Origin of the sequence: Vibrio sp. 10N.222.55.B11, from assembly GCF_041473705.1 — a bacterium.
Lineage (GTDB): Bacteria > Pseudomonadota > Gammaproteobacteria > Enterobacterales > Vibrionaceae > Vibrio > Vibrio crassostreae_C.
The window spans coordinates 1-56,564 of the sequence record NZ_JBFRST010000095.1 but is presented as its reverse complement, the minus strand read 5'-3'; the positions used below and the strand labels follow the sequence as shown (position 1 = coordinate 56,564).

Sequence of the window (56,564 nt, the reverse complement as noted above, 5' to 3'; positions counted from 1 at the left end):
GTTCAGTGTACGAAGCGCCTCAGAACCCTGAGATTGATCTACCTGCAGGTGAGAAGACACTCGATGAATTGGTCGAACTGTGTATTGATGCGTTGGAGAAGCGAAATATCTTAGCCAACTGAGATCGTTGGTATGACTAAGGCTACTCAGCTGTTTATCTGTTTATTCACGACCGATAAATAGTGCAGCCTTAGTTTACCGAGACAAGAAACCTATCCTCTAGATTCTCTTTATTCCTCTCTATACTTCACTTTTTACACCGTCTATTTTAGCTCCGTCGAGTGTCTAGACGGTGTAATTTACGCTGCTTTTCACTTCTGTCTGTACTGTGAATTTCTGGCTCAATAGTGCAATCAGTTGATCGTAATACTGCGTGTTTGGCTTGTTACCGAGCAAGGTACAAAGCTCATTGCCTGTAGGGCTGAATCGGTAGTAAACCAGCTTCACGCCTTTTGATAATGGTGCCAGTGACATGCTCTTACCTTGATAGGTTAGGTGCAGGGCTGGATCGAAATCAATCTCTCCGGATTCTAATTCTGTGCCCAGAATAATCCCGAGCTCTATCAAGTGGAGCAAGCTGGAGTAGGGCAGGTTGTGCCCACCAAGGTTGATGGTGTTGGTGGTGTCCCTTTTGCCAAAGTTGAATAGCCCAGCATGAGATTTAAAGCCGAGTAAGAGCTTTCTGCTGTTATCGCTACCAAAGCTACAACCCAGTGATGCTGCCCTTTGTAGGGTTAACGCTTCTTTTGGTGTCATGTCTTTTAAGATTTGCAGTGCCTTCATCGACGTCGAGCCTGGGTTGGTGACTTCTCGTTTCAGTACTTGAGCCCATAGCCTCTGCATCGATGTATTGTGGATCTCTTGTGCCATGTCGAAGAAACGGTATAACCAGTCCTGATCCGGGTCTCCAGCCGCTTCATCCTTACATGAAGAGTGCGCCAACTTTAGAATCTGTTCTAGGTTCTTTTGGCGAAGCTCTCTACGTTTTTTCTCTCGCAATAGTGCCCGTTCGATAAGCGTACTCTCAGCTTTATCCTTTGGCTTGGCACTATGACTAATTAAGGAATCGAGGCCGAAGCTTTGTGCGATGTGCAGCATTCTGCTGGCACTGTCGGCAATATGAGGCTTTTTCTCATGCTTATGCTGTGTGTCGCTAGCATGCTCAATGATCACTGGCTGTTTGGTTTTTGACATAAGAGTACCGTTAGGAGACGACTCAAAACCAATCGTAGTAAATAATTGCTCAGCCTAGCTTGTTAAAACGCTTGATAACTGCGTTAGAACTTTTGATTGTAGAATAACCACTTATCAAAAAGCTCCGCCTTGTTCTCAAGGCTTTTTCCTACGCTATTTCTGAACACTTACTTATTGTGATTGGTATAACTGTCTAAAATGTAACTCTTTATCTTATTGGTGGCTAGATTTTGCGTGCAGAGTTGAAGGTTTCAACAAAATTTTACTTTTGTTAATGATAATAAAATGTTAAATTTGTTGTAATTCTCAAGGAGGAGTTATGAATCAAGTCAATGATAACAAGCTGAAGAAACAGCTTAGTATAGGGTTATTACTCGCGATTTATGTCGCTGTTCTAGCTTACTTATCTAATTACATCGCGTAATTCAGAAGAAAATTATCGTTATTAAACTGTTATTGAATGATCACACTCGTTCAGTGACGGCAGCTCATCCTTGAGCCACCCTTCTAATGACTACATGTCGTCATACTCTTCAATCGCAGTACCTTCAATAAGATAACCGGTTTGCGCTAAGTCATGGCTGATTGACTCAGTTTTCAGCGTTCCGACCAAATAGATCACATCCCATAACTGCTGTATTGGTGCACCTTTCGGGAACTTCACGTAGATGATTTGGTTCGGTGGCGGCGGTGGCACGTGGATACATGCGCCAAAGTACGGTACCAGCAGAAACTCAGTGATCATATTCTCATCACCTTCCAATGGAATCACAAAGCCAGGAATCTTCACTGTGCTGCCATTCAGCTCTGGGCGAACAGCACCAAGTGTCGATTGTTGAGGTTTGTCCATACTATTGTGGTCAACCATCGGCATACCAAATGAATCTAGCTGAGCACGTTCTGATTCTGGAATCAAATCAATCCATTCAAGTGTTAATACCGATTCGTCATTCTGAGTGGTTTCAGCGTGAGCTGTACTGATAAATGGGAACAGAAGTAGCCCAAGTATCAGTAGGAATTTGCGTTGCATCGTAGGTTCCTATTTTAGATTCGAATCGTCATGCCATCAGACAATGACTGGCGGTAAGCCCTGAAAGCGGGAATAAAGCCGATAATGATTCCAGCAACTTGTACCAGCATAAGCAGTTTCCACTCATGCGGTGTGATTGCGGATATCGATATGTTGATACCATAACTTTGTTGCACAATAGGAGCAACCACTGCGATCAGCGCAAACAATACTGCAACACCTAATGTAATGCCAAGGAAGGTTAGCGCACTGGCTTCACTGATCAGTAAACCAAACACATGACGAGGTCTTGCGCCCATCGCACGTAGGATAGCCATCTCTCGACGCCTTTCTTGCAAGCTAGTGAGTAGGCTACTGAGCATACCCAATAATCCGGCGACAACAACAAACCCTGAAACAATCAGTAATGCTTGTTCTGCTACAGCCATCATTCCCCACAATTCGTGAAGCGCAATGCCCGGCATAATGGCGCTTAAAGGTTCTTGGCGGTAGTTATTGATTTCTCGTTGCAGTGCGAAGGTTTGGATCTTCGATTTAAGGCCAACCATCATCGCGGTAATCTGCTTCGGTTGGAAGTCACGTTGCTTTAGCGCTTCAGCATTCGGTGTGTGCCCGAGGTTGGCACCTGATTCCCAGCCAACATGAATTGCTTCGATTGCCTCTAGCGATACGTGTACGGTTTTGTCTACTGGTGTTCCTGTTGGCGCGAGTATTCCCACAATCTTGAAGGGCAGATTATCGTGACGGCTAAACGCAACATCACTGATACCGTGCGCAAGAATGATTTGATCACCTATTTTGTAATCTAGCTTCTTCGCGACGTCGGCACCAATCACTACGTCAAATAGCTGATTAAACTCTTTACCTTGTTGGAAAGTAAGTAATTGCTTACTTCCATAGCGATAGTTTTCAAAGTAACTATGATTTGTACCCATCACACGGAAGCCTTTGTGTGAATCGCCCAATGATATTGGTATCGCCCACTTTACAGCGTTGTGCTGGCTAAATTCTTCATAGCTTTTCCAGTCGATGTTGTTGGTCGCATTACCGATTCTAAATACGGAATAAAGCAGCAGGTTTACCTGACCAGAGCGGCCACCGACGATAAGGTCAGTACCTGAAATCGTATTGGCGAAGCTGCTCTTAGCTTCGGTTCTTACACGTTCCACACCGAGTAATAGAATGACGGATACAGCCACAGTGAGAATAGTTAGAATGGCTGTGGCTTTACGGTTGAGTACGCTTTTTAAGGCTAAGTGAGTAATTACTTTCATACGACAACCTTAGCTTGGTTAACGGTTTTTAAATCTATGGTTCGAGTGAACAACTTTTCTAGTGTTGGATCATGGCTAACAAAGATAAGAGTAGAACCTGCCTGGTTGGCTTGTTCTAACAACAGTTCGATAAAAGCTTCTCGGTTGTCATGATCCAAAGCCGAGGTTGGCTCGTCGGCAATAATGATTTTGGGTTGGCCGATCAAAGCACGAGCGGCAGCAACACGTTGTTGTTGACCGATGCTTAACTCGGTAACGGGCTTGTCCATTAAAGCTTGAGGTAGTTTTAATCTGAGTAACAACTCTCGAGCCGTCTCTTGTAAGCTTTTCTGGCTTTCAGCGACTTGCTGTTTACGTATCTGTGAAAACTGGCAAGGAAGCGTCACGTTATCGATAACTGATAGATAAGGAAGCAGGTTAAATTGTTGGAAAATATAACCAATATGATCGGCTCTGAATTTATCTCTTTGACGAGGTGTAAGCTGAGTGAGGTCTTGATCAAGGATAGAGACTTCTCCTTGCTCAGCTTGGTTGATTCCGGTCAGTAGCCCTAACAAAGTTGATTTTCCACAACCACTTGGCCCTTTAATAAAAAGGTGCTCTTGGGCTTGGATGTGAAGAGAGGGGATCTCTAACGTTGGTGGTAATTCAGGCTTCCAACGAAAGCTGATATTTTCGAGTTTGACCACAAGTGATGAACTGTCAGAAGACATGCTAGCTCCAATAATTAAAGCGGTGTATCTACTGGACAGTAATTTGAAACATAAATTCCCAGAACACACCGATTTGAACAGCCAAGTAAGCGATGACTTACCTGGCTGTTTATTTTACGTTTAATCCGATCTAGGAGTGATTAGAATCGGAAACTAATACGCTCTGCGTTAAGCACTTCTTGTACTTGAGCTGTGTCTGTTAGTAGGTTCACCGTCATTTTTTCAGTGTTGCTGAACTTAGAGAACCACTGAGTGCTAACTGTGTCTAGCTTAGCAACATCTGAACATTCATAGTGGTACTCAACAGTGAACTCACCGTGGCCACCTTCTGAGTGATCGTGGCCTTCATGATCGTGGTGGTCGTGACCTTCGTGGTCATCATGATCGTGCTCAGCGTGGTCATGGTCTTTGTGGTCATCATGATCGTGTTCAGCGTGGTCATGGTCTTTGTGGTCGTCATGATCGTGTTCAGCGTGATCATGGTCTTTGTGGTCGCCATGACCGTGTTCCGCATGGTCATGGCCTTCATGGTCGTCATGACCGCCTTCTAAGGTGTTTGCTACTGACTTGAACTTCAGAGTACAACTCGCATTGTTAAAACTAAACAGCTCTTCTGGCTTGTTTAATTGTGCGATAGCCTGTTCAAACACTTTCTTCTGTTCTGCAGTTTTTGGAGCATGTTCAAACCCAACCACATCTGCGCCTGGAGCTGTTACTTCAACAAGCAATTCTTGCCCATCTTGCGCGATGTTTACTTCAACTTGGCCATGTACGTGTGCATCATGAGAGCGGAATTCTTCGTTAGCTAGAGCATTTGTAGAGACAGTCATGCCGATAACAACGGCTAAAAAAGTAGGTTTCATGTTTTTTCCTGAATAAAGGTTAATTAAAAAGTAGTGGTAATTAAGCGATATTTACAGGAGGTGAGCGTGCCAAATAAGCGAAATATAGCTGCTGTAGTGAAGTTACTGACTCTGTAATAGCGACAGTAAATTCCGAATGGAACTCTGGAATCTGTGGTAGTGAGTGCGCTGTGATGAACTGATTAAGCGAAAACAGCTCACAATGGTGTGAAGTGTGGTGCTCTGGTGCGATATCCACAATGTGTGTTGCGGCTAACACGCTTAACATGAGCATAAGCCCAAGCAAGAAGCCTGTTTTGCGTTTCACATTGTTGGGTGTGTTTTGCCACATCAGGATGATTAACCACAGAATTAAAAAAAGGATACTGTTATAATATAACAATATCCTTTGGTTAGGTCTCGAAAAAGACGCGAATATCTTATTAAAGGCTCGCTTTAATCAACTCAATGACTTGAGTGACTTCTGATTCGTTTAATGCACCTTCTTTTACAAACAAGATTTTACCTTGCTTGTCTTGAACGATAATCGCTGAGCTTTCTTCTTTTAGAGCCCATGTTGACGCAACGGCGCCGTCTTCATCTAGGACCATAGAAGACCATGGAAATTCTTCTTTGCTGCTTTCGGCAGAGGACTTAACAAAAGACCCAGTACCCCAAATCGCATCATCTTGGTTGATGATAGTGGTGGTTTGGTAGCTGTCTTCTGAGAATTTCGATGCGGTAATGGCTGCCATCAGTGGTGCGTTGAGCTCTTTAGAGCTGCTGCGGCCAGCGATAGCTTGAACGACGCGAACTTTACCTAGAAGATCATTGGTTGCCCAAGCTTGATATCCAGTATTTCCGTCGTTTAGAACAATCTCACCATAGTTACTCACATCGACGGCAGGCAGGGTAGCGCCTACTGATAGGTTGTGAGCATTGGCGAAGAGTGGAGAGGCTGCGGCTAGAAAAGCCAGTAGAGTTTTGTTTTTCATTATATTTTTGTTCCGCTTATTGGTTTGCACAGGAAGTATAATATGAAATTTGAAAAATGCCTCTTTAACTTTTTTATCGTACGACGTAGAAAGAAGTTGCAGGCTTGTTACCAAAAGGTATAATGCATCAATATCAAGATGAACAATAGATTATCTTGCTGTTTGCTAAAGGAATTAGCGATTAAATGTGCTTTGAACAGCGACGCTGTTCAGGTATGTGACTGTAGTACTCAAATGGAATTGAGGTTGTATTATGTTAAGAAAATTTTCTACTTACCGTCCACGTCAGGTGGCGCGTTTCGTTAAAGTCCTGTTCAAAGGCCAATTTGCTATTGAAGGTGTTGGAGAGTTTCGCTTCGACCAAGGCAAGGTGCTACTTCCTGAAGTTTCAGACAAACAAAAGCTCACTATTTTTAAAGAAGTTAACGGCACCATTGCAGCGTTGCCGGTGTAACTGAGCTTTATCGATTTGTCTTGCACCGAATAGATTAACAATGAAAAGGGCTTCCTGATGGAAGCCCTTTTTTAATGCGTGTCGTTCACGATGGTATGTCGAACGGCACTTTATTGTGTAGGGAAGCACACACCTGTTCCACCCAACCCGCAATACCCATTCGGATTTTTAGCTAGGTATTGCTGGTGGTAGGTTTCTGCGAAAAAATATTTTCCAGCAGGCAGAACTTCCGTCGTGATCTCGTTGCCTAAAGATTCAGTCATTGCTCGTTGATATTCACGTTTAGAGTGCTCAGCGATAGATTGTTGTTCTTCACTGAAGGTGTAAATCGCAGAACGGTACTGAGTCCCTAAATCGTTGCCTTGGCGCATCCCTTGAGTTGGGTCATGACGCTCCCAAAAGGTTTCAAGTATTCGAGCTAGAGAGGTTTGTTCACTATCAAATATGACACGAACGACCTCGGTATGGCCGGTTTGCCCAGTACATACTTGTTCATAAGTGGGATTAACTGTGTATCCGCCAGCGTAACCAACGGATGTTGAAATAACGCCATCCAATTGCCAAAACAAACGCTCAGCTCCCCAGAAGCACCCCATACCAAACAGGACTTCTTGTTGAGAGCCCGTGGGTGCATCGAGCAGGTCGGTTTGATTGACGAAATGGCGCTCAGTGATTCGAATTGGGTCAGCATTTCCCGGTAGTGCGGTTGCTGCAGAAACCAGTTGTTGTTTGTTTAGCATGTTATATTCCTTTTCGCATACGTTTACCGCGCTGGCTTTTATTTAACGTGGGTTCATATTAACTGTTGGTCAATATTGAATAAGTCTTTAAATTAGACCGTGTTATTCCAGGATTTATTACAGACTCAATGCCTATTTAGCGGTATTATTTCTTTTCACTTATTAACGTATTGATAACTTCTTCACCAATTAAACATGATAAGAAAAACTTTACCAGTTCTGATTGGCACTCTATTGTCATCGACGCTCGCTTTCGCTGACGTTTCCCTTGAAATCAAAGGGCTAGATGGAGCGCTTGAGGATAATGTTGATGCTTATCTGAGTGCGATCCCTGAAGAAGAGTATTCGGTTTCACTAAGATTCCAATCCCGCTTGGAATCTATGATTAAAGAAGCCCTGAATGCGTTAGGCTACTACCACCCTAAAATCACATTTACTCACTCCGAAGATGATACCGAAATGACCGTTACGGTTGAGCCGGGAGAGCCTGTTGTTATTTATACTTCAGATATCGTTCTAACTGGTGAAGCCAAGGATGACCCAGACTTTTTAGCCTTGATAGCGAAGAGTAGCTTGTCTAAAGGTTCGACTCTGAATCATGGTAATTATGACTCTTTGAAATCGTCGATCCGCAACCTTGGCTTAGCGAAAGGCTACTTCGATGGTGCTTATGATCTTAGTAAGCTAGAAGTCGCTCCTGAATTGAACCGCGCTTATGTTCGTCTTCATTATAACAGTGGTATCCGCTATCACTTTGGTACTACTCAGGTTACTGGTAGCCAGATAGAAGAAGATAAGGTGCAGTCACTTAAACCATTTGAGGATGGCGAACCTTACTCAATCACCAAAGTCGGTGAGTACAACCAAAACCTGTCCAATACGGATTGGTTCTCCTCGGTATTTGTTGAACCAGATTTAAGCCAGTTAGGCGAAGGCCGAGAGATCCCGATGAAGGTTAGCCTTGCTCCGCAAGCTCGTAACCAAATCGAAACGGGTATCGGTGTCTCAACCGACCTTGGCGTAAAAGGCACTCTGAAGTGGAAAAAACCTTGGGTTAATGAACAAGGCCATAGCTTCAATAGCAGCCTGTCGATTTCTAAACCTGAACAGACGATTACCGCTACCTATAAAATCCCTCTGGATGACGTGCTGAACGACTACTATCAAGTTAAGTACGGTATGAAAAACTTGGATAATCGTGATACCAAGAGTTTGGAGTCAAACTTAGCGCTAGAAAGATATTGGCGACTGGATAACGGTTGGCAACGCACGGTCTTCATTCGATACTTGGTCGAAAACTATGAGCAAGGTTTGCAGGATGATTTAGCGCAATTTGTGCTGCCGGGTATCTCTTTCTCACGCACTCGAACGCGAGGCGGTTCGATGCCGATGTGGGGCGATAAACAAACCATTATGGTTGAAGCGGGTGATGATACCTTGTTATCTGAAACTAAGGTTGTTCGTTTTCAAGGTCAAACCGCTTGGATTCGAAGCATTGGCGACAATCACCGAGGCTTAACTCGACTTCAATTTGGCGGCAACTTTGCCGACGAGTTTGATAAGCTATCTCCCTCCCTAAGATTCTTTGCTGGTGGTGACAATAGCATTCGTGGTTATGGTTATGAGTCGATCTCTCCTCGAGATGAAAGTGGCGCACTAACGGGTGCCAAATTCATTGCAACCAGCTCGTTTGAATACCAATACCGCTTGGTTGGAAACTGGTGGGGCGCAGCATTCTACGACATTGGTGATGCCTTCAATGATAAACCTGAATGGAAACATGGTACCGGCGTCGGGGTTCGTTGGGCGTCGCCCGTCGGCCCTGTGAGCTTAGATTTTGCTTGGGGTCTAGATGCAGCAAAAGGTGATGAGTTCCAGTTACACTTTAGTTTAGGGCCAGAATTATGATCAAAGTGATGGGCAAGTGCATCAAGTGGACGTCGATCTCATTGACGTCTATTTTGCTGTTGTTGATAGCCTTGCTAGGTTTTGTTTTGTTCACCAATCCAGGGTTGAACACTGTGTTGTGGGGCGCTGAAAAAGCGTTGCCACAGCTTAAAGTGGAAAGCACTAAAGGGGCTCTGTTCCCGAGCTTTACGCTTAATAATGTTCAGTTTAAAGATGACAGCCTGCATATAGACACCAAAGTTCAAAAGCTGAACTTGGCGATTAATCCTCGCTGTCTGCTCGACCCTAAGTTGTGTGTCGATCGTTTAGCGATTCAAGGATTGGACTTCGCATTTACTGAACTGCCTCCGGCCTCTACAGAAGAAACAGAACCTACTCCGCCCGTAACATCGGTAAAAACACCGTTGCCAATCGTAATCAACCGTATCGCTTTGTCTGATATCAAGTTGAATATCTTAGGGCATGAAATTGAATGGAGCTTGTTCTCTACGGCTTTGAGTATGCAGGGCGAAAAGCTAACTGTATCGCCAACCTTATTCAATGATCTTAAGGTTAAACTCGCTGAGTCGACAGAAGAACCGCAAGCAGAAAAGGTTGAGCCAAAAGCTGCCGTTAAAACGGCTATCGAATTGCCGGAAGTCTGGATTCCTCTGCAGGTTGTGTTGGAGCGTTTTGACCTCAACCGTTTCACCTTAGAGCAAGAAACACCAATCGTTGTTAACCACCTTGGGCTAGAAGCTCGCGCGGGTAAACACACGGTTGATGTTTCAACTCTCGAACTCGATATGCCACAAGCAAGCGCAAATCTAACGACTAAGGTTGAGCTCAAGGGTGGTTATCCGCTAGAGCTTTCTTTGGATGCGTTAGTGAAAGAAACCGACCTTGCTGGTCAGAAGTTGTCTCTGAAAGCACAAGGCAGCGTGGCTAAGCTAAACCTAGATTCCCAATTTTCTGAGCTGATTGAGGCAAAGTTGTCTGGGGATATTCAACCCTTAGAACCGACTCTGCCATTTGACCTTCTTTTAGAGGGCGGACAAGCACAGTGGCCCCTTACCGGAAAAAGCGATTACCAAGCGACAATTGAGCAATTCAAAGCTGATGGCTCACTAGATGGTTTCAATGTTCTTCTTAAAGGTGAAGCCGATGGTAAGGAAATCCCTGAATTAGCCATTGATCTACAGGGTAAAGGCACGACGGAACAAATTGAGCTCGAGCGTCTAAAGCTCAACACGCTAGGCGGTGAGCTTAACGGTGTCGTTAAAGCGAACTGGAAGAGTCTCGTTAACTGGCAAGCTGACGTGACACTCAAAGATATTCAGCCGGGTCTGCAGTGGCCTGAAGCCGAGGGCAACATTAGCGGAAGCATCGTCACCTCGGGTGAGTTGACGGAAGCGGGCGGCTGGGCGATTGAACTGCCTAAATTGGATATTGAAGGGATCTTGCGAGAATACCCTCTGGATATCGAAGGTCAGTTGTCAGCGTCGGATCGCAGCGCGAGCGGTGAACCAAAACTGAAAACCAGTGGTTTGAGTTTGGCTCACGGTGTTAACTCGATTAAGGCTCAGGGTGAGCTTGATAAGAAATGGGACATGGGTGTTGATATTTACTTCCCTGAGCTTGTAAAAAGCGTCCCTGACTTGAAAGGTAAAGTGATTGGTAACATCCAGCTAAGCGGTCCAACGAAAGAGCCTGAAGTCGATCTCGCTCTAAATGTGGATAAGGTAGATTGGAATAGCGAAGCAACACTAGAATCCTTGTCGCTTAATGGCTCTGTGATTCCTCTGCCATTGCCTGAAGCTCAAGCTGATCTTGAATTAAAAGCTAAGAACTTAACCTATCAAGATCAAAGCGTAGAAAGCATTGCTCTCACGGTGAGTGGTGGTGAGAAGAAACACACAATGACACTTGATGTGATATCCGACATCGTGTCTACAAGCTTAGCTATTTCCGGAGAGTTGATTCAAAAGCCTTCTCTTATTTGGGATGGATCGTTAGACAGAGTCAAAATCACTACTCAGCAAGGTCCTTGGGTATTAGACCAACCTGTCGCGATAAAGGCGGATGTCGATAAGCAGTTTGCTGATGTTCAAGCGCATTGTTGGAACCAATCGGGTTCGAGTGTGTGTTTGGATGAAGACGTTCGTGTCGGAAAATCGGGTGAGGCCAAAGTGGCCATCAATCAATTCGATTTCGAGCAGATTAAAGCCTTTGTGCCTAAAGAGACGCAATTACAGGGCTTAGTCAATGCAACCGCTCATGCTAAGTGGTCTGAACAAGGTGAGCCTGAGGTCACGGTAAGCGTTGATATGCCGAAAGGTCAGGTTGTTCAACAAGTGGGTGAGCCAATCACACTGGGTTGGGAAAGCGTTGCATTGAATGCCCAACTGAAAGACAACAAACTGGATGCCGACTTTAAGTTGGATGTTTCCGATAATGGTGACCTGTCTGGCACGGTGTCGTTACCGGATATTCTTGCCGAAGACAAAATGGTCGATGCGGCAATTAAGTTGACCACGTTCCATCTTGATTTCTTACAACCAATACTAGGTGAATACAGCCTATTGAAAGCCGACCTAGAGAGTGATCTTCAAGTTAAAGGCTCACTGATGCACCCTCAAGTCTTTGGTCAATTCTCTGTTGATGGTATTCAAGTGAAAGGCGATGTTACGCCCGTTGATGTGAAAGATGGTCGCATCGACCTCGAGTTTGATGGTTATAGTGCAAAATTGGATGCGAATGTCGAAACACCTGATGGTCACCTTGATATTGAGGGAACCGGAGATTGGCAAGATCTTAAAGCATGGCACTCTAACGTTAGAGTTTTCGCTGATGAGTTGATGGTTGATATCCCACCTATGGTTAAGGTGAAGGTCGTGCCTGATATGACCATTGATGTCACACCAGAACTGGCGAAAATTACCGGTGATATTGCATTACCATGGGGACGCATTGTTGTTGAAGACTTACCACCGTCAGCGGTTGGCGTCTCTTCTGATCAAGTTATTTTGAATAAAGATCTAGAGCCAGAAAACGAAGATACGATCCCATTCAATGTGATGACGAATATTAATATCTCCATTGGTGATGACTTTAAACTGTCTGCCTTCGGTCTTGAAGGTGATTTGGTCGGTAAGCTCAACGTGGCTCAAAAAGACCAAGGTCCATTTATTACAGGTGAAGTGAACATCGTCGATGGTACTTATCAATCATTCGGGCAAGACCTCTTGATCGAAGAGGGTAAGATCCTAATGAATGGACCACCGGATCAGCCATACGTAGCCATCAACGCGATTCGTAATCCTGATAATACTCAGGATGACGTGACCGCTGGTATTCGAGTGACTGGCCCTGCGACAGAGCCTACCATCGAGATTTATTCTGACCCAGCGATGCCACAAGCGAACGCACTGTCTTATATTTTGCGTGGCCAAGATATCGACGGTGAGTCGAGCGGTTCGATGACAACGACTTTAATCGGTTTGAGTTTAGCGAAGAGTGGTAAGGTTGTTGGTGAAATCGGTGAAGCCTTTGGTGTACAGGACTTGCAACTGGATACTGCAGGCTCTGGCGATGACTCTCAAGTGACGGTAAGTGGTTACATCCTGCCTGGCTTACAGGTGAAGTATGGTGTGGGTATCTTTAACTCGTTAGGTGAGTTTACCGTTCGTTATAGATTGATGCAGGATCTCTATGTTGAAGCTGTTTCTGGCCTAGACAGTGCTGTGGATCTTCTCTATCAATTTGAGTTCGAGTAGAGCCGTATGGGAGGGCATATGCAGCATCTTGTTTTTGTCTATGGAACCTTGAGGCAAGGTCAGTCCAATCACCATTATTTGCAGGGCTGCGATTTATTAGGGCAGTTTGATACACCTAAGGAATACGCACTTTTTGATTTAGGTGCCTATCCGGCGATGATTTTGGGAAAGAAAAGTGTCGCTGGTGAGGTCTATATCATTAACGACGAAATTTTAGAGTCGCTCGATCGGCTAGAAGATGTTCCTGTTGAGTATCGTCGCGAGCAAATAGAGACTATATTTGGATTAGCATGGGTATATTTGTATCAGCTTGATCTAACAGCTAATAAAGAAATACTTTCGGGTAACTGGTGTCAGCGGAACAATGATTCCTAACTAGTTAATCACCTTACGAGACAACAAAAAGCCAGCACTGAGGTGCTGGCTTTTTAATAGCGTTAGTTTGAGAATGAAATGAGAGGGTTACTCAGGGTTCAGCTCAAGAAACTCTTCTACTTTACGTACCATTTTTGTTGAACCAACGAAGAAAGGCACACGTTGGTGTAGCTCAGTTGGTTTGATATCCATGATACGCTGTGCACCGTCTGATGCAATACCGCCAGCTTGCTCCATAAGGAAAGCAATAGGGTTGCATTCATAAAGCAAACGCAATTTACCTTGAGGGTGGCTCTCTGTACTTGGGTATAAGTAGATGCCGCCTTTTAGCAAGTTACGGTGGAAATCAGACACAAGAGAACCAATGTAACGTGACGTGTAAGGGCGGTTATCGCTTGGCTCGCTTTCCTGACAGTATTTGATGTACTTCTTAACACCGGTTGGGAAGCGGATGTAGTTACCTTCGTTGATCGAGTAGATCTTACCTTCATCTGGAATCATCATGTTTTCATGAGATAGGCAGAAGGTACCCAGTGATGGGTCGTAGGTGAAGCCATTTACGCCAGCACCTGTTGTGTAAACAAGCATGGTTGAAGAACCGTAAATCACGTAACCCGCGGCTACTTGCTTGTGTCCTGGCTGTAGGAAATCTTCTTGTGTTGGTGGAGTACCGATCGGTGATACTCGACGGTAGATAGAGAAAATTGTACCAACCGATACATTCACATCGATGTTTGAAGAGCCATCAAGTGGATCCATCAGTACAACGTATTTTGCGTTTTTGTTGAGCTCTTTATTGAAGGCGACAGCTTCGTCTTCTTCTTCACTTGCAACACCACAAACTTGGTCACGAGCTTCTAGAGCCGCTTTAAATTTGTCGTTCGCGTAAAGGTCTAGCTTTTGTTGCTCTTCACCTTGCACGTTGTCTGTACCAACAGCGCCAGTGATGTCGACTAGGCCAGCCTTGTTGATCTCACGGTTAACAATTTTTGCAGCAAGTCGAATAGACGACAAAAGGGATGATAGATCACCGCTTGCATGGGGGAAGTCACTCTGTTTCTCAACAATGAACTCACCAAGGGTGCGCATCTCAGACATGTTATTTCCTTAAACTTCTCTCAATATTAGGGGGGATTTGAGCACTGTAGATTCGGCCTCTTGAGTGGGCTTTATTCATCTAGACGCTTACCTAAATTCTAAAGGTTAGATCTTTTTAATGGTAATGAACTAAGCGACACAGATCTCACTTACTATGTCGACTCAATTTGTTTTGCATTGCCGCTCGCTTTTAATCGCCATTTAATGATAATGAGTGCAAGCCGTTTTAATTAGGCACTGTTTATTTAGCCAAGCGTTTGGAAGCAATTTATGCATATTCATATCTTAGGAATTTGTGGCACCTTCATGGGTGGTGCTGCGGTATTGGCTCGTCAATTAGGTCACAAGGTTACGGGTAGTGACGCGAATGTTTACCCACCAATGAGCACCTTGTTGGAATCACAAGGGATTGAAATTATTGAAGGGTTCGACCCTAGCCAATTAGAACCAAGGCCAGATCTCGTGGTTATCGGTAACGCAATGAGCCGCGGTAATCCGTGTGTTGAGTATGTGTTGGATAACAACCTTAGATACACCTCTGGTCCTCAGTGGTTGCAAGAGTTCTTACTGCATGACCGTTGGGTGTTAGCGGTATCGGGAACGCACGGTAAGACCACGACATCAAGCATGTTGGCTTGGATCTTGGAAGACTGTGGCTATGCACCGGGCTTCTTAGTTGGCGGAGTGTTGGGTAACTTTGGTATCTCTGCTCGCCTTGGTGAAAGCATGTTCTTCGTGGTAGAAGCCGACGAATACGACAGTGCTTTTTTCGATAAACGATCTAAGTTCGTTCATTACCACCCAAGAACCTTAGTGATGAATAACCTAGAGTTTGATCATGCGGACATCTTTGACGATCTTGAAGCGATTAAGCGACAATTTCATCATTTGGTGCGTACTGTGCCAAGCAATGGTCGCATTTTCTCACCTAAGCAAGACAGCGCTATTGAAGATGTTCTAGCTCGCGGTTGCTGGAGTGAAACTGAATCGAGTGGCGAGCAAGGCGACTGGGATGCCAAGAAACTGGTCAAAGATGGCTCTCAATTTGAGGTTTACTTCCAAAATGAATGTGTTGGAACCGTAAATTGGGATTTAGTGGGCGACCACAACGTAAATAATGCTTTGATGGCGATTGCAGCTGCACGTCATGTGGGCGTGACACCTGACCTTGCTTGTGAATCACTAGCTACCTTTATTAATACTAAGCGCCGTTTGGAGTTTAAAGGCGAGGTGGCAGGTGTGTCTGTTTATGACGATTTTGCTCATCATCCAACGGCGATTGAACTTACGCTCGGGGGATTACGTAATAAGGTCGACACTAAGAAAATCATTGCCGTTTTAGAGCCTCGTTCTGCCACCATGAAACGTGGTGTGCACAAAGAAATACTGGCTGATTCGTTGAAGCAGGCGGATTCTACCTACTTATTCCAACCGGATAACATTGATTGGTCAGTTCAAGATGTTGCAGACGCTTGTCACCAACCGGCACACGTGAGTGATGACATGGATGCATTCGTTGCTAAAATTGTCTCAGAGGCACAAGCTGGCGACCAAATTTTGGTAATGAGTAATGGTGGCTTTGGTGGCATTCATCAAAAACTGTTGGATGGATTGGCACTCAAAGGCTAACGGCATCCACGACCTTATAATTTGAAGTAATTGAGAACATGACAAAACACGATAAAGCGATAACCCTTGCTTTCACTGGCGCATCTGGTGCGCCTTATGGCCTGCGTTTACTTGAATGCCTTTTGGCAGCCGACTATCAGGTCTACTTGCTGATTTCATCGGCAGCGCGAGTGGTATTGGCGACCGAGCATGAACTTAAGTTACCTGCTGGGCCAGATGCGGCGAAACAAGCTTTGGTTAAACATCTTGGCTGCGACCCTGAAAAGCTGGTGGTGTGTGGCAAAGATGATTGGTTCTCGCCGGTTGCCTCTGGTTCAGCTGCACCGAAGCAGATGGTCGTTTGTCCATGTTCCGCGGGAAGCTTGGCTTCGATTGCACATGGATTGTCTGATAACCTGATTGAGCGAGCAGCAGACGTAGTCATGAAAGAGCGAGGACAGCTGTTGTTGGTGGTTCGTGAGACGCCATTTTCGACGCTTCATCTAGAGAACATGCATAAGCTTTCGACCATGGGCGTGACGATCATGCCTGCAGCCCCGGGTTTTTATCATCAACCTAAGTCAATTGAAGAACTGGTCGACTTTATGGTGGCGCGTATTCTAGATCACCTTGGTATCGAACAAGGTTTAGTGCCACGTTGGGGTTACGATCAACGTAATTGATCCAAACTTGATAGCTTATTGTTAAAAATCAAATTACAATTCTGAGCACTCATCGGGGAGCGAACCATTCAAATAATGAATGCGAGCTGAGATCAAGCAGGTGCTTGGGACCCGTAAACCTGAACCAGATAATGCTGGCGTAGGAATTGAGTTAGGAACAACCTCTACCGTTCTCCTCCCTCAAACCTGTGCCGCTCAGACCATGGAGAGCGTCCAGTGAAATTCACATTAACTACCCTTGCTGTTACTACAGCTATTTCTTTTTCTGCCTTTGCTGCAGACAACACTTTGACTGTATACACCTATGACTCTTTTGCTGCGGATTGGGGCCCTCGTCCTGCCGTTGAAAAAGCATTCGAAGAGAAGTGTGGTTGTGATGTGAACTTTGTCGCGCTTGAAGATGGCGTGTCTATTCTTAACCGCTTGCGTCTCGAAGGCGGCAACAGCAAAGCTGACATCGTATTAGGCCTAGACAACAACCTAATGGCTGAAGCGAAAGCGACGGGCTTATTGGCTGAGCATAATGTTGATACGTCATCGGTAACGCTTCCTAATGGTTGGAACGACAGCACTTTTGTACCCTATGACTTTGGCTACTTTGCTTTTGTTTACAATAAAGAGAAACTGGAAAACCCGCCGAAGAGCTTGAAAGAACTGGTTGAGCAGCGTGATGATCTTAAGGTCATCTACCAAGATCCACGTACATCAACACCAGGCCAAGGCATGATGCTTTGGATGAAATCAGTATACGGTGATGAAGCGACAGCAGCATGGAAGAAGCTTGCTCAGAAAACAGTGACTGTAACCAAAGGCTGGTCTGAAGCTTACTCAATGTTCCTAGAAGGCGAGTCGGATTTAGTCTTGTCTTACACAACGTCTCCTGCTTACCACATTATTGCTGAGAGCGATTCTAAGTACGCAGCGGCAAGCTTTGAAGAAGGGCATTACACTCAAGTGGAAGTGGCTGCCAAGGTTAAAGGCAGTAAGAACGAGAAACTTGCTGATGAGTTTATGGCGTTTATCCTAAGTGATGAATTCCAAACGGCGATGCCAACAGGTAACTGGATGTACCCAGTGACGGATGTTGAGTTACCAAAAGGGTTTGAGCAACTTACGGTTCCTCAGAAAGCGCTGAGCTTTAGCTCAGAAGAGATCGCCGAGAAGCGTAAGCCATGGATTCGTGAATGGCAGAGTGCACTTACTTTTTAATTTGCTTTTAAAAAATTAGCTTTCTAACTTTCTGTATTTAAAGGTTTGTTCGATGTTAACTGAGCGAACCATTTACGGTAAAAAACAATCTATGATAAAGAAAACACCTAAGGTTGGGATTTGGGTAGCGATACTCATTACTGCCTTCGTGGTTTCAGCAGTTGGGGCATTGCTTAGCAATGCCCCTTCTCTTGATATCAGCCAAGTATGGTCCGATCCTTACTATTGGCATGTAACGAAATTCAGCTTTTATCAAGCGACACTCTCAACAGTGCTGAGTGTTGGCTTTGCTATACCTATTGCTCATGCGCTGTGTCGTAGGCAATTTTTTGGACGCGCTTTGTTGTTAAGGCTGTTCGCGTCGACCTTAGTCCTGCCTGTGTTAGTGGGCGTATTTGGCTTACTTGCGATCTATGGCAATAGTGGTTGGTTAGCTAAGTTTTTGGCGAGCTTCGATATTGAATTGCCATTTTCCATATACGGATTGAATGGTATTTTGCTGGCGCACGTTTTCTTTAACTTGCCTTATGCCAGTCGCTTACTTTTACAAGCGTTAGATACCGTGCCTGCCGAGCAACACAAGCTTTGTGCTCATTTGGGTATGAGTCATTGGAACAAATTCAGATGGGTTGAATGGCCACGTTTAAGACAGCAATTGCCTCATGTGTGTGGCTTAGTCTTCATGCTGTGTTTTACCAGCTTTGCTACCGTGATGGCACTAGGCGGTGGACCTAAATCAACCACTATCGAACTCGCTATTTATCAGGCGATTAAATTCGACTTTGACCTTCAAGCTGGTGCCTTGCTCGCGATATGGCAAATGCTGCTGTGTGGTGTGCTAGCAGTGAGCATTCAACGGCTATCGAAACCTATTTCAGTGACGGCCAGTCAGTTGTCTGAAGAGAAATATTTGGTTAAGGACAGCTGGTGGTCAAAAGCTTGGGATAGCTTTTGGATCATAATAGTCTCAATGCTGGTATTGCCGCCATTAGCTATGGTTATCGTCAGTGGAATTAACTCGCAGGCATTAACCGTACTCAGCAGCGAGCCGTTTTGGGCGGCGTTAATTACCTCGGTTAAAGTCGCGTCATTAGCAAGTGTTATCGCAGTTGGTATTGGTATCGCCATACTGCTGACTAGCCGAGCATGGCGTTTACAGAACAAGAATTTTCGAGCCGATAAAATCGAGCTGATTGGCACTATTATCTTAGTGACTCCGGGGCTGGTGATCAGTACGGGGATCTTCTTATTACTGCGTTCATTCACCGATGTCTTTAGTTTAGCTTTCTTTATCGTGATTGCCGTCAACAGCTTAATGGCGCTGCCTTACGTAATTAAAACCCTAGCTCAACCTATGCTGCATTTGTCTCAGCAGTATCAGTATGTGTGTGCAAGCTTGGGAATGACAGGTTTCACGCGTTTTAGGTTAGTGGAGTGGCGAGCACTGCGTAAGCCGATGGCGCAAGCCTTCTCGATTAGCTTTATGTTGGCGATGGGTGACTTAAGCGCGATTGCTTTGTTTGGTAGCCAAGATTTTAGAACTCTGCCTTTGTACCTATTCCAATTGTTAGGCAGTTATCAAATGGAAGCTGCGGCGGTAGTTTCTGTGAGCTTACTGTTACTGAGTGTCGGCAGTTTTAGCTTAATAGAATTCTTATTTACTCGAAGATCTAAGCTCGATGCTAAAGAATTAAGGAACCGATGATGTTAGTGATGAAAGATGTGGATTACCATTATCACAGAGAGTTGTTTAGCTTTGATTTTCAAGCTGAGCAGGGCGATATTGTTGCGCTTATGGGGCCGAGTGGTGCGGGTAAGTCTACACTGTTGGCGCTAGTTGCTGGTTTCATCGAGCCTACATCGGGTGAGATATCAGTGGCTGGGCAGTCGCTTATTGGTAAAGAAGCACATCAGCGTCCGTTGGCGATGTTGTTTCAAGAGCACAACCTGTTTGCCCATCTCACGGTACGTGAAAATATTGGTTTAGGTCTGCACCCGGGATTAAAGCTTACGGCAACCCAAAAGCTCAAAGTTGAGCAAGCAGCCGCACAAGTAGGTGTTGCAGAGTATTTGGATAGATTGCCTGAGCACTTATCCGGTGGTCAACGCCAGCGTGTCGCGTTAGCGCGTTGTTTTGTCCAACCTCATGATATTTGGCTGCTTGATGAACCTTTCTCTGCGCTTGACCCTTTGCTGCGTGAAGAGATGCTTAGCTTAGTGAAGCGATTAGCGGCAGAGCGAAATATTACGGTCTTGATGGTGACTCACCATTTAGGTGACGCACGCAGTATCGCGAATAAGTTTGTGTTTGTGGCGCTAGGTAAGGTGTTGGTTGAAGACTCGATAGAGGCACTGACGGCGGATCATCCGCAGACAGAATTAAGCTCATTTGTTAAAGCGGGTGAGTGACGACTCATCACTCCTGTGAGTATTTATTGATATTGAGTGCTTCTTGATATCGAGTGCGTCAAAAACAAAAAGACCTAGCATGCGCTAGGTCTTTTATTGTCTTACAGAATAAAGCGACAAAGATTAGTCTTCTAGCTTTAGCTCTTTTAAGATTTGGAAGATTTCACGAGAAGCCTTTGCTGGCTTGTTCGCTGATTTCTCTTTGTTAGCTTGGCGAGCTAGCTGACGAAGACGCTGACGGTCTGCTTCAGGGTACATGTCCATGACTTCTGAAATGGCAGCATCGCCTTCAGCAACAACGCGATCACGCAGTTGCTCAAGCTTGTGCAGTTCAGCGGTTGCTTGCGAGTGCTTGTTACGTACTTTATCCAAAGCCGCTTGAATTGGCTCAGGATCAACATTGCGCATTACTTTACCAATGTATTGAAGTTGACGGCGCTTCGCTTCATTTTTAAAGCGTTGTGCATCTTTAATCGCTTGTGCCAAATCTTCAGACAGAGGAAACTTGTCTAATACAGAAGGCTTCAGGGAAACAAGTTCTTCCCCCAGTTTTTGTAGCGCTTCCATGTCGGTTTTCATTTCTGTCTTACTTACCCAGATGATTTCTTCTTCTGGTTCCCATGGGGCTTTTTGGTTTTTGCGAGCCATCTTTTCTGCCTATGTCACTATCTCAAACGAATATATTGCCTATTTTAGCAAGAATCTTGGGGAGAAAGCGAAATTCTTGTTATCCTACGTAATATTGACCTACAAAATTAGAATAGATATGGATGTAAAACAGCAAGTCGCCCAGCAAAGAGTTGAGCTAGAAGCCGCAGTAGCAAAAGCGTTGGACATGGCCTCTGTGAGTGCCGACGCCGCTGAAGTTGCTATTACTAAGTCAACGGGTTTAAGTGTTTCAACACGTATGTGTGAAGTGGAAAACGTTGAATTTAATAGTGATGGTGCACTTGGTATTACTGTTTATCGCGGCCAGAAAAAAGGCAGCGCATCTACATCTGACCTGAGTGAGAAGGCGATTGCTCAAACGGTAGCAGCCGCGCTTGATATCGCTCAGTACACATCTGAAGACCCGTTTTCAGGTCCTGCAGCAAAAGAATACATGGTAAAAGAAATTCCAGACTTGGATCTTTTCCACCCTGACGAGCCTAACCCTGACTATGCCGCTGAGATTGCGATTGCAGCTGAGAAGCAAGCGCTCGCTTATAGCGATAAGATCAAACAGAGTGATGGCGCGAGCTACGACAGTCACTACGGTGTTAAGGTTTACGGTAACAGTCATGGCTTACTAGCCAGCTACGCTTCAAGCCGTCATAGCACGAGCTGCTGCGTGATTGGACAAGGCGCTAATGGTGAAATGGAACGTGACTACAGCTACACCGTTGCACGTCACCGTGACGAACTGTGGACGCCTGAGCGTGTAGGTCAGGAAGCTGCAGAAAAGACGATTAGCCGCTTGGATGCGAAAAAGCTACCAACAGGCCAATACCCAATTATGTTCGCTAACGATGTTGCGACAGGTCTTATCGGTCACCTTGTGATGGCGATCAGTGGCGGCAACCTTTACCGTAAGTCATCTTTCTTATTGGATCATTTAGGTCAGAAAATCCTACCTGATTGGTTCAATATCTCTGAGCGTCCTCACATCCTACGTGGTTTGGCTTCAAGCCCATTTGATAGCGAAGGTGTGTTCACTCAAGATCGTGAAATCATCACTGACGGTGTGCTAGCAACTTACCTACTAACGAGCTATGCCGCACGTAAGATGGATATGACGCCAACCGGTCATGCTGGTGGTATTCATAACTGGTTCGTTAAATCGACCGGTCAAAACTTTGAGCAGATGCTAAAAGAGTTGGGTACTGGCTTCCTAGTCACTGAAGTGATGGGCCAAGGCGTAAACACCGTAACGGGTGATTATTCACGTGGCGCTGCAGGTTTCTGGGTTGAAAACGGAGAGATCCAATACCCAGTATCAGAAGTAACAATCGCAGGTAACCTAAAAGACATGTTTACTCAGATTGTTGCTGTGGGTAACGACGTAGAAACACGTTCGCAAATTCAAACGGGTTCTATCCTGCTTGAGTCGATGAAAGTCGCGGGTGAGTAATTCAATTAAAGCGAATCTGATGAATTAAAAAAGGGAGCCGTGGCTCCCTTTTTGTTTTCTGTATTTCGCCAAAAATTGGCTAACTGCTTATGCTAACTAGATCAGTATGGTCGCTAAGCCTAGGAACACCGATAGGCCAATAACATCGGTTACTGTGGTCAGTGCCATACCGCCAGCAAGGGCTGGATCGATATTCATCTTCTTCAACATCACTGGGATAGTTACACCAGCAATACCTGCGACAATCAAGTTGGTCATCATCGCCGCTGAGATGATGCCTCCCAGTATCCAGTTACCTTTCCAAGCCACCACGATACCACCAATGATAACGGCCCATAGAACGCCGTTTAGGAAGCCGATGGCTGCCTCTTTGAGTAGCAGTTCGCGTTTGTTACTGTCACCGATATGACCGAGTGCCAAACCACGAATCACCAGAGCAACGGTTTGGTTACCCGCAACCCCCCCCATCGAAGGCACGATAGTCATCAGAACCGCAATCGCTGCCATTTGATCGAGCGTTGCTTCAAACATGTTTGATACAGATGCTGCCGCCAGTGCTGCGAGTACGTTAGCACCAAGCCACACACTACGACGACGAGCAGATTTTACGACCGGTGCGAAGGTATCTTCGTCATCGTCCATACCCGCCATACTCATCATTGAGTGTTCGGCATCTTCACGGATAACATCAACCACGTCATCGATGGTGATACGACCAACAAGGTGCTGGTTACTATCGATGACAGGCGCAGAAACCCAGTTACGACGTTCAAACAGGCTCGCGATATCTGACGCACTGGTTTCTACCGCGATCGCTTCGTCGGCATCATCCATCACTTCTGAAACAGGGACATCAGGTTGAGTCGTTACTAGCGTGGTAAGTGATAGGTTACCGATAAGACGTTCTTCTTCATCAATAACATACAGAGCATCAGTTGCATCCGGCAGTTCGCCACGCATACGCATGTAGCGCAATACAACGTCAACATCGACATCACCACGAATCGTGATTACGTCGGTGTTCATGATCGCACCCGCTGAATCTTCAGGGTACGACAGGGCAGTTTCAACTAATGCACGATCGACGGAGTCCATTTGAGAAAGGACTTCGCGAGAAACATCGTCGGGTAGGCTTCGAAGTACGTACGCGACGTCATCGGTTTCCATACCTTCGGTTGCTTCTGCCAAGGTCTCAGGTGCCATTTTCGACACAAGAGCATCTTTGACGTCTTCGTTTAGTTCATCAAGAATTTCACCGTAGTCTTCAGGATCGGTGAGTTGCCAGAGTACGTCACGACTTTTGCGAGGGGAGGCTTCTAAAAGGTGTGCAATATCTTCAGGCTCCATGTCCTGAAGTTGTCGGCGTACGTGAACAAATCGGCCGTTTTCTAGGGCTTCGCTGACTTCTTGGAGGGTTTGGTGAGCTTGGTCGAATTCTAATTGCTCTGCCATATTTTCCTCCTATCTCATTATTCTAACAATGGTTGGAATAGTAACTTAATTCTGGGGCTTATTTAAATCATAAACTTAGATAGAACTAAGATTTAATATTGGTTGGTTCGTTGTTTGAGTCTTAGGCGTTGTGAGTGAAGCGTTTTCGCTACTCACCCTCATCAAACTTGTCTTCAATGAGATGACAGACGGCATCCAGTGCTTGCTGTGAATCGGTACCTGCAGCTTGAATCGTAATATGTTGCCCTTGCGCTGATTCCAGCATAAGTAACCCCATTACGCTGTCTGCTGTTGCTGTTTTATCTTCTTCGCTATGGATAGTGATGGTTGCATCAAAGCTTTGTGCAAGCTCAACCAACTTTACGGCTGCTCTAGCGTGAAGACCCAAGCGATTTTGGATCAGTACAGTTCGAGTTAATTCCATGGTTAGCCCTGTTGGTGCTTCTCTAGGGAGGCGTGTCTGATTTGAACTTGATGGCCAAGTTGCTCAAAGTACTCACCAATTTTCTGGGTTAGATAAACCGAGCGGTGTTTGCCGCCAGTACAGCCAATCGCGACCGTTAGGTAACTGCGATTGTTCTTCTCTAACATTGGTAACCACTGTTCAACAAAGCCTTGGATCTGTTGCTTGAGTTCCAGAACTTCTGAGTGTTCTTCTAGAAAGGAGTGAATTGGTGCATCTAGCCCGGTTAGTGGTCGTAGTGCAGGTTCCCAGTGAGGGTTCGGCAAAAAGCGAACATCAAACACGTAGTCGGCATCACTTGGCAAGCCATACTTAAAACCGAAAGATTGAAAGACGATGATCAGCTCTTGCTTCTCTTTGCCTTCGACTTTAAAGCGCACTTTTTCACTCAACTCGTAGAGGTTGCAGTCACTGCTATCAATCACAATGCTGGCTTGCTCTGCTAGAGGTGTCAGAAGTGTCTTCTCTAAATCAATCGCTTGCTCAAGAGAGAGCTTTTCTTGGCCAATTGATAAAGGGTGGATTCTGCGGGTTTCGCTGTAGCGCTTAAGGAGTGTCTGCTTGCTGGCATCGAGGAACAATACATCAACATCGATGTTTGTAGCTGACTCGAGTTGCTCGAGCGTGTCGGTGACTAACTGAGGCTCTTTCGGTAGGTTACGTATATCAATACTTACCGCAACGTTTTGGTTGCTTTCGCGTACCGATTCGACAAAGTTGTTGAGCAGGTTTACTGGTAGATTATCGACACAGTAATACCCCAAGTCTTCTAGGACTCGTAACGCAACACTTTTACCGGCCCCTGATTGGCCACTAACCACGATTAATCGCATGTTATTGCTCGCAAGTTGGCACTTGAATCATGATGTCGTAAAGCTCTTGATCGCTCTGAGCATTACGCAGCTGTTTAAGAGTCTGCTTGTCGTTTAGTCGTTCTGCCATACAAGAAAGGGTTTTTAGATGCTCTTTGCATTGTTCGCTAGGAACAAGCAGGGCAAATAGTAGGTCGACAGGACGATTATCAATCGCATCAAATTCGATAGGATCTTGGCATTGCAGTAATACAGCTATCGCTTTATCACTGACATTCATACGAGCATGGGGAATCGCGATACCATTACCAATACCGGTACTGCCCATCTTCTCACGGCTCAACATACACTCAAATAGCTCTGTTGAATCTTGACCGCAGCTCTCAGCTGCTATCTGGCTGATGAGCTCAAGGGCTCTTTTTTTGCTTGTGCATTGGACTGCACTTTTGGTGCAGTCCAATGAAAGTACTTCGCTTAATTGCATGTTAGTGACTACTTAGCTTTTCTTTGTGCTTGTTGAGTTGGCGGACGAGTTTATCAACCAATGAATCAATCGCGGCATACATGCTTTCATCTGTTGCTGTCGCATGGATTTCCCCCTGATTTATATGCAGGGTAGCTTCTGCGATTTGATTGATTTTCTCAACTTTTAAAACAACCTGAACGCTATTGATATGATCAAAGAAGCGCTCAAGTTTGTCGAATTTGGTGTGAACATAGTCTTGCATTGAATCGGTAAGATCAACGTGATGGCCTTGAATATTGATTTGCATAGACTTTCCTTTTCAGTTGGTTGCCTGATCATAGTTGCTAAGTAACTAGCGACTAAATGAGCTTATAGCAGGCGTTTACGCTGACTCGATGGGGCAATGCCCAGAGACTCACGGTATTTCGCTATGGTACGTCTAGCTACCTGAATTCCTTGGTCAGCCAGTAAAGCAGCAATCTTACTATCACTTAGAGGCTTCGCGGTATTTTCCGCTGCGACAAGCTTCTTGATGAGTGCGCGAATTGCTGTAGATGAACATTCACCGCCATTGTCAGTGCTGACATGGCTTGAGAAAAAGTATTTGAGCTCGAAGATGCCACGTGGCGTATGCATGAATTTTTGAGTCGTCACACGAGAGATCGTGGATTCGTGCATATCAACAGCTAACGCAACATCATTAAGAACCATTGGCTTCATCGCTTCTTCGCCATGTTCGAAGAAATCACGCTGATGTTCAACAATGCATCGCGCAACTTTGAGTAGCGTCTCATTTCGGCTCTCTAGGCTTTTAATTAACCACTTTGCTTCTTGCAAATTTGAGCGGATGTATTGATTGTCGGCGCTGTTGCCTTTACTGCCCAGATCAGCGTACTGCTGATTCACTTTCAACTTAGGCACGCTATCAGGGTTAATGGTCACTAACCATTTGCCAAGGTCTTTGAAGACAGATACATCTGGAACCACATACTCAGTTTCATCCGGAGTAATCTTACTGCCAGGACGAGGGTCCAGCTGTTGAATCAGTTGCAAAACTTCACGTAGTTCTGCTTCTTTCAACTTGGTCTCTTTGATAACCAGTTTGTAATCGCGATTGCCGAGTTGGTCGATATGGCTAGTAAGTACTAACTTAGCTTCGTTAAGCCAAGGCGTATCTTGGGGAAAGGTTGCCAGTTGCAGTAACAAGCAATCTTGCAGGTTGACTGAACCGACACCTAGCGGATCAAACTGCTGAATTCGTTTACGTACCGCTTCAATTTCATCAAGCTCGATCTCTTCATTGTCGAAGTTTTCAAGGATGTCTTCACAAGTTACAGTGAGGTAGCCGTAGTCGTCGATGGCATCGATTAATGCAAAAGCGATGCTTCGGTCGGTGTCAGTGAATGGCGTTAAGTCGAGTTGCCAAAGTAGGTAATCGTGCAGGCTTTGAGTGGTTTCGCCTTGATAAACCGGCATGTCGTCATCAATCGCAATACCCGTGTTACCGGTGTTCGCGCTGTAGACGTCTTCCCAAGTTGTGTCGATTTCTAGTTCGTTGCCAATCTCTGATTTTTCGATTAAGTCTGAGCTATCAGGTAAGTCTTGCTCTGTGGCTTCAACAGTTTCTTTTTCGTCACTGCTAGGTTTTTCTTCCGATGTTGGCGTATCTTCATTGCCTTCTTCGACATCGAGTAGTGGGTTAGATTCAAGTGCTTCTTGAATCTCTTGCTGCAAATCTAAAGTAGACAATTGCAACAAACGAATCGCTTGCTGCAATTGAGGAGTCATTGCTAACTGTTGGCCTAGCTTAAGTTGTAATGAGGGTTTCATTCAGTGTGACTTACCTAGTTATTATTCTTAGAACTCTCGATACTCTCTATATAATCATAGACGGAATTGTTCGCCTAGATAAACTTGTTTAACTTGTTCGTTATTGAGAACATCTTCAGGAGTACCCTCAGCGATCAGGTGTCCTTGGCTTACGATGTAAGCTTTTTCACACACGTCTAATGTTTCACGAACGTTGTGGTCGGTAATCAAAACGCCCAAGCCGCGATCACGCAGGTGAACAATGATTTTTTTGATATCGATTACTGAGATCGGGTCAACACCGGCGAATGGTTCATCCAATAGAATGAACTGCGGGTTTGCTGCTAGTGCACGAGCAATCTCTACACGACGACGCTCACCACCCGACAGAGCCATACCATTGCTGGTGCGGATATGTTGGATGTGGAACTCTTCTAGCAGGTCTTCCAGCTTATCTTGGCGTTGTTCGTTGGTCATTTCATCACGGGTTTGTAAAACCGCCATGATGTTGTTCTCTACGGACAACTTACGGAAAATCGATGCTTCTTGAGGCAGGTAACCGATACCAAGACGAGAGCGGCTGTGCATTGGTAAGATACTGATGTCTCGGTCATCAATGCTGATGGTACCTTCATCACGCGCCACCAAACCAACAATCATATAGAAAGATGTGGTTTTACCTGCACCGTTAGGCCCAAGCAGACCGACGATCTGGCCTGACTCTACCTGTAAGCTTACATCGGTAACAACCTTACGTTTACTGTAGGTTTTCGCTAGGTTTTTTGCTTTAAGAACAGCCATCGTTACTTATTCACTTCCGTTGGTTGTAAAACCGTTGACACTCGTTTGTTTTCACCACTGTCAGCGACTAATTTCTGAGAACCGATCTGGTAAGTGATCTTAGAACCGCGAATGATGCTGCCATCTTGAGATAACATCGCATTCTTAGTCATGATCAGTCGGTCGGCAACAAGCTGGTAGTGCAGGTCGTCAGCTTCACCGTAGAGTGTCTTACCGTCGTCAGTAAGCTGAGAGAAGGTTGCTGGCTTACCGAAGCCTTGAATTTCTTCAATCTCACCGTTTACGGCGTTACGAGTAACAATAACCTTATCGGCATTGATATTGATGCTGCCTTGTTTAAGGTTCACATCACCAAGGAAAGTCACTTGGTTACTTTTCATATCCAATTGCTGGCTGTCTGAGTCAATGTAGACAGGTTGCTCACTATCCGAAGACAGAGCATAGACATTAGGTGCCGCAAGGGTCAAAGCGAATAAACTAAGGTGTAAGAGTTTCATATCTACCTTGAACAGAATTAAAGAGGATTGCATTGTTGGTACCGAAGTTACCTTTCATTGCTTGTCCCTCAGTTTCAAAAAATGTACCGATCATATGGACCGGAGTCTCTGAATAAAAATCTCGGCTAGGCAGCTCAACAACCATTTTATCTGTGGTCATTGTATCGAAGCTGGCTTCTGGCAACAGGTTCTTTGCCACGACGTTGTCATAAAACGTGACAACTTGATTCTCATCCATAATCGCGCGATCAGCGGTGACTTGCCATTCAATCGTGTGCCCTTCACGGAATACCGAAAGAACTGGGTTTTGAAAGTGCGTATCGCCAACTACTGAGTAGTGTTCTAAATACGTCGATTCAACCTGATAGCTGCGAATACCGCTTTCGTCGTAGCTAATGTTGTTCAGGCTTTTGCCACTAAACGCGGGCAGCTCCAAATTTGGAGCCACTTGTATCGTTGATGTTTGCTCTTTGTCGTACAAGTAATAGGTCGACCAAGAGGCAATAAATATGAGTATTAAATAGATAATACGAGTAAAACTCATATGCTTAAACCTTTATGCACGTCGAGTTCATTTCTTGCTTGTAAAATAAGGTCACAGACTTCACGTACCGCGCCATGACCACCGTTAATGGTTGTCACGTAGTTTGCACGCTTTGCAAGTAGCGGGTGCCCATCTGCCACACAGACCTTCAAGCCAACTTTTTCCATTACAGGCCAGTCAATCAGATCGTCTCCGATGTAACCTGTATTTTCAGGGTTTACAGAAAGCTTATCGCAAATATCTTGGTATGCCTTAACTTTATCGTCTTGACCTTGATAAATCAGCTTAATGCCTAGAGCGGTCATACGATTCTCAACAATTTGAGATTTGCGACCCGTGATGATCGCGATTTCAATGCCTGCGTTCATCAGTGATTTGATACCGTAACCGTCACGAGTGTGGAAGGTTTTCAGCTCTTCACCGTTGTTGCCCATGTAGATGCGACCATCAGAGAAGACACCATCGACATCGCAAATCAGCAGTTTGATCTCTTTTGCAATTGCAAATACATCTGAATTAACAGTGCCGTATAGAGTTTCGACTGTCTGTGTCATTACATTACTCCTGCTTTCAGTAAGTCATGCATGTTTAACGCTCCGACTAATTTACCTTCTTGGCATAACATCAGGCCATTGATGCTCTTCGCTTGCATCAAGTTTAAGCCCTCAACCGCGAGCATGTTTGGCTCGGCTACCGTCGGGTTTAGCGTCATCACATCACCGATCTGCGTGTTATGGATATCAACGCGTTTGTCTAAGATACGGCGTAAATCACCATCGGTAAAAATACCGGCCATTTGGCCATCTTCACCAACGATTGCTGTCATGCCTAAGCCTTTCTGAGATATCTCTAGTAGAGCGTCTCTTACTAGTGCGTCGGGTGCTACAACAGGAAGTGAATCGCCTGTGTGCATGATGTCGTCGAGCTTCAACAGCAGCTGACGACCTAAAGCGCCACCAGGATGAGAAAGGGCAAAGTCTTGAGCGGTGAAGCCTCGAGCCTGCAAAAGTGCAACGGCTAATGCATCACCCATGACCAAAGTCGCCGTGGTGCTTGTTGTTGGTGCTAAGCCCAGCGGACAAGCTTCTTCCGGTACTGAAATTTGTAAATGGATATCAGACAGGGTTGCCATGTTTGATGCTGGCTTGCCTGTCATGCTGATGATCTTGATGCTCAGACGCTTTAACACAGGAAATAGGCTGAGGATTTCTCCCGATTCGCCGGAGTTGGATATTGCAATCACAATATCACCAGGTTCGATCATGCCTAAGTCGCCATGCGCCGCTTCGCCTGGGTGAACAAAGAAAGCCGATGTCCCGGTACTTGCCAATGTTGCTGCGATTTTGTTGCCAATGTGGCCTGATTTACCCATGCCCATCACAACGACTTTGCCTTTGTTGTTCAGGATAAGGTCGCAAGCTTTACAAAAATCATCATTAAAATATTGGTCTAATTGAGTGAGACCTGCAACTTCGGTTTCCAAAACTTGTTTTGCAACGCTGCGGTAATCAAATGGCTGAGACATCAAATACTCCAAGTACGGGAAGTTAAATCAACAATTAAGCCGACATGTTCATTAATAGGTAACTTTGGTAGGCCACGAACGTCACAATTAACACGCCGCCTTCAATACGATTCACACTACGAGATTTTCCTAGTGCCATCACAACAAGTAGTAGCGATACGCCTAGCATTACCCAGAAGTCACGACCCATAGCGAACTCGCTCAAGATCGAAGGGTTTAGGATGCCCGGGATACCCATAACAGCAAGGATGTTGAATACGTTTGAACCAATGATATTACCTACAGCCATATCATCTTCACCCTTCATAACGCCGGCTAGTGATGCTGCAAGTTCAGGAAGGCTAGTACCAACAGCAATGATGGTTAAACCAATGACAAGGTCGCTCATGCCGAAGAACTTCGCGATGATCACAGCGTTATCTACCAGCATATCAGCAGCTAAAGGTAGGACGATTAGACCAATCACGACCCACATTGCAGCCTTAGGGTTACTTACGCCTTCAGGGATCTCTGATTCTTGCTCATCAAGGAAAGCATCGCCGTTCTTTTTCTCGCTGCGGCTGATTTGCAACATAGCAAACAAAAACGCGGCAAAAAGAACAAACAACAACACGCCTTCATAGAAGCCTAAATGGTTATCCCACAATAGGGCGCCCGCTAGCAGAGTGACACCGATCATTAATGGTAGTTCACGACGAATCACGCCTGAGCTAATCGATAACGGCTTGATAAGGGCTGTAATACCTAAAATCAGCGCGATGTTGGCGATGTTAGAGCCCAGTACGTTGCCTACAGCTGTATCTGTTTTGCCATCAAGGGCTGCTGTCGCAGAAACCATCATTTCAGGAGCCGAAGACCCCATTGCTAAGATCGTCATACCGATAACTAGTGGTGAAATACCGAAGTTGCGAGCAAGAGCAGCGGCACCGTAAACCAGCTTATCTGCACTCCACACCAAAAAACCTAGACCGATAATAAGAAACGCAATCGCTTCAAGCATGATGATTCCTAAAAAATTAATAAAAACGGAGAATTAACCGCTAATTTTGACCTGTTGCTAGATAAAAGGGAAGTCACTCGGCAAATTAATTACCAGTTAGCAGGCAAGAAAGAGAGATCAATAGATAATTTCCTAATGCTTTCAAATCCCTGCATAGATTCCTGTTTAATATGAATTAATTGAACAGTGCTTTTAATTCTAAAGTAGACTCATTATTATTGCAGCCATAATTGGCGTTTTTTAAAGCAAGGAAACAACAAAAATATGTTGAACACTGAGCTTGTGAAAGTTAAGAACCTCAGCTTCTCACGCGGTGACCGCGTTATCTTTGATGACATCAGTTTAGAGGTGCCTCAAGGCAAGATAACCGCCATCATGGGGCCGTCTGGGATCGGCAAAACGACTTTACTGCGTTTGATCGGTGGGCAACTGCCGCCAGATGAAGGCGAAGTTTGGTTTGATGGTGACAATATCCCTGCATTATCACGTCGAAAGCTATATCAAGCACGTAAGAAAATGAGCATGCTATTCCAATCGGGTGCGCTTTTTACGGATCTCAATGTCTTTGATAATGTGGCGTTTCCGCTGCGAGAGCACACTGAACTTAATGAAAAATTCATTCGTACCATCGTATTACTTAAGCTTGAAGCGGTAGGATTACGTGGTGCTGCGCAATTGATGCCGAGTGAGTTGTCTGGCGGAATGGCTAGGCGTGCCGCACTGGCGCGCGCAATCGCACTGGATCCAGAACTTATCATGTACGATGAGCCGTTTGTTGGCCAAGATCCCATCACCATGGGCGTATTGGTTGAATTGATACGAAATCTCAATCAAGCCTTGGGCTTAACCTCGATTGTTGTTTCTCACGATGTGCCAGAGGTGATGAGTATTGCTGATTGGGTTTACCTCATGGCAGATAGCAAGATTATTGCCGCTGGAACACCTGATGAGTTGTACAACAATAGCGATCCGAGAGTGCAGCAATTTTTGCAAGGCGAAGCCGATGGTCCAGTACCATTTAGATTCCCTGCGAAGAGCTTAGAAAAGGATTTGTTTTAATATGATTGTTAAAACTATTGCGGGTGTCGGTAAGCGTACACTTGCGAGCTGTGAGTCATTTGGTCGAGCAAGCCTGATGTTATTTGGGGCTTTGTTTGGCATCCCGCGACTAAAAAACTTCCCCTTATTAGTAAAACAACTTTATAGCGTTGGCGTTCAGTCATTGGCTATTATTTTAGTTTCGGGTCTGTTTATCGGCATGGTGCTCAGCCTGCAGGGCTATGTCGTGTTAATTGACTACGGCGCTGAGGGAAACCTTGGTCAAATGGTCGCGCTTTCACTGTTGCGTGAGTTGGGGCCTGTGGTGACTGCGTTATTATTTGCAGGTCGAGCCGGTTCAGCACTCACGGCAGAGATTGGGTTAATGAAGGCAACAGAGCAGATCTCAAGCCTTGAGATGATGGCCGTTGACCCTCTTAAACGCATTATTGCACCACGTCTTTGGGCCGGGCTTATCTCAATGCCATTGCTTGCTATGATTTTTATGGCGGTAGGTATTTGGGGCGGTCAACTGGTTGGTGTTGATTGGAAAGGCATTGATCACGGCAGTTTCTGGTCTGCGATGCAGTCTTCAGTAGAACTTGGCCGAGATATTGGTAACAGCATGATCAAATGTATGGTCTTCGCTATCACCGTAACTTGGATCGCACTTTTCAATGGTTATGACGCAGTACCGACTTCAGAAGGTATCAGTCAGGCAACCACACGCACTGTAGTGCACTCTTCTCTAGCGGTACTAGGGCTAGATTTTGTTCTTACCGCATTGATGTTTGGGAATTAATCATGCAACAAACTCGAAAATTAGAATTATGGGTCGGCACCTTTGTTATTGCCGGAATTTGCGCAATCTTAATCATGATCTTTCAAGTCGCTGACGTAAAAGGCATAGGTTCGAACCATACTTACAATCTAAAAGCGACCTTTGACAACATTGGCAGCCTAAAAGTTCGTTCTCCAGTGAAAGTGGGTGGCGTCGTTGTTGGACGAGTTAAAAGCATTGAGCTTGATACCGAGAGCTACCTTCCTGTCGTTGAACTGTCTATTGACGGGAAGTACTCACAATTTCCAGATACCTCTAGTGCTCAAATTTTGACATCTGGCTTAATTGGTGAGCAGTACATTAGTCTGGTTCCAGGCTTCATTTTTGATGATGAAGAGATGTTGGTCGATGGTGATTCAATTGAAGACACTAAGTCAGCATTGGTACTAGAAGATTTGATTGGCCAAGTGCTGTATAGCGTTGGTGGTTCTAATGACAGCGAAGCTAAGGAATAAGATAATGTTGAAAACTATTAGTTATTTAAAAGCTATTGGTTACTTGAAATCAATGTTTATGGCGGCAATGGCGTTGCTTATTTCTACCCAAGCCTTTGCTGCAGAATCGATTGACCGTACTCAGCCTTACCAGATGATGACTCAAGTTGCCGAAGTGGCATTTGAGCGTTTGAAGAGTGAACAAGACAACATCCACCAAGATCCAGAGTTATTGAAGGTCATCGTGGAAGAAGAGTTGATGCCTTATGTGAATGCACAATATGCAGCTCTTAAGTTACTTGGACCAAACTTGAAAGGCGCGGATAGAAAAGACGTGGGCGTGTTTATCGATTCATTCCGTAAATACCTTGTTTCTTCTTATGCTCAAGTGCTGACTCAATACACAGATCAGACGATTGAATTTGGTCCAGAACCAAAAATCAAAGCGGATAGCCGCATTACCAGTATCAAGGTCGACATCATCGATACGCCGCGACCAAACATTAAGCTTGAATTTAAGCTTCGCAAAGACAAGAAATCTGGCGAGTGGAAAGCATTTGATATGGTTGCCGAAGGTATTAGCTTGTTGTCGAGCAAGCAATCGGAGTGGAATACTAAGATTCGTCAAGAAGGCATCTTACAAGTTGCAGACGAACTAGAGAAATTAGCCGCACAACCGATTCGTTTTGAGAGTAACAAATAATGAGCCATTCTCAATGGCAAGCACTAAGCTCTAAAGAGTATCAACTGTTCGGTGATTTAGACCGAGACAGTGTCCCTGCAATCTGGCGTATATTGGAAAAGTGGCAAACGACGGAATCGAGCGTTGAAATTGACCTTAGCCATATAAATCGAGTCGATTCAGCAGGAATGGTGATGCTAATTCACTTATTAGAGCATGCAAAAAATCAAAACTGTCATATAATGCTCAGTTTCGTGCCAGAACAATTACGAACGTTGTTCCAATTGAGCAATATCCAGCCAATGATGGCAGAACACATAAAAAATTAGGCAGGAGCTATTTGTGGACAGCACAAAAGTACAAGAATTATTAGCAGAAGCACTGAACCTTCAGGAAATTTTCGTGAAAGGGGAAGGCAGTCATTACGAAGTTGTTGCGGTTGATCCATGTTTTGACGGCATGAATCGAGTTAAGAAGCAGCAACTAATCTACGGCCCACTAATGGAATACATTCAACGCAATGACATCCATGCTCTTTCTATTAAGGCTTTCACGCCGGAAGAGTGGGAACGTGATAAGAAACTGATGTCACTTTAAGGTTTATGATGGAAAAGTTTCGAGTTATTGGATCGGATAAGCCGCTAAGCGGTGAAGTGACGATCTCAGGCGCAAAAAATGCAGCGCTACCTATCTTATTTGCTTCAATTCTTGCTGAAGAGCCAGTGGAAGTAAGTAACGTTCCTCACCTACGTGACATCGATACTACGATGGAACTGCTTAAGCGTTTAGGCGCAAAAGTATCGCGTAATGGTAGTGTTCATGTTGATGGCAGCGAAATTAATGAATTTTGTGCGCCTTACGATTTAGTGAAAACAATGCGTGCTTCTATCTGGGCTTTAGGTCCTCTAGTCGCTCGTTTTGGTGAAGGCCAAGTGTCACTTCCAGGCGGTTGTGCAATTGGTGCTCGACCTGTTGATCTGCATATCCACGGCCTAGAGCAACTAGGTGCGACCATTAAGTTGGAAGATGGTTATGTGAAAGCAAGTGTTGATGGCCGTCTGAAAGGCGCGCACATCGTGATGGATAAAGTAAGTGTGGGTGCCACCATTACTATCATGTGTGCAGCAACGCTAGCGGAAGGAACAACAGTACTCGATAACTCAGCGCGTGAGCCTGAGATTGTTGATACGGCTGACTTCCTAAACAAACTGGGTGCTAAAATTTCTGGCGCAGGTACAGATACGATTACTATCGAAGGCGTTGAACGTCTTGGTGGTGGCCAACACTCTGTGGTTGCTGACCGTATTGAAACAGGTACTTTCCTGGTTGCTGCTGCTGTTTCTGGCGGTAAAGTGGTTTGTCGCAACACCAACGCTCATCTTCTTGAAGCTGCCTTAGCGAAGCTTGAAGAAGCGGGTGCGAAGGTTGAAACGGGCGAAGACTGGATCAGTCTTGATATGACGGGTCGTGAACTGAAAGCGGTGAAAATCGTAACGGCACCTCACCCTGGTTTCCCAACCGACATGCAAGCACAGTTTACTCTGCTTAACATGATGGCGAAGGGCAGTGGTGTTATCACTGAGACTATCTTTGAAAACCGTTTTATGCACATTCCTGAGTTACAGCGAATGGGTGCAAAAGCGGAAATCGAAGGTAACACGGCTATCTGTGGTGAAACGGAAAAACTGAGCGGCGCTCAAGTAATGGCAACGGACCTTCGCGCATCTGCGAGCCTTGTTATTGCTGGCTGTATTGCTCAAGGTGAAACCATCGTTGACCGTATTTATCACATCGATCGTGGCTACGATAAGATTGAAGATAAATTGTCAGCCTTAGGCGCAAACATTACACGATTTAGTGAGTCGAACTAACCTAGGTTAGTGGATTCATGAATCAGTAAGATGAAAACATAAAAGTCGGAACCTTGGTTTCGGCTTTTTTATAGTTGTATTTACCGCGAGTAAATCTATTGCTCATTTTTGCGCGAATAGATGAATCAACTTGGCGGTCGGTGAGGAACAAAATGATAGCAATATTACGTATTTTCGCAGTGGCGATATTTGCGATTCTTATGTTTGTATTTGGTTGTGGTTACTGCCTATTAAGTCCACGCAACCCGAAACACGTATTTACCTTTGGCCGTTATTTCGGTCGCATGTCGAAGATCTTCGGCATGAAGTTAGAGCTTCGCATCCCAGAAGATGCCTACTCTCGCGGCCAACATGTTTATGTGGCGAACCACCAAAACAGCTGGGATCTATTCACGATTTCATCAGCGGTAACGCCAAAAGTGGTAACTGTTGGTAAGAAAAGCCTAGTGTGGATGCCTCTATTTGGTCAGCTTTACTGGTTGACGGGTAACATCCTAATTGACCGTGCTAACCGTAGCAAAGCGGTAGGTACGATTGATCAGGTCGTGACGAGTCTAAAAGAGAGCGATGTTTCAGTTTGGATGTTCCCTGAAGGCACTCGTTCTCGTGGCCGTGGTCTGCTGCCATTCAAAACAGGTGCATTCCATGCTGCGATTGGTGCTGGCTTGCCTATCATCCCTATCGTGTGTAGCGCAACCGGTGGCGTGAAGCTAAACCGTTGGAACAATGGTCACGTGATTGTTGAAATGCTGCCACCAATCAGCACTGAAGGCTACGACAAGTCTAATGTTCGTGAACTGGCTAACCTAGCTCGTGAGCAGATGGCTGCGAAACTTGAAGAGTTAGACAAAGAAGTGGTTGAGCTTAATAAAAAGTAATTATCTAAGCGAAACGATGAACAATAAAAAAGGTTGCCAACGGGGCAACCTTTTTTGTATCTAATAAACACTCAGCATTACGCTAAGTCGTTTATCCGAAGGTGTTTAATCTAGAGATTAAAAGCTATTTGCGAACCGCAATAGCTTCGATCTCGATACCTACATCTTTTGGTAGACGAGCTACTTCAACACATGAACGTGCAGGGTAGTTTGCAACGCCGTGCTCATCGAAGAATTTGCCGTAAACCTCGTTTACTGTGCCGAAGTCGTTTAGGTCTTTAACGAATACCGTTAGTTTTACGATGTCTTTTACAGTCAGGCCTGAAGCTTCAACAACCGCTTGAACGTTGTCTAGAGATTGGCGAGCTTGCTCTGCGATATCAGCAGATACTTCACCAGTTGCTGGGTTTACTGGGATTTGACCAGAAGTCAGTACCATGTTGCCAAGGTCAACGCCTTGTACGTATGGGCCGATTGCAGCTGGAGCAGATTCTGTGTGAAGTACTTTAGTCATTGGTTTATTCCATCAGTTATTAGATAAAAATCAATTTTCAGTGTGCCTTCAAACTTTGGATAGGTAAAGCGCAAAATACCCCGCACAGGCGAGGTATTTGATAGTTTTTACATTCGGTCTGCTTTGCCGTATGACGTTATCTTTCTGTTACGATCTCGCGAGAGAAGACTTTTTCGCAATACTTACACTTCAATCGAATATCTTCTTTCTTTTCAAAGATCTTAAAGCTACTTTCAACCGGTTCATTGTGAGTAATACAGTTGGTGTTTGGACACTCGAACACATCGTTGATTTGCTCAGGAAGTTCTAGTGGTAGTTTCTTAACCACTTCGTAATCTTCGATTTGATTCACTGTTGCGTGAGGCGCATAAAGTGCCAGCTTGCTCGCCTGTTCTTCTGTGATAAACACATTCTCAATCTTGAGCAGGTCTTTTCCGCCTAGTGCAGAAGACGGTAGATTCAGGCCAATCGTCACGCGCTGATGAGAGTTGTGCATGTCGAACAGTTTTAGAACCTTGATCCCGATATTGGCTGGGATATGGTCGATAACAGTACCGTTTCTGATTGCTTCAACTTTTAATTGAGTCTCTTTAGACATTATATCTCTCCTCTACAGCGTTTCGTTAAGAACAAGGGCTAGCAATGCTTCACGGGCGTAAACACCATTCTCTGCTTGCTGGAAGTAGTAAGCGTAAGGTGTTTTATCGACATCGACAGTAATTTCATCAACGCGAGGAAGAGGGTGCAGAACCTTCAGGTTATCGCGTGCATTTTCCAGCATCGAAGCGGTCAGGATGTATGCGGATTTTATGTGCGCGTATTCTGACTCATCGAAGCGCTCTTTTTGAACTCGAGTCATGTACAAGACATCGAGCTCAGGAATCACATCTTCCATGTCCGTCAATAGTTGGTACTTGATGCCCGCTTCATCAAGCTCTTCGCAAATGTAGTCTGGCATCGCTAGAGCTTCTGGAGCCACGAAGTAGAAACAGATGTTGTCGAACTTCGCTAGTGCTTGAGTCAATGAGTGAACCGTACGGCCGTACTTAAGGTCACCAACGAATGCAACGTTTAGGTTGTCGAGGCGGCCTTGTGTCTCAGCTATAGAGAATAGGTCTAATAACGTTTGTGTTGGGTGTTGGTTTGCGCCGTCACCTGCGTTAATAACAGGAACACCGTTTGAGAACTCAGAAGCCAGACGCGCTGCGCCTTCTTGAGGGTGACGCATCACGTAAGCGTCAACGTATGAAGAGATAACCTGTACCGAGTCCGCTAGCGTTTCGCCTTTCTTTGCCAAAGAAGTGTTACCACCACTGTCGAAACCAATCACATCACCACCGATGCGTTGAATCGCAGTTTCAAAAGAGAGACGAGTTCGCGTAGAAGGTTCGAAGAAGCAGCTGGCAACAACTTTGTTCTTGATGAGTTCTGGGTTTGGCTCAGCCTTTAGCTGACCTGCCGTTTGAACAATTAATTCTAGCTCTTCACGAGAAAGCTCTGGAATTGAGATGATGTGCTTTTGATAGAGCGAATTCGCCATGATCTTCTTCCCCACAATAATGTATTGGCCATAAAAAAGCCCCCCATAATGGGAGGCTTTAAAAAAGTGCTGAAAAGCAGAATAGACGGCCTGGTAAGCATCTTAGCTTACGAGCAATATTTGGTGTTTTCACAATATTACTATGTGTTTTCACAATATCATTATGTTTTATCACAACATTGCTTGGCGTCATTTTCACTACTCTCAGACAAATTGCCGAGAATTATACGCTTTCAATTTGTGAGCGCAAGCGATTACATCAAGCTTTTGTTTACTTTCAGTATTCGCTATTGACCCAGTGTCGCAACCATCACCGCTTTGATGGTATGCATGCGATTCTCAGCTTCATCAAACACAATTGAGTAATCCGATTCAAAGACTTCATCAGTAACTTCTAAACCGTTCATTCCATACTTATCTGCGACTTGCTGGCCGATCACGGTTTCATTGTTATGGAAAGCGGGTAGGCAGTGCATGAATTTCACTTGAGGATTGCCAGTGAGCTTAATGACATCCATATTCACTTGGTATGGTTTCATTACCGCTACACGTTCGTCCCAAGCTTCAGGGGCTTCGCCCATCGAAACCCAAACATCGGTGTATAGGTAATCACAGCCTTGAACACCTTCAGCAACGTCTTCTGTCAGCGTGATGTTGGCACCTGTGCTTTGCGCGATAGCTTGGCACTCTTCAACAAGCTGCTCTTCTGGCCAAAAGGCTTTTGGCGCGACAAGGCGAATATCCATGCCCATCTTCGCGGCTCCGACTAACAGAGAGTTACCCATGTTATTGCGTGCATCGCCTAGGTAAGCAAAGCTGATTTGGTGCAGATGTTTTCCGCGACCATGCTCAAGCATAGTGAGGAAATCAGCCAAAATCTGAGTAGGGTGGAACTCATCGGTTAAACCATTCCAAACCGGCACGCCCGCATAAGCGCCTAAGTCTTCAACGATACTTTGGCCAAAGCCACGATATTCAATGCCATCGTACATGCGTCCCAATACACGCGCCGTATCTTTCATTGATTCTTTTTGACCAATCTGAGAACCAGAAGGGCCAAGGTAAGAGACTTGAGCACCTTGATCAAAGGCGGCCACTTCAAACGCACATCGTGTTCGAGTTGATGCTTTCTCGAAGATCAAAGCAATGTTTTTGCCGTTGAGTTTCTTCTGCTCAGTGCCTGCATACTTAGCTTTTTTTAGGTCAGCAGACAGGTCGAGTAAAAACTGAATCTCTTTAGGAGTAAAGTCGAGAAGTTTTAGAAAGTTACGATTGCGAAGATTAAAGGCCATCTCTCGCTCCTTGCGTATATAGAATCAATGAAGAACTTAGTTAAACATAAAAATGCTATATTTGTGAATATTTATTTTGCTAATTTGATAAAAAAGGCCAGTAAATGAATAGTGGCCTAGATAAGATTATTGAGTCTGTTTAACTGAGCTCTTTGACTTAGATACCATCTCTTTCGATAGGGCAACTCATACAGCGCGCGCCGCCACGACCACGGCCTAGCTCGTTGCCAGGAATCGTTAGAACTTCGATACCCGCTTTGTCGTATTTCTCATTGGTGTAAACATTACGTTCATAACCAATCACGGTACCTGGTTTCACTGTCAGTACGTTGTTAGCGTCATTCCACTGTTCACGCTCAGCTTCGTAGTTATCACCGCCGGTAGTGATGATCTTCAGTTGATCAAGGCCTAGTGCGCCTTCAATCGCTGACAGGTAGTTTTCAGCTTTCTCGACACGCATTTCGCCGTTTTCTTTTGGCGTTAAGCGCCAAGTGTCGAGGTCTTTACGAACGATCTCTGGATAGACAGAGAACGTGTCGATATCCATGTGTGTCATCACCGTATCAAGGTGCATACAAGAGCGGTGTTTTGGTAGATCGATCGCAATCACTTCGCTCGCTTGGCCTGATCTAAATAGGCTAGCCGCTAGGTTTTCGACACCTTGTGGTTTCGTACGCTCTGAAATACCAACCAGTACCGCACCTTTACCGATAACCAGTACGTCACCGCCTTCAATGTTAGCGTTGTCGTAGTGAAGGTCTTCGTCACCAAAGTACTTAATGAAATCTTGGCCTGCGAACACTGGGTGCCAGCGGTAGATAGCACGCAGGTGGTTCGTTTCACGTTGACGTGCAGGCTTCATCATTGGGTTAAGCGATACACCACCGTAAACCCAGCAAGAAGTATCTCGCGTAAATAGGTGGTTAGGCAGTGGCTCGATAACGAAATCGAGTGGTCGATGCATTTTAGGCAGCATCGATGATGATTTGATAGGAAGCTCAGAGTAGGCCAAGCCACCGAGTAAGATCGTTGCTAGATGCTCATTATCCATTTGAGCAAGGTAGTTTCTTAAGTCACGGGCGAAAGTCGGCCCATAACGGAAATCTGAGATTTGAGTATTCAGCAACCACTCACGAGCCTGAGATACGGCAAGCGTTTCTACTAGCAGGTCATGCAGCAGTAGTACTTCTACGTCTTGGCTGCGCAGCGTTTCTGCAAAGGCATCATGTTCTTCACCAGCGGCTTCAACGGCAAGTACATCATCAAATAGAAGATCATGACAGTTTGAAGGGGTGAGGTGGGTGAGTGCTCTTTCAGGTCTATTTAGGAGAACTCGTCTCAATTGACCGACTTCGGAGCCAACGTACAGCTTACTCATTTTGCATCCTTACTATTAATCCAGCGTCTATTTATGACAAGCTTGTCCGTAATATGCAAGTTTTGTAGATTGAGTTAATACAAGGTATTTGGGTAATAATTGGTCATAAAACCTGTGATTTTTAAGTTTATACAGATTAAATTCCAACTAACTGGCTATCGAACGGAACAACGTTTTTGAGGATCTATGCTCAATTCGTGGCTTGTTAGAATTGAATTTTGCTTATTAATCGTGATTTTTTATTCACTATTATGCACTTTTTGATAACAAGCTGAGGATTTATGCACCCCAAAAGCGGTTTAGCGTATGCACCTAACGTGACTAATCACGCAAGTTTTATTCAATAAGCCCTAAAGTGGCCACAAAAACGAAATGCTAAAATACGGCGCAGTTAATAAAATGTTGAAAATTTGTTTCTGTGATTTTGATTTCACTTTTGAATTGATATTGGCGCTGCGATCTCGCGATAAACTTACCTTTCTAGGCCTGATCTGGGTGGCTTTTCTGGACGATCCGTGCCATATTTCGTGGCAATCAAATTTGATCTTTTCATAGTCAACACTCTGGAGTAGACACATGTCTCACGAAGATGAATATCTATCAGTAGCGGAATTAATTGAATTTCAAAAGGAAGAGACTCGCGACATCATTACAGCATTAATTGAAGATGGTAGCGATCCTGAAGCTCTATACGATATCGAGCATCACCTATTTGCTGAAGATTTCGATGTGCTTGAGAAAGCGGTTGTTGAAGCATTCAAAATGGGCTTTGAAGTGCTTGAAGCTGAAGAGACAGAAGACGAAGATGGCAATAAGCTACTTTGTTGTGATGCAACGATGCAATGTACTCTGAATGCAGAAGCGATTGATGAGCAAGTTGAGAAGCTTGTAAACCTTGCAGAGAAGTTTGACATTATCTACGACGGTTGGGGCACTTACTACGAAGGTGAAGATGCTATCTACCCAGACGAAGATGATGAAGGCGAAGAGTAATTCTTTCCCAATTTTAAAAAATGCCAGCCTCGAGCTGGCATTTTTTTACCCTCAGAAAAATAAATGTCTTTATATGCATTCATTCATTATAATGCGGTCAAAATTGATCTAGCTCAAGGAATGATATGCGGTTGCTTCTCGATGGTCTTTGGCAAATTTCGCCACTGACGGATCTCTCTATCCCACAAGATGACATCACCTTTCCGGCTCCGTTAAGCTCAAAGCTCCCTGATAGCTTGAGTGAAAGTCAAATTGCAGAGCAAGAGTGGCACCTGATGCACGACATCGAAGTGGATGACGCTATGTTAGCGTGTCCATTTGTTGAGTTAGTGATGGCTGGAGTCGATTATTTTGCTGAAGTTCGACTTAATGGTGTGGCTGTTTTTGATTGTGATGGTAGCCAAGCTGAATACCGTAAAGATATCCGTCCTTATATGCAGTCCGGCCGAAACCGTTTCGAGATCCTTTTCCTTGAAGAAGAGGAGAGCCTATTGCTTGAAGAAGACATGGATGACTCTGTATCTTCACAGGCTATCGCTAAATCTGATTCACGCATCGGGATTTGGCAAGCGCCATACCTGCAGTTCGTTCGAAACGTCAAGCTAGAGCAAGTTGTCACAGAGCAGATCTGGCACCACGGTGGTGGCTGTGAGTTTAAAGTGGATGTTATCTATCAAACGCTAAAGGCGGGGTTAGTATCGGCATCCATCAAGTTTAATGGTATGACTCTCGTGATGCCGATTGATGTACGCGCTGAACATACTGGCGTCGTGTTCCAGGTCGAAGCTCCTATCATTTTTGATATTGAGAATCCTAACCCCAAGTATCTATACCCATTAGAAGTGGTACTTGATGGGCAAGAAGAGAGTTCTTTTGTTGCCTTGAACCCAACTTCTTGCGTCAGTAACTTTCTACGTTAACTCCGTATATTTTAGCGTTATCTTCTTTCGCTATAGCGGCGCATTCTGCTTATAACGACTTGGCCATGACAACCTCACAAGCGTCGTGGCCTGTTTCTCCCCAAGCTGACTCAAGATGCTCAAACCCAAGCTTCTCATAGAGTTTGACCGCAGCACCCAAGCACTTCGTCGTTTCTAAATACATGTGTTGATACCCAAGTTGCTTGGCTTGCTTTAAGCTCAAAGCGACAATTCGCTTGGCTAGGCCATGCCCTCGAGTTTGCGGTAAGAAGTACATCTTTTGTAGCTCACACACATTGGGCTTACCTGCTAGTAGAGGGGCAAAGCCACCGCCTCCGACGATCTTTCCGTTGTGTTCGATAACCCAGTACATTGCATTCGCTTGGCTATAGACAGAGTACATATCATCGAGTGTTGGGTCGGCTACGCCATAACCTTTATCTTCTGTGAGTCCATGCTCAGCCGAAACTTGGCGAATGATTTGTGCTAATTGTTGGTTGTCTGACTCTGTGAGTGGACGTAATACAAACTCATCCGCTTGGCATACTTTCGTTAGCCCTTTTAAGTAGCTCTCAAGCCCTTGCTTAAGTAGTTGTTGTTCGTTGTCATCGAGTGTCGAGAGTACTTTTTCAAAGAAGATGCTTTGCTGTTGGTCGAGTTGAGATAACGCATCAACACCTTGAGCGGTTAGGGTGACTAATTGGCTACGCTTGTCTGTTGGGTTCTCTAGGCTCTCAACTAAACCAAGCTTGATCAGACCCGTGACAGTGCGGCTAGCATTGGATTTATCTACGTTGAGTTGCTGTGCCAATTGGTTGATGGTGATTGGCTGCAACTGGATTTCACCAAGAGTATGAGCCTGGACTGGAGTGAGGTCGACATCACCACACTGTTTATCAAGCATGCCAAGTAAACGAACCGTTTGACGAGAATAGTCTCTTAACTGTTGAGAATTCATAACTACCTACCTTTGAATTAAGAAATAAAGTTGCGTATCGCAATTAATTTAATTGCGGTGCGCAACTTTGTCAATAGTAAGCTGAATTTTGTTATTCGATGTAGGTTACTTCAATCGCTCAGTGAGCTTTAGATTAAGCGTGTTGGTGTAAGCAAAACGGAGCTTGTGCTGTTTGGCTTTCAGCTTTTCGTAACCAGACTTTCTCGTGGAAGTAGTAAGCAACGGTATTTAAAGTTGGCTCTAGCAAAGCCATCACGCCGCCTATGAAAGCATCTCCAGTCAACAAGTAGACAACGGTAAAAGCAACACTAAAGTGGATGGTAGCAAAGCTTGCTGTTTTTAATTTGGTCATCCATTGGCGAGCTTTAAGAGCTGGAACTTGAGCCCACGCCTTTTCATGAAAATAGAAGGCAACAGTATTCACAGAGGGCTCAATCATAGCGATTAAGCTACCAATTAAGATGTCGCCTGTTAGTACATAAGCGACACTAAATGCGATAGTAAAATGTAATGCAGCAAAGGTTAGTGTCTTTTTCATGATAATTACTCAGTCGTTGTGTTGTTTTGATAGGTCTATTATTGAGAATTATTATCATTAAGTATAATGGGAAGTAGAGATTAATTTGATAGATGAAACCTATCAATCAGTGCGGCTAGAGTGAGAAGCATTGGAATATTGGAATCAGGGACATAAAAAAAGGCTGGTCACCAAGACCAACCTTTCTATTTAGACCGAGAAGTTTGAAGCCTTCTCGTTCACTCGGTTTTAAAGCGCAGCGATTGTCGCTTTTTGCTCTTCAAGCTTAACAAGAGTTTCCTTGTAGCCTTCAAGCTTTTCACGCTCTTTCGCGATAACTGCTTCTGGTGCTTTAGCAACGAAACCTTCGTTACCTAGCTTACCTTCGATACGTTTAATCTCGCTGTGAGTCTTAGCGACTTCTTTATCTAGACGAGCAAGCTCTGCATCTTTGTCGATAAGACCCGCCATTGGGATCATCAACTCAGATTTGCCAACCAGTTTAGTTGCACAAGCAGGAGTCTCTTCACCATCAGCTAGAACTTTAATATCGTCTAGCTTAGCTAGAGAAGTAAGAACGATCTTGTTCGCTTCGATACGAGCGGCATCTTTCTCATCAGCAACCTTGATCATTACTTCTAAGCCTTGGCTTGGTGCAATGTCGTATTCCGCACGTAGGTTACGGATAGCAGTGATGAAAGTCTTAACCCATTCGATGTCGTCAACGATCTCAGCATTGAAGTTAGCTTCATTAAACTGAGGAAGCGCTTGAGTCATGATTGTCTCGCCTTCAACGCCGTCTACTAGCGGCTTAACGCTCTGCCAGATAGATTCAGTGATGTAAGGAAGAACAGGGTGAGCAAGACGCAGAGTCTTCTCAAGAACCGTGATAAGCGTGTAACGAGTCGCTTGTTGTTGAGCTTCAGTACCTTTCCAAAGAACAGGTTTAGTTAGCTCTAAGTACCAGTCACAGAATTGGTTCCAGATGAATTCGTAAAGCGTGTTTGCTGCCATGTCTAGACGGTAGTTGTCTAGGTGAGCATTAAACTCTTTCACTGCAACTTCAAACTGAGACTCAATCCACTTATCGGCTAGAGAGAATTCCATGTTTGCACGGTCTTCTACAGACAGTGACATGCCACAGTCGTGCTCTTCTGTGTTCATCAGTACGTAACGGCTTGCGTTCCATAGCTTGTTACAGAAGTTACGGTAACCTTCAAGACGCTTCATGTCCCAGTTGATGTCACGGCCAGTTGAAGCCATAGCAGCAAGAGTGAAACGCAGTGCGTCAGTACCGTAGGGTTCGATACCGTTTTCGAATGTTTTACGTGTGTTCTTTTCGATCTTAGCAGCCAGTTTAGGTTGCATCATGTTGCCACAACGCTTCTCTACTAGCTCTTCAAGGCCGATGCCGTCAATCATGTCGATTGGGTCAAGTACGTTACCTTTCGACTTAGACATCTTATCGCCGTTTTCATCACGGATAAGACCTGTCATGTAAACAGTTTTGAAAGGTACTTGAGCCTTGCCATCTTCGTCTTTCACGAAGTGCATGGTCATCATGATCATACGAGCAACCCAGAAGAAGATAATATCAAAACCAGATACTAGTACTTCAGATGGGTGGAATGTTTTCAGTGCTTCAGTATCTTCAGGCCAGCCTTGTGTGCCGAACGTCCAAAGTGCAGAAGAGAACCAAGTATCCAGTACGTCGTCGTCTTGCTTAAGCACAACAACAGGCGCTAGGTTGTTCTTTTCACGAACTTCTTCTTCAGTGCGACCTACGTAAACTTTACCATCGTTGTCGTACCATGCTGGGATACGGTGGCCCCACCAAAGTTGACGAGAGATACACCAGTCTTGCACGTCACGCATCCACGCGAAGTACATGTTTTCGTACTGCTTAGGTACGAATTGGATTTGACCATCTTCAACCGCTTTAACTGCAGGTTCTGCAAGAGGTGCTGTGCGCACGTACCATTGGTCAGTCAGCATTGGTTCGATAACCACGCCACCACGGTCGCCGTAAGGGACAGTCAGGTCGTGATCTTTGATCTCTTCAAGAAGACCAAGCTCATCGAATTCAGCAACGATAGCTTTACGTGCAGCAAAACGCTCCATACCTTGGTACTTAGCAGGGATACCTGTTGAGTAAACATCGCTTTCTTCGCCGTTAGTCGTGAAGACTTCAGCAGCATCACGGATATCAGCATTGAACGTTAGGATGTTGATCATCGGTAGGTTGTTGCGCTTACCCACTTCGTAATCGTTAAAGTCATGAGCTGGAGTGATCTTCACACAACCCGTGCCTTTTTCCATGTCTGCGTGCTCATCGCCTACGATAGGGATAAGACGGTTTACAACAGGAAGTAGGATTTCTTTGCCGATAAGATCTTTGTAACGAGGATCTTCTGGGTTAACAGCAACACCAGTATCGCCAAGCATGGTTTCAGGACGAGTAGTCGCAACAACGATGTAGTCTTTACCATCTGCCGTTTTAACACCGTTCGCTAGCGGGTAGCGGAAGTGCCACATGAAACCTTTTTTGTCTTTGTTTTCAACTTCAAGATCCGAGATTGCAGTGTGCAGTTTAGGATCCCAGTTTACTAGACGTTTACCACGGTAGATTAGGTCTTCTTCGTATAGACGAACAAACACTTCTTGAGTCGCAGCCGATAGGCCGTCATCCATAGTGAATCGTTCACGATCCCAATCTACAGATGCACCAAGACGACGAAGTTGTTGAGTGATCGTGCCACCTGATTCGCCTTTCCATTCCCAGATCTTGTCGATGAAAGCTTCACGCCCGTAGTCGTGTTTTGTTTTGCCTTCTTCAGCAGCAATCTTACGCTCAACAACCATTTGAGTTGCGATACCAGCGTGGTCAGTACCCACTTGCCAAAGCGTGTTTTTGCCTTTCATACGTTGAGCACGGATAAGCGTATCCATGATCGTATCTTGGAACGCGTGACCCATGTGTAGGCTGCCAGTGACGTTCGGTGGCGGGATCATGATGCTGTAAGCTTCTTTTGATGTGTCACCGTGTGGCTTAAAGTAGCCTTTCTCTTCCCAAGTCTTATACAGAGCTTGTTCGATTGATGTTGGGTTGTATGTCTTTTCCATAGTGCTCTTAAACGGATACTGTGAATGGTTAATCGTGGTCAAACTTCATAAGTGAAGCTTCTTGAATCTAAATCCAAAGATAGCTTTAACTATGAGGTTTGACTATGGATGTTGAATCTCGATAGTTTGTAGCTGATATCCAGCCTGACGGTAAATTTTATACCTTTCTCGAGCGAGTTGCTTAGCTTTTTCTTCGCAAGGGACGAAGTCTATCACCTGAGCAAAGGCGTTCGCAAAGGTTGTATGATTATCGGCCAGATTAATTACGAGCTGACGATTCCAATTATGTTTTACGCCTTGATAGCCAATTTCGATGTTGGTTGAATACTTCGGGCCTTCGCCAACCAAGTTGTGCGCAATAAACTCACTGGGCTCGACTTGCCAGAAAACTTCAGCAATACGCTCGGCATGCTCTTTGTCATTACAGTTGAGGTAAAGTTTAGCGCCTTGTTTCGCAAAGTGCTGAGCAAGAAACAGCACATAGTGAGCAAAACCATCTTCGCTGGCTTGCGGGCTGTCTGAAGGCACAATGTAAAATGTAGCAGTCTGCATACTTAATACTCGAACTGAAAATCGTGGATATCAATGTTACTTGGTTAACAGGGTCTAACAAATAGCGCTTATTAAAAAAGGGCCCGTAGGCCCTTTTTATTATTTTGAAGATTGCTCTTCAGTCTCTTGGCCGCTGCGGTTCAATAAGAATTGGACTAGCATTGAGACAGGACGACCTGTCGAGCCTTTCGCTGCGCCTGACTTCCAAGCAGTACCAGCACTGTCGATGTGTGCCCAGTGGTACTTCTTAGTGAATTTAGACAGGAAGCAACCAGCAGTAATTGTGCCGCCAGGACGGCCACCGATGTTCGCCATATCAGCGAATGGGCTGTTTAGCTGCTCATGGTACTCGTCTGCCATAGGTAGACGCCATGCACGGTCACTTGCTTGCTCAGAAGCATTAACAAGTTCGTGAGAAAGTGGGTTGTGGTTCGATAGAACACCACTGATGTGGTGACCTAGAGCGATAACACATGCGCCAGTTAGCGTAGCAACATCGACAACACAGTCAGGTTCAAAACGCTCAACGTAAGTTAGAGCATCACATAGAACCAAGCGACCTTCAGCATCAGTGTTGAGTACTTCAACCGTTTGGCCTGACATTGTCGTTAGGATATCACCTGGACGGTAAGCATTGCTGCCCGGCATGTTTTCACAACCGGCTAGGATACCAACCACGTTAATAGGCAGGTTCAGCTTAGCCAGTGCTTTCATTGTACCGAATACAGACGCCGCACCACACATGTCGTACTTCATCTCATCCATGCCTTCACCAGGCTTAAGTGAGATACCGCCTGAATCGAAAGTCAGACCTTTACCTACTAATACAATCGGCTTCGCATCTGGATCCGGAGCGCCTTTGTATTCCATGATAGACATCATCGATTCATTTTTAGAGCCACGGCCAACTGCTAGGTATGATGTCATACCCAGTTTTTCCATCTCTTCTTCGCCAATGATCTTAGTCTTCACTGTCTCGTAATCGTCGGCTAAACGACGAGCTTGAGAAGCAAGGTAAGCAGGGTTTGCGATGTTTGGTGGCATGTTGCCTAGATCTTTAGACGCTTTTACACCTGAAGCAATAGCAAGGCCGTGAGAGATTGCTTTCTCACCCAGGCTCAATTCGCGACGTGTTGGTACATTGAATACCAATTTACGTAGTGGGCGACGAGTCTCTGGCTTGTTGCTCTTGAATTGGTCAAATGTGTAAAGACCATCTTTAGTCGCTTCTACCGCTTGGCGAACTTTCCAATAAGTGTCGCGACCTTTAACGTGAAGTTCTGTAAGGAAACATACAGCTTCCATAGAACCTGTTTCGTTTAGTGTACTGATGGTTTTTTGGATAATTTCTTTGTATTGACGCTCGCCTAGCTCACGTTCTTTACCACAGCCTACCAGTAGAACACGTTCTGAAAGTACACCAGGTACTTGATGCAGTAGTAGCATCTGGCCAGGTTTACCCTCTAGATCACCGCGACGAAGCAGTGAACTAATGTAGCCATCGCTAATCTTATCTAATTGCTCGGCTACTGGAGAAAGGCGGCGCGGTTCGAATACACCGACAACGATACATGCGCTGCGCTGTTTCTCTGGGCTGCCACTTTTTACACTGAACTCCATGCGTACTCCTACATCCTGAAGACAAATCGAACTAAATGTTAGATAATGGGTTCTTACTTGTTGGATCCTATAATGGAACTAACCTTAAAGAAGAACGCTAACACTTAGCTAAAAATTTAAAAAAATAAAAGGTTCAACGGGAAATTATAGTGATTCAATCAAAAAAACAAGTTTTGTATAGGTAATTTGAGCGTGATTATTGTTAGATATTTGATCCGCGAGACAATCAAGAGCCAATTTGCGATCTTTTTTGTTCTCTTTCTCGTGTTTCTCAGCCAAAAATTCATCAGTGTTTTAGCGGATGCCTCTGATGGTGATATCCCTGCGAGTCTTATATTGTCGATTGTTGGCTTAAATATGCCAGCGATGGGCCTATTGATGCTTCCACTCAGTATCTATATTGGTATTTTGCTTACTTTTGGCCGCCTTTACGCTGAAAGTGAAATAGTGGTCATGAACGCCACCGGTATCGGTAATAAATTCCTGATCCAATCTGCGCTTTACCTCGCTTTAATTACGGCATCTGTTGCAGCCTTTAACTCATTTTGGTTATCTCCTTGGTCACAAGACAAAGTTGAACAAATGTATGAAGAAGTAGCTGCAGAGAACAGCGTTGATTTGCTACCAAAAGGTAAGTTTGAAGGTACGCCGGATGGCTCTTCTGTCGTGTTTATTGATGATATCGACGGTAATAAGTTAGAAAACGTGTTCGTAGCTCAAATGCGTCCGCGTGATTCTGTACTGCCAAGTGTGATGTTCTCGAAGTCAGGTGATGTAAAAGAGCTCAGTGATGGTCGCCAAGTGATCGTAATGTACGATGGTACTCGTCATGAAGGCATTCCGACTCGCCTCGACTACAGGGTGACGCACTTTGAAGAATACGAAGGCCTGATTGGTCAGCGTGAAGTTGAGAAGAAAGGTCGAGACTGGGAAGCGATCCCTACGCTTGAACTGATTGGTAACTCAAATAATAGTGCGAAAGCAGAGTTGCAGTGGCGTATTTCTTTGGTACTTTGTATTCCATTGTTGACCATGCTTGTCGTGCCACTGTCTGCGGTAAACCCTCGACAAGGTCGTTTTGCGAAAATCGGCCCAGCAATACTGATTTATCTCACCTATTTCTTAGCAATCAGTGCAACCAAGTCTTCAATCGAAGAGGGGAGCATTCCTGCGGTAATCGGCATGTGGCCAATCAATGCGTTATTGTTATTTGTCGCGATTGGTGCCAACTTTATGGATAGCGTGCCAGTAAGGCGTTTGAAAGAAAAATTCAAGAATAAGAGGTTGGCTTAAGCCGTGTTTAAGATTCTCGATTTATATATAGGCAGAACCATCATCGCAACGACGTCACTGGTATTGGTGACGTTTGTTGGTCTCTCTGGGATCATCAAATATGTAGAACAGCTAAGAAAAGTTGGCCGTGGTACATACGATCTATTACAAGCGCTGTATTTCGTTTTATTGAGTATCCCTCGTGATATCGAAATGTTCTTTCCAATGGCTGCATTGCTTGGCGCATTGATAGGGCTTGGTATGCTTGCTGCAAGTTCTGAGCTTGTCGTTATGCAGGCAGCTGGTTTCTCTAAGTTAGATATCGGCCTATCAGTACTTAAAACAGCTATTCCACTGATGATCGTGGTGACATTGCTTGGTCAATGGGGAGCACCGCAAGCGCAGAAAATGGCTCGTGATTTAAGAACTATCTCGATTGCTGGTGGTAATATTATTTCGACGCAAAGTGGTGTCTGGGCTCGTGATGCCAATGACTTCATCTTCATTGTCAAAATCGATGACCAGAAGCTATATGGAATGAACATGTGGCGCTTTGATGAAAACAAGGCACTTAAAACCGCTATTTATTCTGACGAAGTTGATTACGTTGGAGACAACGTGTGGACGATGAAGGATGTAGAGATCACGTCTTTTGAAAACGAACTTCAAATTACTAAAGAAAGTTTACCGACTTACTCTTGGGAAACGTCATTAGCTCCAGATAAGTTGGCGATAGTAACGGTTAAACCAGAAGAGCTATCGTTAAGTGGGTTGTATGATTATGTTTCTTATCTGAAGGCGTCAGAGCAAGATGCATCACGCTATGAATTGGCGCTGTGGAGAAAGATAACCCAGCCAATTTCGATCGCGGTTATGATGTTGATGGCACTGTCGTTTATCTTTGGTCCTTTGCGTAGTGTGACCATGGGTGCGAGGATTTTGTCAGGTGTTATTGCTGGCTTTACCTTCTATATATCCAGTGAGTTCTTTGGCCCAGTGAGTTTGGTTTATCAAATACCACCCGCCTTTGGCGCAATAGCCCCGAGCGTGGTGTTCCTTGGAATTGCCATCATGCTCTTGAGGCGGAAACTGTAAATAGTAAAAAGGAAGGCATAACGCCTTCCTTTTTTGATCTTGATTGGAGCTAACTTAAATCACATTATCGTGCTTGTGGTAACACAACGACTTCGGTCTTTGCCCAGATATCGTGAAAGCCACGCTTTTTTGGATCGAATGGAACACATAGGTTTGCCAATCCAAAACCTGAAGTACCTAAACGAATCAGCGCCTGAGTTACTGTGATCGCTGAGCCATCTTTGTTTTGAACGCGCAGCTTCCAAGCTCTCATGCCGAGAGTTTGACCAGCTCTAGTCCAGAAGAACACGAAGAAATATACCCAAACGGCGACTAAGTAAAAGGTATATGCAGGGCTCCAAATCGGATGGTTGGTTAAGAAGTCACTAACATCGGCATAACCGCTGTGGTTAAAAATGCCGAGAGCCATGAGCGCGTGCAGTAGAGCGACAATGACGCCAGCCGCCAACATTTCAATAGCGATTACGATCAGAGCGTCGTAGAACAAGGCACCAAATCGGCGCATGACTCCTGCTGGTGGCAGAGTGTTTGTTGATGTCATGTGTTATTACTTCTTTAAAAATTGAGGCGTCAGAATATAGTTTAAGGCTTAGCCTGAAAAGAGACATGACGCACAGCTTATGACTTAGTGGCGAAATTATCGGCAAACACACATGAATTCAAGTTTTTATACTTGCCACATCAGTTCGCATACGTATAATGCCAAACATCGAAAGGGCAATGCCCCAAGATAATGCCGGTATGGTGAAATTGGTATACACGACGGATTCAAAATCCGTTGCCTTCGGGCGTGGCGGTTCAAGTCCGCCTACCGGTACCATATTTAAATGACAAAGCCTCGACGAAAGTCGGGGCTTTGTTGTATCTGGGATATAGGAAGCGTTGCCTTCGCGGTGGCGGCAGGAATGCCTGTCCAATCAGTCCGCCTACCGGTACCAAACATAGAAAGGTCGCTTTGGGCGTTTGTGAATTTTAAATCCAGCGTGTCGGCTTGGATGCAAGCCCAGTCAAGTCACCTACCGGCACCATATTTAAATGACAAAGCCTAGATGAAAATCGGGGCTTTGTTGTGGGGTATAGGAAGCATTGCCTTCACGGTGGCGGCAAGAATGCCTGTCCAATCAGTCCGCCTATCGGTACCAAACATAGAAAGGTCGCTTTTATAGCGACCTTTCTATGTTTTGGACGTATGTGAATTTGAAATCCGGCGTGTCGTTGCAGTTGCTCTTCAATCAGACAGATCTTGATGTTTCACTCCTAAATCTCATAATTTCCCTTCGCTATTCGATCTGATAATGAATTAATTATCTTAAATCATGATGTTACCTGTCATTCTCTTTTCTATTGTCTATGTTTAAAGGACTAACAGAGGAGATAGATATGCTGACAGTAACCCCTTACTTGTTTTTTGATGGTCGTTGTAATGAAGCGTTGGATTTTTATCACAAGTGCTTTGGTGGTGTGGTTTTATCTAAGCAGCTTTTTAGTGATGCACCACAGGTAATCGAGGGCGCTCAACCTGATTGGGTTATGCATGCTGAGTTCGAAGCGTTTGGTATGAAGCTGATGATGTCTGATGGTGTTAAGGCAAAAGAACTTGAAGGCAACAATCTCGCTCTCTCTCTTGTGACTGAAGATAGCGCGACTCAAGAACAAATCTTTGAAAAGCTCAAGAAGGGAGGGCGGATAATGACTCCACTCGCAGATACTTTTTGGGGGGCTCGATTTGGCAAAGTAGAAGATAAATTCGGTATACGCTGGATGGTGCACTGCGACTCTTTAAGTTGAGCCTGTGAAATTGGATAGTGAAATTGCTGCTTGGTTTTATTAGAATTATAAATAGAGATTAATCATCAATATTATATATAAAAATGGGCAGCATAAAGATTACCGTAGATCGCATTCAGCCCGGTCTGCATATACGACTCCCCGTAAAATGGAATGAACACCCATTTTTATTCAACAGCTTTAAAATCAAAGATGACGCTCAAGTAAAAGTAATTCGACATCTTGGGATTAAGCACGTCTATATAAACCTGAGTCAAAGTGATACCTCACCTTTACCTGTTAATCACGTAGGTGAACAAGAAGTCGATATTGATTCACAGGTAAGCCTTGAAACGGAAAGAATGTGGAAAGATAAGCATGAGCGTATCGAAACCCTTAGCTCTTACCGCCGCAGGGTGAGTCATTGTGAGAGAGAGTTTGAACGTTCGCTTGCTCGAATGCGATCTGTGATGACCAAGATCCGTAACAGACCTTTAGATGCGGTAGGGGAGGTTAAGGCTCTTGTTGATGATATCGTTGAAACTCTAGTGAGCGATGATAACGTCACCTTGCACCTTATGAATGCTAAAGCGGATTTCGAAGATATTTACTTTCATACTCTAAATGTTTCGGTTGTTGCACTGATGATAGGTAAGGCCAAAGGCTATAACACACAGCAATTGAAAGACCTCTCATTCGCAGCGTTGTTTCACGATGTAGGCAAGATCAAAATACCAGTCGCGATACTAAGAAAGCAGAGTGCACTAACGGTGCCAGAAGAGAACTACCTGAAGCTTCATACTAAATACGGTGCGGATATTGTATCGGCAATTGATGACTTTCCTGAAAGTGCTAAAAAGGTGATCGCTCAACATCATGAGATGAATGATGGTTCTGGCTACCCCGAGGGCTTAAAAGAACATGAGATTGATGAATTTGCCAAGATAGTCGCCGTGGCTAATGCATTTGATAACCTTTGCCATGGTAAAACGCAATCTCAACAAATGATCCCGTATTTGGCACTGTCCCACCTATATAAGAGCTGCAAGCATCTATATAGCCAAGATAACTTGGGGCTGTTAGTTAAGTTCATGGGAGTCTATCCACCAGGAACTGTAGTACAGCTTTCAAATGATTCTATTGGGATTGTGATATCCGTTAACGCTAAACATATGCTTTATCCAAATGTACTTATCTATGATCCTAGCGTGCCAAGAACCCAAGCTCCGATCATTGACCTCTTTATTAAAGAGATCAAAATCGTTAATGCCGTTCATCCAAGCAAATTACCTGAACAAGTTCGAGAGTATCTAAACCCTAGGGCTCGTTTATCTTACTTTTTTGATAGTGGAGAGTAGTTATCCACAGGTCGTTGTGGGTAATTTGTTCGAAACTTGGGGTGAAAGTGGTATAAATAAGCCCTTGGTTGAAATGTCTTCGCTTAACCTCTTTTTTTAATAAAAAACGCATTTATTGCTTGCCAATATGAGCGGCATCTCTATAATGCCGCCTC

The 56,564-nt window shown here is 44.8% G+C and carries 58 protein-coding genes, 1 tRNA gene and 1 riboswitch (1 of these 60 running past the window's edge); of the genes, 26 read left to right on the top strand and 33 right to left on the bottom strand.

Annotated elements, in window-relative coordinates; all coding sequences use genetic code 11:
* Positions 1-122, top strand: partial view of an adenylyl-sulfate kinase gene (gene cysC / locus AB4503_RS24435; RefSeq protein ID WP_102320278.1) — the final stretch only. The gene continues 499 nt to the left of window position 1, outside the view; the window shows 122 of its 621 coding nt (coding positions 500-621); its start codon lies off the left edge, out of view; the stop codon is at positions 120-122.
* 163 nt (positions 123-285) lie between these two features.
* Here the strand turns inward: cysC and AB4503_RS24430 are convergent, their stop codons facing one another.
* The 7 genes from AB4503_RS24430 to AB4503_RS24400 form a co-directional block, all read right to left on the bottom strand.
* Entirely contained in the window at positions 286-1,194 is a 909-nt protein-coding gene (locus tag AB4503_RS24430; protein ID WP_017069397.1) for a TIGR03899 family protein, read from the bottom strand.
* A gap of 514 nt (positions 1,195-1,708) precedes the next feature.
* The gene (locus AB4503_RS24425) at positions 1,709-2,224 is read right to left on the bottom strand and encodes a DUF3299 domain-containing protein (protein WP_017058892.1); all 516 of its coding nucleotides are present in this window, start codon (positions 2,222-2,224) and stop codon (positions 1,709-1,711) included.
* 14 nt (positions 2,225-2,238) lie between these two features.
* Complete coding sequence (locus AB4503_RS24420; protein WP_017067558.1) at positions 2,239-3,498, bottom strand: FtsX-like permease family protein; 1,260 nt, start codon at positions 3,496-3,498, stop codon at positions 2,239-2,241.
* Positions 3,495-4,211 (bottom strand): ABC transporter ATP-binding protein, encoded by a 717-nt coding sequence (locus AB4503_RS24415; protein WP_017058894.1) that lies wholly within the window; start codon positions 4,209-4,211, stop codon positions 3,495-3,497. Before AB4503_RS24415 ends, AB4503_RS24420 begins: the two co-directional genes overlap by 4 nt.
* 140 nt (positions 4,212-4,351) lie before the next feature.
* Entirely contained in the window at positions 4,352-5,074 is a 723-nt protein-coding gene (locus AB4503_RS24410) for a DUF2796 domain-containing protein (protein ID WP_065584315.1), read from the bottom strand.
* A 40-nt stretch (positions 5,075-5,114) separates the two neighbouring features.
* Positions 5,115-5,405, bottom strand: a complete 291-nt coding sequence (locus tag AB4503_RS24405) for a DUF2607 family protein (protein ID WP_372115839.1) — start codon at positions 5,403-5,405, stop codon at positions 5,115-5,117.
* Positions 5,406-5,496: 91 nt separating this feature from the next.
* On the bottom strand, positions 5,497-6,048 hold the full coding sequence (locus tag AB4503_RS24400; RefSeq protein ID WP_017063723.1) for a YtfJ family protein: 552 nt from the start codon (positions 6,046-6,048) through the stop codon (positions 5,497-5,499).
* Positions 6,049-6,301: 253 nt separating this feature from the next.
* Here AB4503_RS24400 and AB4503_RS24395 point away from each other — a divergent pair, with 253 nt between their 5' ends.
* Positions 6,302-6,502, top strand: coding sequence for a DUF1107 family protein (locus AB4503_RS24395; RefSeq protein WP_017058898.1), 201 nt, complete (start codon positions 6,302-6,304; stop codon positions 6,500-6,502).
* A 110-nt stretch (positions 6,503-6,612) separates the two neighbouring features.
* Here AB4503_RS24395 and msrA read toward each other — a convergent pair whose 3' ends face one another.
* Positions 6,613-7,242, bottom strand: a complete 630-nt coding sequence (gene msrA / locus AB4503_RS24390) for a peptide-methionine (S)-S-oxide reductase MsrA (protein ID WP_372115838.1) — start codon at positions 7,240-7,242, stop codon at positions 6,613-6,615.
* Positions 7,243-7,437: 195 nt separating this feature from the next.
* Between msrA and AB4503_RS24385 the strand changes: the two genes are divergently transcribed.
* The 3 genes from AB4503_RS24385 to AB4503_RS24375 are packed head-to-tail and all read left to right on the top strand — an operon-like array spanning position 7,438 to position 13,280.
* A complete protein-coding gene (locus tag AB4503_RS24385; protein ID WP_065584316.1) occupies positions 7,438-9,150 on the top strand; it encodes an autotransporter assembly complex family protein in 1,713 nt (570 codons plus the stop codon).
* Entirely contained in the window at positions 9,147-12,905 is a 3,759-nt protein-coding gene (locus AB4503_RS24380; RefSeq protein WP_372115837.1) for a translocation/assembly module TamB domain-containing protein, read from the top strand. Before AB4503_RS24385 ends, AB4503_RS24380 begins: the two co-directional genes overlap by 4 nt.
* An 18-nt stretch (positions 12,906-12,923) precedes the next feature.
* Entirely contained in the window at positions 12,924-13,280 is a 357-nt protein-coding gene (locus tag AB4503_RS24375) for a gamma-glutamylcyclotransferase (RefSeq protein WP_017069403.1), read from the top strand.
* Positions 13,281-13,367: 87 nt separating this feature from the next.
* Here the strand turns inward: AB4503_RS24375 and fbp are convergent, their stop codons facing one another.
* Positions 13,368-14,378, bottom strand: coding sequence for a class 1 fructose-bisphosphatase (fbp, locus tag AB4503_RS24370; RefSeq protein ID WP_008220458.1), 1,011 nt, complete (start codon positions 14,376-14,378; stop codon positions 13,368-13,370).
* A gap of 270 nt (positions 14,379-14,648) precedes the next feature.
* Between fbp and mpl the strand changes: the two genes are divergently transcribed.
* The 5 genes from mpl to thiQ all read left to right on the top strand — a co-directional run bounded on the left by mpl (position 14,649) and on the right by thiQ (position 20,287).
* Positions 14,649-16,007, top strand: a complete 1,359-nt coding sequence (mpl, locus tag AB4503_RS24365; protein WP_065584318.1) for a UDP-N-acetylmuramate:L-alanyl-gamma-D-glutamyl-meso-diaminopimelate ligase — start codon at positions 14,649-14,651, stop codon at positions 16,005-16,007.
* 38 nt (positions 16,008-16,045) lie between these two features.
* A complete protein-coding gene (locus AB4503_RS24360; protein ID WP_017058905.1) occupies positions 16,046-16,669 on the top strand; it encodes a flavin prenyltransferase UbiX in 624 nt (207 codons plus the stop codon).
* 43 nt (positions 16,670-16,712) lie between these two features.
* A riboswitch (TPP riboswitch) is annotated at positions 16,713-16,832 on the top strand.
* 53 nt (positions 16,833-16,885) lie between these two features.
* Positions 16,886-17,878 carry a thiamine ABC transporter substrate binding subunit gene (gene thiB / locus AB4503_RS24355; RefSeq protein WP_229647438.1) on the top strand — a complete coding sequence of 331 codons (993 nt, stop codon included), beginning with the start codon at positions 16,886-16,888 and terminating at the stop codon, positions 17,876-17,878.
* A gap of 91 nt (positions 17,879-17,969) precedes the next feature.
* Positions 17,970-19,583, top strand: coding sequence for a thiamine/thiamine pyrophosphate ABC transporter permease ThiP (gene thiP / locus AB4503_RS24350; protein ID WP_136973684.1), 1,614 nt, complete (start codon positions 17,970-17,972; stop codon positions 19,581-19,583).
* Positions 19,583-20,287, top strand: a complete 705-nt coding sequence (thiQ, locus tag AB4503_RS24345) for a thiamine ABC transporter ATP-binding protein (RefSeq protein WP_017058908.1) — start codon at positions 19,583-19,585, stop codon at positions 20,285-20,287. The genes thiP and thiQ overlap by 1 nt, the downstream gene beginning before the upstream one ends.
* A 123-nt stretch (positions 20,288-20,410) precedes the next feature.
* Here thiQ and yjgA read toward each other — a convergent pair whose 3' ends face one another.
* Entirely contained in the window at positions 20,411-20,935 is a 525-nt protein-coding gene (gene yjgA / locus AB4503_RS24340; protein ID WP_017069408.1) for a ribosome biogenesis factor YjgA, read from the bottom strand.
* Positions 20,936-21,053: 118 nt separating this feature from the next.
* Between yjgA and pmbA the strand changes: the two genes are divergently transcribed.
* Entirely contained in the window at positions 21,054-22,397 is a 1,344-nt protein-coding gene (pmbA, locus tag AB4503_RS24335) for a metalloprotease PmbA (RefSeq protein ID WP_171733234.1), read from the top strand.
* Positions 22,398-22,493: 96 nt separating this feature from the next.
* Here pmbA and mgtE read toward each other — a convergent pair whose 3' ends face one another.
* The 12 genes from mgtE to AB4503_RS24275 form a co-directional block, all read right to left on the bottom strand.
* Positions 22,494-23,849, bottom strand: coding sequence for a magnesium transporter (gene mgtE, locus AB4503_RS24330; RefSeq protein ID WP_017058911.1), 1,356 nt, complete (start codon positions 23,847-23,849; stop codon positions 22,494-22,496).
* A 148-nt stretch (positions 23,850-23,997) separates the two neighbouring features.
* Entirely contained in the window at positions 23,998-24,273 is a 276-nt protein-coding gene (locus tag AB4503_RS24325; protein ID WP_017066670.1) for an HPr family phosphocarrier protein, read from the bottom strand.
* A gap of 2 nt (positions 24,274-24,275) precedes the next feature.
* Positions 24,276-25,145 carry an RNase adapter RapZ gene (rapZ, locus tag AB4503_RS24320; RefSeq protein ID WP_372115836.1) on the bottom strand — a complete coding sequence of 290 codons (870 nt, stop codon included), beginning with the start codon at positions 25,143-25,145 and terminating at the stop codon, positions 24,276-24,278.
* A 1-nt stretch (position 25,146) separates the two neighbouring features.
* Positions 25,147-25,608 (bottom strand): PTS IIA-like nitrogen regulatory protein PtsN, encoded by a 462-nt coding sequence (ptsN, locus tag AB4503_RS24315; RefSeq protein ID WP_004738707.1) that lies wholly within the window; start codon positions 25,606-25,608, stop codon positions 25,147-25,149.
* A 1-nt stretch (position 25,609) separates the two neighbouring features.
* Complete coding sequence (gene hpf / locus AB4503_RS24310) at positions 25,610-25,897, bottom strand: ribosome hibernation promoting factor (protein WP_009847742.1); 288 nt, start codon at positions 25,895-25,897, stop codon at positions 25,610-25,612.
* Between the two features lie 62 nt (positions 25,898-25,959).
* Positions 25,960-27,420 carry an RNA polymerase factor sigma-54 gene (locus tag AB4503_RS24305; protein ID WP_017058913.1) on the bottom strand — a complete coding sequence of 487 codons (1,461 nt, stop codon included), beginning with the start codon at positions 27,418-27,420 and terminating at the stop codon, positions 25,960-25,962.
* A 54-nt stretch (positions 27,421-27,474) separates the two neighbouring features.
* On the bottom strand, positions 27,475-28,200 hold the full coding sequence (lptB, locus tag AB4503_RS24300; protein WP_004735304.1) for an LPS export ABC transporter ATP-binding protein: 726 nt from the start codon (positions 28,198-28,200) through the stop codon (positions 27,475-27,477).
* Between the two features lie 2 nt (positions 28,201-28,202).
* Positions 28,203-28,697 (bottom strand): lipopolysaccharide transport periplasmic protein LptA, encoded by a 495-nt coding sequence (gene lptA / locus AB4503_RS24295; RefSeq protein ID WP_017058914.1) that lies wholly within the window; start codon positions 28,695-28,697, stop codon positions 28,203-28,205.
* On the bottom strand, positions 28,678-29,241 hold the full coding sequence (gene lptC / locus AB4503_RS24290) for an LPS export ABC transporter periplasmic protein LptC (RefSeq protein ID WP_017058915.1): 564 nt from the start codon (positions 29,239-29,241) through the stop codon (positions 28,678-28,680). Before lptC ends, lptA begins: the two co-directional genes overlap by 20 nt.
* A complete protein-coding gene (gene kdsC, locus AB4503_RS24285) occupies positions 29,238-29,795 on the bottom strand; it encodes a 3-deoxy-manno-octulosonate-8-phosphatase KdsC (protein WP_017058916.1) in 558 nt (185 codons plus the stop codon). Before kdsC ends, lptC begins: the two co-directional genes overlap by 4 nt.
* Positions 29,795-30,766, bottom strand: a complete 972-nt coding sequence (kdsD, locus tag AB4503_RS24280; protein ID WP_017058917.1) for an arabinose-5-phosphate isomerase KdsD — start codon at positions 30,764-30,766, stop codon at positions 29,795-29,797. The genes kdsC and kdsD overlap by 1 nt, the downstream gene beginning before the upstream one ends.
* A 34-nt stretch (positions 30,767-30,800) precedes the next feature.
* Positions 30,801-31,766, bottom strand: coding sequence for a calcium/sodium antiporter (locus AB4503_RS24275; protein ID WP_017063737.1), 966 nt, complete (start codon positions 31,764-31,766; stop codon positions 30,801-30,803).
* A gap of 264 nt (positions 31,767-32,030) precedes the next feature.
* On the opposite strand from AB4503_RS24275, the gene mlaF reads away from it, so the two are divergent.
* The 8 genes from mlaF to AB4503_RS24235 all read left to right on the top strand — a co-directional run bounded on the left by mlaF (position 32,031) and on the right by AB4503_RS24235 (position 37,510).
* On the top strand, positions 32,031-32,825 hold the full coding sequence (gene mlaF / locus AB4503_RS24270) for a phospholipid ABC transporter ATP-binding protein MlaF (RefSeq protein WP_017058919.1): 795 nt from the start codon (positions 32,031-32,033) through the stop codon (positions 32,823-32,825).
* 1 nt (position 32,826) lies between these two features.
* Entirely contained in the window at positions 32,827-33,606 is a 780-nt protein-coding gene (gene mlaE, locus AB4503_RS24265; RefSeq protein WP_017058920.1) for a lipid asymmetry maintenance ABC transporter permease subunit MlaE, read from the top strand.
* Between the two features lie 2 nt (positions 33,607-33,608).
* On the top strand, positions 33,609-34,100 hold the full coding sequence (mlaD, locus tag AB4503_RS24260; RefSeq protein ID WP_017058921.1) for an outer membrane lipid asymmetry maintenance protein MlaD: 492 nt from the start codon (positions 33,609-33,611) through the stop codon (positions 34,098-34,100).
* A 52-nt stretch (positions 34,101-34,152) separates the two neighbouring features.
* The gene (locus tag AB4503_RS24255) at positions 34,153-34,782 is read left to right on the top strand and encodes a phospholipid-binding protein MlaC (protein WP_120459707.1); all 630 of its coding nucleotides are present in this window, start codon (positions 34,153-34,155) and stop codon (positions 34,780-34,782) included.
* Entirely contained in the window at positions 34,782-35,090 is a 309-nt protein-coding gene (locus tag AB4503_RS24250) for a lipid asymmetry maintenance protein MlaB (RefSeq protein ID WP_017058923.1), read from the top strand. The genes AB4503_RS24255 and AB4503_RS24250 overlap by 1 nt, the downstream gene beginning before the upstream one ends.
* Before the next feature lie 13 nt (positions 35,091-35,103).
* A complete protein-coding gene (gene ibaG, locus AB4503_RS24245) occupies positions 35,104-35,358 on the top strand; it encodes a BolA family iron metabolism protein IbaG (RefSeq protein ID WP_017058924.1) in 255 nt (84 codons plus the stop codon).
* An 8-nt stretch (positions 35,359-35,366) separates the two neighbouring features.
* Entirely contained in the window at positions 35,367-36,632 is a 1,266-nt protein-coding gene (gene murA, locus AB4503_RS24240) for a UDP-N-acetylglucosamine 1-carboxyvinyltransferase (RefSeq protein WP_017058925.1), read from the top strand.
* A gap of 152 nt (positions 36,633-36,784) precedes the next feature.
* Positions 36,785-37,510, top strand: coding sequence for a 1-acylglycerol-3-phosphate O-acyltransferase (locus AB4503_RS24235; protein WP_372115835.1), 726 nt, complete (start codon positions 36,785-36,787; stop codon positions 37,508-37,510).
* 124 nt (positions 37,511-37,634) lie between these two features.
* On the opposite strand, the gene AB4503_RS24230 is transcribed toward AB4503_RS24235, so the two are convergent.
* The 5 genes from AB4503_RS24230 to arcA all read right to left on the bottom strand — a co-directional run bounded on the left by AB4503_RS24230 (position 37,635) and on the right by arcA (position 42,234).
* Positions 37,635-38,024, bottom strand: coding sequence for a RidA family protein (locus AB4503_RS24230; protein WP_004735319.1), 390 nt, complete (start codon positions 38,022-38,024; stop codon positions 37,635-37,637).
* Between the two features lie 136 nt (positions 38,025-38,160).
* Positions 38,161-38,622, bottom strand: coding sequence for an aspartate carbamoyltransferase regulatory subunit (pyrI, locus tag AB4503_RS24225; RefSeq protein WP_017058927.1), 462 nt, complete (start codon positions 38,620-38,622; stop codon positions 38,161-38,163).
* Between the two features lie 12 nt (positions 38,623-38,634).
* Positions 38,635-39,564, bottom strand: a complete 930-nt coding sequence (gene pyrB, locus AB4503_RS24220) for an aspartate carbamoyltransferase (RefSeq protein WP_012604860.1) — start codon at positions 39,562-39,564, stop codon at positions 38,635-38,637.
* 287 nt (positions 39,565-39,851) lie between these two features.
* Positions 39,852-40,856: an ornithine carbamoyltransferase gene (locus tag AB4503_RS24215; protein ID WP_372115834.1), complete on the bottom strand. Its 1,005-nt coding sequence runs from the start codon at positions 40,854-40,856 to the stop codon at positions 39,852-39,854.
* A gap of 157 nt (positions 40,857-41,013) precedes the next feature.
* Positions 41,014-42,234: an arginine deiminase gene (gene arcA, locus AB4503_RS24210; protein WP_017069412.1), complete on the bottom strand. Its 1,221-nt coding sequence runs from the start codon at positions 42,232-42,234 to the stop codon at positions 41,014-41,016.
* A 576-nt stretch (positions 42,235-42,810) separates the two neighbouring features.
* On the opposite strand from arcA, the gene rraB reads away from it, so the two are divergent.
* The gene (rraB, locus tag AB4503_RS24205; protein WP_017058930.1) at positions 42,811-43,227 is read left to right on the top strand and encodes a ribonuclease E inhibitor RraB; all 417 of its coding nucleotides are present in this window, start codon (positions 42,811-42,813) and stop codon (positions 43,225-43,227) included.
* Positions 43,228-43,352: 125 nt separating this feature from the next.
* Positions 43,353-44,147 (top strand): glycosyl hydrolase 2 galactose-binding domain-containing protein, encoded by a 795-nt coding sequence (locus AB4503_RS24200; protein ID WP_017058931.1) that lies wholly within the window; start codon positions 43,353-43,355, stop codon positions 44,145-44,147.
* Positions 44,148-44,196: 49 nt separating this feature from the next.
* On the opposite strand, the gene AB4503_RS24195 is transcribed toward AB4503_RS24200, so the two are convergent.
* The 5 genes from AB4503_RS24195 to pepA form a co-directional block, all read right to left on the bottom strand.
* Positions 44,197-45,105, bottom strand: a complete 909-nt coding sequence (locus AB4503_RS24195) for a GNAT family N-acetyltransferase (protein ID WP_372115833.1) — start codon at positions 45,103-45,105, stop codon at positions 44,197-44,199.
* A 133-nt stretch (positions 45,106-45,238) separates the two neighbouring features.
* Positions 45,239-45,643, bottom strand: coding sequence for a DUF2061 domain-containing protein (locus tag AB4503_RS24190; protein WP_017063741.1), 405 nt, complete (start codon positions 45,641-45,643; stop codon positions 45,239-45,241).
* 228 nt (positions 45,644-45,871) lie between these two features.
* Positions 45,872-48,745, bottom strand: coding sequence for a valine--tRNA ligase (locus AB4503_RS24185; RefSeq protein WP_372100564.1), 2,874 nt, complete (start codon positions 48,743-48,745; stop codon positions 45,872-45,874).
* Between the two features lie 102 nt (positions 48,746-48,847).
* Positions 48,848-49,297, bottom strand: coding sequence for a DNA polymerase III subunit chi (locus AB4503_RS24180; protein ID WP_017071288.1), 450 nt, complete (start codon positions 49,295-49,297; stop codon positions 48,848-48,850).
* A 99-nt stretch (positions 49,298-49,396) separates the two neighbouring features.
* Positions 49,397-50,917, bottom strand: a complete 1,521-nt coding sequence (gene pepA, locus AB4503_RS24175) for a leucyl aminopeptidase (RefSeq protein ID WP_017058936.1) — start codon at positions 50,915-50,917, stop codon at positions 49,397-49,399.
* Between the two features lie 192 nt (positions 50,918-51,109).
* Here pepA and lptF point away from each other — a divergent pair, with 192 nt between their 5' ends.
* A complete protein-coding gene (lptF, locus tag AB4503_RS24170) occupies positions 51,110-52,210 on the top strand; it encodes an LPS export ABC transporter permease LptF (RefSeq protein WP_017058937.1) in 1,101 nt (366 codons plus the stop codon).
* Positions 52,211-52,213: 3 nt separating this feature from the next.
* Positions 52,214-53,284: an LPS export ABC transporter permease LptG gene (gene lptG / locus AB4503_RS24165; protein ID WP_017058938.1), complete on the top strand. Its 1,071-nt coding sequence runs from the start codon at positions 52,214-52,216 to the stop codon at positions 53,282-53,284.
* A gap of 64 nt (positions 53,285-53,348) precedes the next feature.
* Here the strand turns inward: lptG and AB4503_RS24160 are convergent, their stop codons facing one another.
* The gene (locus AB4503_RS24160) at positions 53,349-53,825 is read right to left on the bottom strand and encodes an RDD family protein (RefSeq protein ID WP_102427921.1); all 477 of its coding nucleotides are present in this window, start codon (positions 53,823-53,825) and stop codon (positions 53,349-53,351) included.
* Between the two features lie 194 nt (positions 53,826-54,019).
* Between AB4503_RS24160 and AB4503_RS24155 the strand changes: the two genes are divergently transcribed.
* The 3 genes from AB4503_RS24155 to AB4503_RS24145 all read left to right on the top strand — a co-directional run bounded on the left by AB4503_RS24155 (position 54,020) and on the right by AB4503_RS24145 (position 56,409).
* Positions 54,020-54,104 (top strand) — tRNA-Leu (locus AB4503_RS24155).
* A 560-nt stretch (positions 54,105-54,664) separates the two neighbouring features.
* Entirely contained in the window at positions 54,665-55,072 is a 408-nt protein-coding gene (locus tag AB4503_RS24150) for a VOC family protein (protein ID WP_017058940.1), read from the top strand.
* Positions 55,073-55,155: 83 nt separating this feature from the next.
* Positions 55,156-56,409, top strand: a complete 1,254-nt coding sequence (locus AB4503_RS24145) for an HD-GYP domain-containing protein (RefSeq protein WP_017063746.1) — start codon at positions 55,156-55,158, stop codon at positions 56,407-56,409.
* The last annotated feature ends 155 nt before the right edge of the window (positions 56,410-56,564 follow it).

What these genes read in the sequence shown, in the direction of transcription:
- pyrB (WP_012604860.1), bottom strand. Translation starts at nt 39,564, where the DNA reads ATGGCGAATTCGCTCTATCAAAAGCACATCATCTCAATTCCAGAGCTT.
- AB4503_RS24190 (WP_017063741.1), bottom strand. Translation starts at nt 45,643, where the DNA reads ATGAAAAAGACACTAACCTTTGCTGCATTACATTTTACTATCGCATTT.
- pmbA (WP_171733234.1), top strand. Translation starts at nt 21,054, where the DNA reads ATGGATGTAAAACAGCAAGTCGCCCAGCAAAGAGTTGAGCTAGAAGCC.
- AB4503_RS24425 (WP_017058892.1), bottom strand. Translation starts at nt 2,224, where the DNA reads ATGCAACGCAAATTCCTACTGATACTTGGGCTACTTCTGTTCCCATTT.
- rapZ (WP_372115836.1), bottom strand. Translation starts at nt 25,145, where the DNA reads ATGCGATTAATCGTGGTTAGTGGCCAATCAGGGGCCGGTAAAAGTGTT.
- AB4503_RS24145 (WP_017063746.1), top strand. Translation starts at nt 55,156, where the DNA reads ATGGGCAGCATAAAGATTACCGTAGATCGCATTCAGCCCGGTCTGCAT.
- AB4503_RS24385 (WP_065584316.1), top strand. Translation starts at nt 7,438, where the DNA reads ATGATAAGAAAAACTTTACCAGTTCTGATTGGCACTCTATTGTCATCG.
- AB4503_RS24185 (WP_372100564.1), bottom strand. Translation starts at nt 48,745, where the DNA reads ATGGAAAAGACATACAACCCAACATCAATCGAACAAGCTCTGTATAAG.
- rraB (WP_017058930.1), top strand. Translation starts at nt 42,811, where the DNA reads ATGTCTCACGAAGATGAATATCTATCAGTAGCGGAATTAATTGAATTT.
- AB4503_RS24215 (WP_372115834.1), bottom strand. Translation starts at nt 40,856, where the DNA reads ATGGCCTTTAATCTTCGCAATCGTAACTTTCTAAAACTTCTCGACTTT.
- murA (WP_017058925.1), top strand. Translation starts at nt 35,367, where the DNA reads ATGGAAAAGTTTCGAGTTATTGGATCGGATAAGCCGCTAAGCGGTGAA.
- arcA (WP_017069412.1), bottom strand. Translation starts at nt 42,234, where the DNA reads ATGAGTAAGCTGTACGTTGGCTCCGAAGTCGGTCAATTGAGACGAGTT.
- thiQ (WP_017058908.1), top strand. Translation starts at nt 19,583, where the DNA reads ATGTTAGTGATGAAAGATGTGGATTACCATTATCACAGAGAGTTGTTT.
- AB4503_RS24200 (WP_017058931.1), top strand. Translation starts at nt 43,353, where the DNA reads ATGCGGTTGCTTCTCGATGGTCTTTGGCAAATTTCGCCACTGACGGAT.
- AB4503_RS24150 (WP_017058940.1), top strand. Translation starts at nt 54,665, where the DNA reads ATGCTGACAGTAACCCCTTACTTGTTTTTTGATGGTCGTTGTAATGAA.
- lptB (WP_004735304.1), bottom strand. Translation starts at nt 28,200, where the DNA reads ATGGCTGTTCTTAAAGCAAAAAACCTAGCGAAAACCTACAGTAAACGT.
- fbp (WP_008220458.1), bottom strand. Translation starts at nt 14,378, where the DNA reads ATGTCTGAGATGCGCACCCTTGGTGAGTTCATTGTTGAGAAACAGAGT.
- kdsD (WP_017058917.1), bottom strand. Translation starts at nt 30,766, where the DNA reads ATGTCTCAGCCATTTGATTACCGCAGCGTTGCAAAACAAGTTTTGGAA.
- yjgA (WP_017069408.1), bottom strand. Translation starts at nt 20,935, where the DNA reads ATGGCTCGCAAAAACCAAAAAGCCCCATGGGAACCAGAAGAAGAAATC.
- AB4503_RS24255 (WP_120459707.1), top strand. Translation starts at nt 34,153, where the DNA reads ATGTTTATGGCGGCAATGGCGTTGCTTATTTCTACCCAAGCCTTTGCT.
- AB4503_RS24275 (WP_017063737.1), bottom strand. Translation starts at nt 31,766, where the DNA reads ATGCTTGAAGCGATTGCGTTTCTTATTATCGGTCTAGGTTTTTTGGTG.
- AB4503_RS24180 (WP_017071288.1), bottom strand. Translation starts at nt 49,297, where the DNA reads ATGCAGACTGCTACATTTTACATTGTGCCTTCAGACAGCCCGCAAGCC.
- msrA (WP_372115838.1), bottom strand. Translation starts at nt 7,242, where the DNA reads ATGCTAAACAAACAACAACTGGTTTCTGCAGCAACCGCACTACCGGGA.
- AB4503_RS24375 (WP_017069403.1), top strand. Translation starts at nt 12,924, where the DNA reads ATGCAGCATCTTGTTTTTGTCTATGGAACCTTGAGGCAAGGTCAGTCC.
- AB4503_RS24415 (WP_017058894.1), bottom strand. Translation starts at nt 4,211, where the DNA reads ATGTCTTCTGACAGTTCATCACTTGTGGTCAAACTCGAAAATATCAGC.
- thiP (WP_136973684.1), top strand. Translation starts at nt 17,970, where the DNA reads ATGATAAAGAAAACACCTAAGGTTGGGATTTGGGTAGCGATACTCATT.
- ptsN (WP_004738707.1), bottom strand. Translation starts at nt 25,608, where the DNA reads ATGCAATTAAGCGAAGTACTTTCATTGGACTGCACCAAAAGTGCAGTC.
- AB4503_RS24400 (WP_017063723.1), bottom strand. Translation starts at nt 6,048, where the DNA reads ATGAAAAACAAAACTCTACTGGCTTTTCTAGCCGCAGCCTCTCCACTC.
- AB4503_RS24235 (WP_372115835.1), top strand. Translation starts at nt 36,785, where the DNA reads ATGATAGCAATATTACGTATTTTCGCAGTGGCGATATTTGCGATTCTT.
- AB4503_RS24430 (WP_017069397.1), bottom strand. Translation starts at nt 1,194, where the DNA reads ATGTCAAAAACCAAACAGCCAGTGATCATTGAGCATGCTAGCGACACA.
- pyrI (WP_017058927.1), bottom strand. Translation starts at nt 38,622, where the DNA reads ATGTCTAAAGAGACTCAATTAAAAGTTGAAGCAATCAGAAACGGTACT.
- AB4503_RS24360 (WP_017058905.1), top strand. Translation starts at nt 16,046, where the DNA reads ATGACAAAACACGATAAAGCGATAACCCTTGCTTTCACTGGCGCATCT.
- AB4503_RS24395 (WP_017058898.1), top strand. Translation starts at nt 6,302, where the DNA reads ATGTTAAGAAAATTTTCTACTTACCGTCCACGTCAGGTGGCGCGTTTC.
- kdsC (WP_017058916.1), bottom strand. Translation starts at nt 29,795, where the DNA reads ATGACACAGACAGTCGAAACTCTATACGGCACTGTTAATTCAGATGTA.
- pepA (WP_017058936.1), bottom strand. Translation starts at nt 50,917, where the DNA reads ATGGAGTTCAGTGTAAAAAGTGGCAGCCCAGAGAAACAGCGCAGCGCA.
- mlaF (WP_017058919.1), top strand. Translation starts at nt 32,031, where the DNA reads ATGTTGAACACTGAGCTTGTGAAAGTTAAGAACCTCAGCTTCTCACGC.
- mlaE (WP_017058920.1), top strand. Translation starts at nt 32,827, where the DNA reads ATGATTGTTAAAACTATTGCGGGTGTCGGTAAGCGTACACTTGCGAGC.
- AB4503_RS24410 (WP_065584315.1), bottom strand. Translation starts at nt 5,074, where the DNA reads ATGAAACCTACTTTTTTAGCCGTTGTTATCGGCATGACTGTCTCTACA.
- AB4503_RS24420 (WP_017067558.1), bottom strand. Translation starts at nt 3,498, where the DNA reads ATGAAAGTAATTACTCACTTAGCCTTAAAAAGCGTACTCAACCGTAAA.
- AB4503_RS24325 (WP_017066670.1), bottom strand. Translation starts at nt 24,273, where the DNA reads ATGGAATTAACTCGAACTGTACTGATCCAAAATCGCTTGGGTCTTCAC.
- AB4503_RS24405 (WP_372115839.1), bottom strand. Translation starts at nt 5,405, where the DNA reads ATGTGGCAAAACACACCCAACAATGTGAAACGCAAAACAGGCTTCTTG.
- lptA (WP_017058914.1), bottom strand. Translation starts at nt 28,697, where the DNA reads ATGAAACTCTTACACCTTAGTTTATTCGCTTTGACCCTTGCGGCACCT.
- AB4503_RS24380 (WP_372115837.1), top strand. Translation starts at nt 9,147, where the DNA reads ATGATCAAAGTGATGGGCAAGTGCATCAAGTGGACGTCGATCTCATTG.
- lptC (WP_017058915.1), bottom strand. Translation starts at nt 29,241, where the DNA reads ATGAGTTTTACTCGTATTATCTATTTAATACTCATATTTATTGCCTCT.
- mpl (WP_065584318.1), top strand. Translation starts at nt 14,649, where the DNA reads ATGCATATTCATATCTTAGGAATTTGTGGCACCTTCATGGGTGGTGCT.
- AB4503_RS24195 (WP_372115833.1), bottom strand. Translation starts at nt 45,105, where the DNA reads ATGAATTCTCAACAGTTAAGAGACTATTCTCGTCAAACGGTTCGTTTA.
- AB4503_RS24250 (WP_017058923.1), top strand. Translation starts at nt 34,782, where the DNA reads ATGAGCCATTCTCAATGGCAAGCACTAAGCTCTAAAGAGTATCAACTG.
- hpf (WP_009847742.1), bottom strand. Translation starts at nt 25,897, where the DNA reads ATGCAAATCAATATTCAAGGCCATCACGTTGATCTTACCGATTCAATG.
- AB4503_RS24230 (WP_004735319.1), bottom strand. Translation starts at nt 38,024, where the DNA reads ATGACTAAAGTACTTCACACAGAATCTGCTCCAGCTGCAATCGGCCCA.
- mlaD (WP_017058921.1), top strand. Translation starts at nt 33,609, where the DNA reads ATGCAACAAACTCGAAAATTAGAATTATGGGTCGGCACCTTTGTTATT.
- AB4503_RS24305 (WP_017058913.1), bottom strand. Translation starts at nt 27,420, where the DNA reads ATGAAACCCTCATTACAACTTAAGCTAGGCCAACAGTTAGCAATGACT.
- mgtE (WP_017058911.1), bottom strand. Translation starts at nt 23,849, where the DNA reads ATGGCAGAGCAATTAGAATTCGACCAAGCTCACCAAACCCTCCAAGAA.
- AB4503_RS24160 (WP_102427921.1), bottom strand. Translation starts at nt 53,825, where the DNA reads ATGACATCAACAAACACTCTGCCACCAGCAGGAGTCATGCGCCGATTT.